Origin of the sequence: Proteus sp. TSJ240517 (genome assembly GCF_047921575.1) — a bacterium.
GTDB lineage: Bacteria > Pseudomonadota > Gammaproteobacteria > Enterobacterales > Enterobacteriaceae > Proteus.
In genome coordinates this window covers 1-57,671 of record NZ_JBLRMH010000003.1, presented here as the reverse complement: position 1 = coordinate 57,671, position 57,671 = coordinate 1, and the positions used below count along the sequence as shown (strand labels likewise).

Here is a 57,671-nt window from a genome sequence, read left to right as displayed (position 1 = left end):
TAAACGCCATAGAGAATTAGCGCCGACTTGCTCTAGTCACTGACCACACAAATGACTACAATAACCGCCTTATTGGCTTATTACACGCAACGTTTTCCAATGATTAGCTATTGTCTCACTGAAAATACCGGATTTACACAATGTCGACGATAAAAAAACTGTACATTAAAACTTGGGGCTGTCAGATGAATGAGTACGATTCATCCAAAATGGCAGACCTACTCGAAAGCACCCACGGTTATCAGTTAACCGATGTCGCCGAAGACGCGGACATTCTACTGCTAAATACCTGTTCTATCCGTGAGAAAGCACAAGAAAAAGTCTTTCATCAGTTAGGACGTTGGAAATATTTTAAAGATAATAAACCCGATATTATCATTGGCGTCGGCGGTTGTGTTGCTTCTCAAGAAGGTGAATACATCCGTCAACGTGCGCAGTGTGTCGATATTATCTTCGGACCACAAACTTTACACCGTTTACCTGAAATGATTAATCAGGTTAAAGGGACTAAAAGCCCTGTTGTCGATATTAGCTTCCCTGAAATCGAAAAATTTGACCGTTTACCAGAGCCTCGCGCTGAAGGTCCTTCTGCTTTCGTCTCCATCATGGAAGGCTGTAACAAATACTGCTCTTTCTGCGTAGTTCCTTACACTCGCGGTGAAGAAGTTAGCCGCCCTTGTGATGATGTGCTATTTGAAATTGCTCAATTAGCGGCACAAGGTGTGCGCGAAGTAAACTTGTTAGGTCAAAACGTTAACGCCTACCGAGGCGCTACTTTTGATGGTCAAATCTGTAGCTTTGCTGAATTAATTCGCTTAGTCGCCGCAATTGACGGCATTGACCGCATTCGCTTTACTACCAGCCACCCTATCGAATTTACTGACGATATTGTTGCGGTTTATGAAGATACTCCAGAATTAGTCAGCTATTTACACTTGCCAGTGCAAAGTGGTTCTGACCGCATTCTAACATTAATGAAGCGTAACCATACTGCACTTGAATATAAGAGCATCATTCGCAAACTACGCAAAGCACGTCCTGATATTCTGATAAGTTCAGACTTTATCATTGGTTTCCCGGGTGAAACCCAAGACGACTTTGAAAAAACCATGCAATTAATTGCGGATGTTAATTTCGATATGAGCTTTAGTTTCATCTATTCAGCACGTCCGGGCACCCCAGCGGCTGATTTACCTGATGATGTCAGTGAAGATGAGAAGAAACAACGTTTATATCTGCTACAACAGCGCATCAATCAACAAGCAATGAACTTTAGCCGTGCAATGTTAAATACGGTACAGCGTATTCTAGTTGAAGGACCTTCACGTAAAAATGTGATGGAGCTTTCTGGTCGTACTGAGAATAACCGTGTGGTTAACTTTGAAGGTACACCAGATATGATTGGTAAGTTCGTTGATGTTGAGATTGTTGACGTTTATGCCAACTCACTACGTGGTAAAGTCATTAGAACGGAAGACCAAATGGATTTACGTATTCACGAATCTCCAGAATCCGTCATTGCACGTACACGTAAAGAAGATGAATTAGGGGTAGGTGTTTACCAACCTTAATTGATCAGATTGAACAAAAGGATAATCAGTGACAGTAATAGCACATGCACAGGTAGCGACCCAAGAAATCTTCTTAGAGCCAGCTGACAATGCCCGTTTAATGAGCCTATGTGGTCCATTTGACGATAATATTAAGCAACTTGAGCGCCGTTTAGGTATCGAGATTAATCATCGTGATAACCGTTTTAAACTCACGGGAAAATCATTGTGTGTCAATGCAGCCGCAGGAATTTTACGTCGCCTGTATGTGGAAACCTCGCCAATTAAAGGCGTGATCCCCGATATCGACCCTGAACAAATTCACCTTGCAATCAAAGAAAGCCGTGTGCTTGAGCAAAGTGATGAGCATGTTCCTGAATTTGGGAAATCAACCAATATTCGAACTAAGCGAGGTGTGATAAAACCTCGTACACCGAATCAGGCACAATATATTGCCAATATCCAGACTCATGATATTACTTTTGGTATTGGGCCTGCTGGTACAGGGAAAACTTATCTGGCTGTTGCTGCTGCTGTTGATGCTCTTGAACGCCAAGAAGTGCGTCGTATTTTATTAACGCGTCCTGCGGTTGAAGCGGGTGAAAAACTGGGCTTTTTACCGGGCGATTTAAGTCAAAAAGTCGATCCCTATTTACGACCACTTTATGATGCGTTATTTGAGATGTTAGGTTTTGAAAAAGTTGAGAAACTAATAGAGCGTAATGTCATTGAAGTCGCCCCCCTCGCCTATATGCGTGGACGCACATTAAATGACGCCTTTATTATTCTTGATGAAAGCCAAAACACGACCATCGAACAGATGAAAATGTTCTTAACACGTATTGGCTTTAACTCTAAAGCGGTTATCACTGGGGATATTACTCAAATTGACCTGCCAAGAGGCAATAAATCAGGCTTACGTCATGCCATTGAAGTTTTATCTGATGTTAATGACTTAAGTTTTAACTTTTTCCATAGTGAAGACGTTGTTCGCCATCCCGTGGTTGCCAAAATTGTTATCGCCTATGAAGCTTGGGAAACGGAAGATCAAAAACGCCGCCAAGCTATCAAAGCAGAAAAAGAGAAGCTTCAGAGAGAAAATCATGAGTGAAGTTATCCTTGATTTACAAGTAGCAAGTGAAAATGCGCAAGGGCTTCCTACTGAAGCCCAATTTATGACATGGTTAGAAGCGGTATTACCGCAATTTCAACCTGTAAGTGAAGTGACTATTCGTATTGTTGATGAGGCAGAAAGTCACGAACTGAATCTCACTTATCGTGGAAAAGACAAACCGACTAACGTGCTTTCTTTTCCCTTTGAGGCTCCGCCTGAAATTGAATTGCCGTTATTAGGTGATTTGATTATTTGCCGCCAAGTGGTAGAAAAAGAGGCGGTTGAGCAGAGTAAGACTGTTGAAGAACACTGGGCACACATGGTTATTCATGGATGTCTCCATCTTTTAGGCTATGATCATATTGAAGATGATGAAGCCGAAGAAATGGAAGGTTTAGAGACAGAAATCTTACAAAATTTAGGTTATGCAGATCCCTATTTGATTGAAAAAGAGTAACAGTTCTCTTATTTTTATGATAAATACTATATCTAATTAACCATTCAATGAGGAAAAATAGTTAAAACGCCATGAGCGACGACCAATCTTCGAGTAACGATAACCCTGGTCCTAAGAAAGGGTTTCTCACACTGCTTAATCAGTGGTTCCACGGTGAACCTAAAAACCGTGATGATCTGATGGAGCTTATCCGCGATTCTGAACAGAAAGAATTAATTGATCCCGACACCCGCGACATGCTTGAAGGGGTAATGGATATTGCTGAACAACGCGTTCGGGACATAATGATCCCTCGCTCGCAAATTGTCACACTAAAACGCAATCAAACCCTTGATGAGTGTTTAGATGTGATTATTGATTCAGCACATTCTCGTTTCCCAGTCATTAGCGAGGACAAAGATCATATTGAAGGCTTATTAATGGCAAAAGATCTACTGCCATTTATGCGTACCGACGCAGAGCCATTTAGTATGGATAAAGTCTTACGCTCTGCTGTTGTTGTGCCTGAAAGCAAACGGGTTGATCGCCTATTAAAAGAGTTCCGCTCTCAACGCTATCATATGGCGATTGTGATCGATGAATTTGGAGGCGTATCTGGACTCGTCACAATTGAGGATATTCTTGAACTTATCGTAGGCGAAATTGAAGATGAGTATGATGATGAGGATGATATTGATATTCGTCCATTAAGTCGTCACGCTTACTCAGTTCGAGCTTTAACCCAGATAGAAGATTTCAATGAAGCGTTCGGTACGCATTTCAGCGATGAAGAAGTTGATACGATTGGCGGTTTAGTCATGCAAGCCTTTGGTCACCTTCCTGCTCGTGGTGAAACTATTACCATTGATAATTACCAATTTAAAGTTGTTATGGCAGATAGCCGTAAGATCATTCAGGTTTATGTGCATATCCCCGATGATGCGCCAATCCCTGAACTAGGTAATGATGCATAGGATATCAATGAATAAGATCTCTTTCTTAAACCGCCAGTGGGTTCGCGCCCTTCTGGCGGTTTTTTTCGGTGCCATTGGCACATTGGCATTTTCGCCATTTGATTTTTGGCCTGCGGCGTTAATTTCACTACTTGGCTTATTACTGATAATCACTCACCGCACAACTCGTCAAGGCGCATTCCTTGGTTTTGCTTGGGGATTTGGGTTATTTGGTAGTGGCGTAAATTGGGTTTACGTCAGTATCGCTGATTTTGGTGGTATGCCGTTTGCGATAAATATCTTTTTAGTGATTTTATTAGCACTCTATTTATCACTCTACACGCTATTATTTGCAGGATTACTGAATAAGTTTTTTCCAAAACCAACGCTCTGGCGGTTTGTATTTGCAGCTCCTGCATTATGGCAAATCACTGAATTCTTAAGAGGTTGGGTGTTATCAGGTTTCCCTTGGTTGCAGTTTGGTTATAGCCAGATTGATGGCCCATTAAAAGGTATTGCACCTATTTTTGGTGTTACCATGATAACGCTACTCCTAACCATTATCAGTGGATTAATTGCGTTTGCACTCTATCGCAAATCGATTTATAGCGTCGTGGTTGCACTGCTTTTATTAGTATTACCTATCAGCTTTAAGTCCTATCAGTGGTATCAACCTTTGCCTGATGAAACGCAAGAAATTGCATTAGTTCAAGGTAATATTGCACAATCTTTAAAATGGGAACCAGGTACATTAGAGAGCACATTAAAAACCTATCTCACCTTAAGTCGCCCTTTTATTGGTAATGCAAATCTCATTATTTGGCCTGAATCTGCGATCCCTGATGTTGAAATTCAACAGCAAGGTTTTTTAGCAGAATTAGATAAGCAATTAAGAGAGCAAGATACCCATTTAATGACGGGAATTATTGATGCTCGACCGACATTAGAAGGTTATCGTTTCTACAATAGTGTCATCACATTAGGTGAACACTATGCTTATCAATACCCAGCAACAGATCGCTATAACAAACATCACCTTGTTCCTTTTGGTGAATATGTACCATTAGAATCGCTATTACGCCCACTTGCGCCTTTCTTTAATTTACCGATGTCATCATTAAGCCAAGGTGAATATGTACAGCCTCAGCTCACTGTCAATGATGCCAAAATAACCGCAGCTATTTGTTACGAAATTATTTTAGGTGAACAAGTCCGCGCTAATTTTAAACCCGATACACGATTCTTATTAACGATTTCTAATGATGCGTGGTTTGGTAATTCAATCGGCCCTTGGCAACATTTTCAAATGGCAAGAATGCGCTCTTTAGAGTTAGGAAGACCATTATTACGCTCAACGAATAACGGTATTACCGCCTTTATTGCAGCCAATGGTGATGTTATTTCTCAACTTCCTCAGTTTGAAGAAGGTGCTTTAGCAGAAAAAATCACACCAACAACTGGGTTAACCCCTTATTACAAGTGGGGTAATACACCATTGTGGATAATGGTTGGATTATTTTTTATCATCGCCTTTATTAAACGGCGAGTTGAGTAAAGCAAAATAAAATAACGGAATTCAATATAATAATGAATTCCGTTATTTTTAATCGATTAAAGCTTAAAATGATTGCTTGTATACCGTTCAAAGGCCAGCCCACCATAAACGTAGTTTTAATCCCCACGAAGATGACCAACCGCTCGTAAAGCCTACCATTTCCCCTTTATAAACAATAACAAATGAAGGTGTTGCACTAATTTCCCACTGCTGAGAAATCTCTCCTCGACTATCATTTATTACAGGAAAGACCAATCCTTTAGACTGAATACCGCGCTCTAACTTTGCGTTATCACCAGAACGGATCGCAACAGATGTCACGTTATAGCCATCTAGTGCTACCGAATTTACTGAGGGAGTTGTTAGTTTACAAATCCCACACCAAGTTGCCCAAAAATAGATTAACAAAGGCTTTTCAGCACTCAATTCAGCTAAAGAGACAACTTTATTATCAACAGTATATAGCTCAGGCAAATTCGTTAAGGCTGGTGGCGTAGGTTGACGCCACCAATCCATTGCAAAAGAAGCTAAAACGAAAATGACAATCAGAACAATCAGTTCTTTACTCCACTTTCGTAAGCGACTACGCATTATTTTTTCACTTTAGCCAGTTGTTCTTTAACAATCACTTCTAGCTGAGCGTAATCAACGGCACCAGGGATAACCATATCGCCAACAACCGTTGCAGGTGTACCTTGAATACCTAACTTACGAGAAAGATCTAAGTTGTTTTGTAACACTTTTAGGCTTTCATCGGTTAATTTCACTTTGCTTGTATTGGTTGTTTTCATTGCATCATCAATACTTGCGCTATCGAGCATTGTTTTCTTCTGCATTAAACGTTGGTGTAATGCTAAGAATGCTTTCGGATCTTCTTTCCAAACTGAAAGCACAGCTTGAGAGGCTTTTGCAGAACTTTCACCTTTAAATGGCAGTGGTTTAATAACCACGGCAACTTCAGGATAATCTTTTGTGATTTGTTCTAATAATGGGTCGAAGCGTTTGCAATAAGGACAGTTATAATCAGTAAAAGAAACCAACACTAACTTAGCGTCTTTGGCACCAATACGAGGGCTTGCTGCATCGTTATATAATGCGTCATGCTCTGCTTTTAATGCAGTACGGAATTGAGCTTGTTGCTCATCTGCTTTTTGCGCTTGTAATGCTGTGATAGCTTCTTCCAAAATTTCTGGATTTTTAATTAACGTATCACGAACCAGCGCGCGAACTTCTTTTTCCTGATCCGCACTTAACGCTGCTGCTTGTACATTTGCACCAAAAAGTAACGAAGAGATAACCAGTGCAGAAAGTGTTTTTTTCATTATTGGGCTCCTTTAGCCTCAGAAAGAACTGTCAATGTTGAATCTTTATTTAAAATAGGAGGTAAAACCACGCCATCTTTATGGCAAGGTCCATAAACTTGGTTAAAAGGTACTGCAACTTGACCACGTTGTTTTAAAAATTGAGTGATCTTATCGGAGGGTTTAGTCCAATCCCCTCTTAATGCAACAATATCTGGCGCAGAAAGTGCAGTTTGGATCTCTTCTCGCAATAATACATTGTATTTGTTTGCTTTGCAGGTTACACACCAATCTGCTGTTACATCAACAAATACGCGTTTATTTTCTGCTAATGCTTGGTGTATCGCTTCTTCTGATAAAGGTTGCCAATTTATCGTATCTTGACCCGCAAGTGTTTGGCTTGCTGGTTGCTCCACAAATAGATAGGTGCTTCCCCCTAAAAGGAAGGCTACCACGGTAGAAATCAATAATACTTTTTTGCCATAATGTTTTGCGATAGCAAACAATAACAACAGCCCAATAATAACAAAAATACCTGCAACTATTGGCATTCCTAAGTGAGGGATCAAGAGCGTTATTAGCCAAATACTCGACAACAGCATCATAAAGCCCAAAACAACTCTTAGGCGATTCATCCATTTACCTGGTTTTGGTAGTACTTTGGCGATAGATGGAAAGATTGCCACTAAGATCCAAGGCAAACTCATTCCAATTCCTAGGGCAGTAAAAATAAGCCATAGTTCATTTAGAGGCGCTATAAGTGCATAAGCGACTGCGGTTCCTAAAAACGGTGCTGAGCAAGGTGTCGCGAGTAAGGTTGCAAATGCACCTTCCCAAAAGTGTCGGCTATATCCTTGTCCACCCGCTGTTGCCATTTTAGTATTCATATTGCTACTTAAACGCAGTTCAAATAATCCGAATAGATTTGCGGTAAAAATAGCGGTAACTAATACCATAAAGCCAATAAACCAAGGACTTTGGAATTGGATCCCCCAACCTAAAGCTTCTTGGCTATAACGTAAGCCTGTCATAAACAGAGCTAGCGCCCAAAATGAGACTAAAATACCTAAAACAGAAACAGAAAATTGCTTGCGAATAACGCCTTTATCACGATTTTCGAGATGTAAAATTGATCCCATTTTCATCGCAAGTACGGGTAATACGCAGGGCATTAAATTCAGAATTAAGCCGCCCAATAGTGCAAAAGCAAGAATACCCCAAAGCCCAATACCTGAATTAGAAGATGGAGCAGTCTCCTCTTTTCCATGCCCTATTATGTCATTAACTTGGCGAGAGAAATCTTGGTCAGTAATAACAAAAGAAAGTACCTTACCTGAGATATTACCAGCAGCATCCCCCCAATCATCTGTCACATCAACCGTGACAAATAAGTTTTTATCTTGATGCTTTAATTTTGGAATACCGTAAAGCATACCTTCAGGAGGATCGAGATAAATATTAGGTTTAACCCAAGCACCTTGCTCTTTTTGTAAAGAGATAGTGAGTTGGCTATTGTTATAACCAGAAGAAACTGATGATATTAATCCCGTTCCAACAGGAATTTTGGCCATTGCCTGATTATATTGCCATTCAAAATCAGCAGGCACAGGTTCGGTAAGATCTAAATCTAAAGTGTAGTCAGTCAGAATGCAGACATTACTACATGTTGATAAAGTTAAAACCCCTGTTAAACGATCAGCGTGAACAGGGGATAACTCAATGGGGAAAATAACTTGTTTATCATAACCTTGCGTGTGAATACCTGCTACATCAAAAGCTGAAGGCGAAGGCCAATGCCAAATCATTGCATTTACATCTTGCGACCAATTAATTTCAGGGGCAACACCACCTTCTCCTGGAGAACGCCAATACGTTTTCCATCCAGACTCAAGCTGTACTTCAAGTAAAACTTTCACATCACCTGTTGGGAACTTTTGTGCTGTCGCCCTAACTTGTGCATGAGAATTATCAGGCGTGGTTAACCAGCCTGTATCTGCTGCTTGAGAAGTAGATAAAGTAAATAGCGTTAATATCAACGCCATAACAAAAGAACGAAACATAACAACTCCCTAAAAATTCCTACAACGCTACACATAGAGTCACGTCCAAAATAGACGAGCAATCTTTTAGCTAAAAGGAAATTTCTAATCCCTCAAAATACAATAATGAAGGTGAAGTCTGATTGGTGGAGGTGGATGATGGTGTTTTTTCTGATTACGCTGACGCGATACATAGATAGCAGCCATGCTTAACAATAGTAATACAACCCATGAATGGAAAAATGGCTCTATTGTTAATGGAGGAACAGATAATAATGATTTGGCGCTTAATTCACAGGTAGACAATGAAAAAGTGTGCTCTGTTACGCTATTCTCATCAGCAATTGGTGTTGATAGTGGGTATTGTGTTTGAGCAACAGCTGTTGCTAAGCGCTCACTAATGATGTGGGCACCTAATGAACGCTGAACAATGCAACATAAGATCAGCAAAACTGTTATCACCACTAGCCAGCGACCTGACCGCCAATTACTCATAGATGTTCCTCATCAATATGACTCGCTATCTTAACGGTAATCCACAGACAAACAACTCCTTAAGACAAACTTTACAAATCCCTACTTAGTTTATTTTTCGCATCATCTCAAATTTTCATCTTTAACCTTTATTTCTATAAGGTTTCTACTACAATAATTTTAAATATTGAAAACAACTTCCAAAAAAATAATCAACTACATTTGATTTCATTCTTTTATTGGGAGATACCTCTCGTATTTCACAAATTGCACTTCCCAACAGTATGTTATTTGTTCTATCTATTAACATTATCAAAACAAATTAAAACAAAAAAGCAACACAAAGCAAAACACCAATATCACTTATCACCACGACAGGAGTTATTATGCGCATGCGTAAACTAGCATTATCATTAATGATCTTAGGGGCGGCAGGAGCAGTACAGGCAGAAGAACTCACTGGAACCTTAAAGAAAATCAATGACAACGATATTATTATTGTTGGGCACAGAGAATCCTCTGTTCCTTTCTCTTACTATGATAATCAACAGAAAGTCGTTGGCTATTCGCAAGACTATTCCAACCTAATTGTGCAGGCTGTAAAAGACAAAATAGGCAAACCAAACTTACAAGTTCGCCTCATTCCTATTACGTCTCAGAATCGTATTCCATTATTACAAAATGGCACATTTGATTTTGAGTGTGGCTCAACAACCAACAATGAAGCTCGTCAGCAACAAGCTGGTTTCTCTAATACTATTTTCATCGTAGGTACACGTTTACTGGCGAAAAAAGACAGTGGAATTAAAGATTTTGCTGACTTGTCAGGTAAAAACGTTGTCGTAACATCAGGAACAACGTCTGAAATGTTACTCAACAAATTAAATGATGAGAAAAAGATGAATATGCGCATTATCAGCGCAAAAGATCATGGAGACTCATTCCGTACACTTGAATCAGGTCGTGCTGTTGCCTTTATGATGGATGACGCATTACTAGCTGGTGAGCGTGCTAAAGCGAAAAAACCAGGTGAGTGGGAAATTGTAGGAACCCCGCAATCTGAAGAAGCTTATGGTTGTATGTTGCGTAAAGATGATGCTCAATTCAAAGCACTAATTGATGAAACTATCGCTCAAGCACAAAAATCGGGTGAAGCAGAAAAATCGTTCAATCGCTGGTTTAATGCACCGATCCCACCTAAAAATCTTAACTTAGAATTCACCATCTCTGATGAAATGAAAGCATTATTTGCATCACCAAATGATAAGGCATTGAATTAAAAATACATAAATAATTGATGCAAAATAAATAATTATAAAGTATCTGTTGGACAGACAGATCAGTGAAGTTTGGGGCAGCCGTTCCCTGCCCCTCTTTTTTCACCGGAGGTGAAATCATGTCGATTGATTGGGATTGGGGGATATTCTTCCAAGAAGCCCCTTTCGGAAACACCACATACTTAGGATGGCTGATTTCTGGCTTTCAAGTCACCATTGCCTTATCTTTATGCGCTTGGATTATCGCCTTTCTTGTCGGTTCTTTATTCGGAATTTTACGCACAGTACCTAATCGCTGGCTTTCAAGCTTAGGCACTGTTTATGTTGAGTTATTTCGTAACGTACCACTTATTGTTCAATTCTTTACGTGGTATTTAGTTATTCCTGAACTCTTGCCTCAATCTATTGGCGACTGGTTTAAAATGGACTTAGCGCCCAATGTGCAATTTTTTGTTTCATCAGCACTCTGCTTAGGTTTATTTACCGCCGCGCGTATGTGTGAACAAGTTAGAGCCGCAATAAACTCATTACCCCGCGGACAAAAAGCCGCAGGTTTAGCATTGGGCTTAACTTTACCTCAAACTTATCGTTATGTTTTATTACCCAATGCATACCGAGTCATTATTCCACCAATGACATCCGAAATGCTCAATCTCGTGAAAAACTCAGCGATTGCCTCTACTATCGGACTTATTGATATGGCGGCACAAGCAAATAAACTCCTCGACTATTCCGCGAAAGCGTATGAGTCATTCACAGCAATCACTCTGGCCTATGTATTTATCAATGTCATCATTATGCTAATAATGCATTGGCTTGAAAAACGCGTTCGCTTACCCAGCACAACAGGAGGTCAATAATGTACGAATTTGACTGGAGTTCTGTTGTTCCAAGCCTACCATTTTTAGTCGATGGAATGGCTATCACACTAAAAATCACTATCACTGCTATTGTGGTCGGTATTTTATGGGGAACGGTGCTTGCCGTTATGCGCCTATCTACCTTTAAGCCTATTAGCTGGTTTGCAGCCGCTTACGTTAATACCTTCCGTTCTATCCCATTAGTCATGGTATTGCTGTGGTTTTATTTAATTGTGCCTAACATATTACAAAATGTTCTAGGACTTTCACCTAAAAGTGATATCCGTTTAATTTCAGCAATGATAGCGTTCTCTTTGTTTGAAGCGGCCTATTACTCTGAAATTATAAGAGCAGGTATTCAAAGTATTAGCAAAGGACAATTTTCAGCCTCACTCGCGTTAGGTATGACCAAATCACAAACCATGCGTTTAGTGATCCTACCTCAAGCCTTTCGAGCCATGATCCCGCTTTTACTGACTCAAGGAATTGTATTATTCCAAGATACATCCTTGGTTTACGTTTTAAGTCTTACTGACTTTTTCAGAACAGCGGCAAATATTGGAGAACGAGATGGTACACAAGTTGAAATGATCCTCTTTGCTGGTTTTGTTTATTTTGTCATTAGCTTCGCTGCTTCGATGTTAGTAAACTTTCTTAAAAAAAGGACTACCTAGATGATTTCCCTAAAAGACGTATCCAAATGGTATGGTCAGTTTCAAGTACTGACTGAATGTTCCACTGAAGTTAAAAAGGGGGAAGTTGTTGTTGTCTGTGGACCTTCTGGATCAGGTAAATCAACACTGATCAAAACAGTGAATGGCTTAGAGCCGATACAACAAGGCGAGATCTTTGTTAATGAAATCAAAGTAAATGACAAGCATACTGATCTTGCTAAATTACGAGCAAAAGTGGGTATGGTTTTCCAACATTTTGAACTATTCCCTCACCTCTCTATTATTGAAAATCTTACACTGGCACAAGTTAAAGTGCTTAATAGAGAGAAAGGTGCCGCAAAAGAGAAAGGATTAAAGCTATTAGAGCGAGTAGGATTAGCAAGCCATGCTAACAAATATCCAGCTCAGCTTTCTGGTGGCCAACAACAACGTGTCGCCATCGCTCGCGCATTATGCATGGACCCTATTGCAATGTTATTTGATGAACCAACATCAGCGCTTGATCCTGAAATGATTAATGAAGTACTTGATGTAATGGTAGAGCTTGCAAATGAAGGTATGACAATGATGGTAGTGAGCCATGAAATGGGTTTTGCTAAAAAAGTTGCTGACCGTATTATTTTTATGGATGAAGGTCGAATTGTGGAAGATAGACCTAAAAATGACTTTTTTGATAATCCAAAATCAGCGCGAGCAAAAGATTTCCTCGCTAAAATTCTACACTAACCCCCACATCTCCTCTGCTGGCGTGCTTTTTCAGCACGTCAGCCCCAAATAATAATTTCGATTAACCTCGCAACTAAATATCAAATAATCTTCTTTTTTCGCAATATTCCTATTATTTTTTCAGAAAATACGCATTTATTGTCTTTTTGCTCTAACTCTTTCCAAGATATCTCGCAATTGTCTTGAAAAAGTTATGCAAACAGTGGCTTTCATTGAGATCAATAGTTGTGGCTATTAGACAAAATCAGCTATGCTATGCAAGTCTTAATTTCATAATAGCGGTTACCCTCCGGTAGCCATTAATTCACCATAGGATTATCGGTGCCATGCAAGAACAATATCGTCCCGAAGATATAGAGCAAACTATCCAGGAACACTGGGAAAAGAACAATACATTTAAAGTGACAGAAGATAATAACAAAGAAAAATATTACTGCCTGTCAATGCTACCTTATCCTTCTGGCCGACTACACATGGGACACGTCCGTAACTACACCATTGGTGACGTGATTTCCCGTTATCAACGTATGCTAGGTAAAAACGTCTTACAGCCTATTGGTTGGGATGCGTTTGGCTTACCAGCAGAAGGTGCCGCAGTAAAAAATAAAACCGCCCCTGCACCATGGACTTACGAAAACATCAATTACATGAAAAACCAGTTAAAAAAACTGGGTTTTGGTTACGATTGGGATCGTGAAGTCACTACCTGTACACCAGAATATTATCGCTGGGAACAGTGGTTTTTTACTAAGTTATATGAAAAAGGCTTAGTTTATAAAAAGACCTCTGCTGTTAACTGGTGCCCACACGACTTAACAGTTTTAGCCAACGAACAAGTTATCGATGGCTGCTGCTGGCGTTGTGATACCCCTGTTGAGCGTAAAGAAATCCCACAGTGGTTTATCAAAATTACCGAGTATGCCGAAGAGCTGTTAAACGATTTAGATACGTTAGATGAGTGGCCTGAACAAGTTAAGACCATGCAACGTAACTGGATTGGTCGCTCTGAAGGTGTCGAAATTAAATTTGATGTTGCTGACAGCAACGACACAATGACCGTTTATACAACGCGTCCAGATACATTTATGGGTGTCACTTATGTTGCAGTTGCAGCAGGTCACCCATTAGCGCAAAAAGCTGCTCAAAATAATCCTGAAATTCAACAATTCATTGATGAATGCCGTAACATGAAAATGGCAGAAGCCGATATGGCAACAATGGAGAAAAAAGGGATTGCAACAGGCCTTTACGCTATTCACCCATTAACTAAAGAAAAAGTCGCTATTTGGGTTGCTAACTTTGTCTTAATGGAATACGGCACGGGTGCTGTAATGGCGGTTCCAGGTCATGATGAACGTGACTGGGAATTTGCAACTAAATACAATTTACCAATTAAAGCTGTTATTGCAGATGCTGAAGGTAACCAACCAGATGTCTCTGCCAGTGTATTCACTGAAAGAAATAGCCTGATTAACTCTGGTGAATTCACAGGTCTTGATAACCAAGCTGGCTTTAACGCTATTGCTGATAAACTGGCACAAATGGGTGTTGGTGAGCGCAAAGTTAACTACCGTTTACGTGACTGGGGTGTTTCTCGTCAACGTTACTGGGGTGCGCCAATTCCAATGGCGACTTTAGAAGACGGCACTGTTGTTCCTGTTCCTGAAGATCAACTGCCAGTTATCCTGCCAGAAGATGTCAAAATGGACGGGATCACTAGCCCAATCAAAGCAGATCCTGAGTGGGCAAAAACCACAATTAATGGTCAACCTGCGCTGCGTGAAACGGATACTTTTGACACCTTTATGGAATCTTCTTGGTATTACGCTCGTTATACCTGCCCTGATTACGATAAAGGCATGTTAGATCCTAAAGCAGCTAACTATTGGTTACCTGTTGACTGGTATATTGGTGGTATTGAACACGCCATCATGCACTTAATGTATTTCCGCTTCTTCCATAAACTGATGCGTGATGCCGGTTTAGTAAACTCGGATGAACCAGCAAAACGCTTACTGTGCCAAGGCATGGTATTAGCGGATGCGTTCTATCACACTGGTGAAGATGGTGCTCGCCATTGGGTATCTCCTACTGAAGCGATTGTTGAACGTGATGAGAAAAATCGCATCATTAAAGCGACTGACAGCGAAGGTCATGAATTGACTTATGCTGGCATGAGCAAAATGTCTAAATCTAAAAATAACGGTATCGACCCACAAACTATGGTTGAACGTTATGGTGCAGATACCGTTCGTTTATTTATGATGTTTGCTGCTCCACCAGAATTAACACTGGAATGGCAAGAATCTAGCGTTGAAGGTGCAAACCGTTTCTTACGTCGTTTATGGCGTTTAGTTCACGAGCACACTCAAAAAGGAGCGACACAGTCTCTTGATCTTTCTACACTGACAGAAGAACAAAAAGATTTACGTCGTGACTTACATAAAACGATTGCGAAAGTATCTGATGACGTAGGTCGTCGTTTAGCCTTTAACACCGCGATTGCTGCCATTATGGAGTTAATGAATAAATTAACTCGTGCAACACAAGAAACAGAACAAGATCGTGCATTAATGCAAGAAGCATTAGAAGCGATTGTTCGTATGCTTTCTCCAATCATTCCTCATGCATGTTTTGTTATGTGGCAAGCATTAGGTGGCAAAGAAGACGTTGATGTTGCGCCATGGCCTGTTGCTGATGAAGAAGCCATGATTGATGACACTAAACTGATTATCGTTCAAGTGAATGGTAAAGTTCGTGGTCGTGTTACTGTTCCGGCTAATTCAGAAAAAGAATATGTTCAGGAAATGGCGACAAAAGAGTACAGTGTTGCAAAATACTTGGAAGATGTGGCTATTCGTAAAGTCATCTATGTTCCAGGCAAATTACTGAACATCGTTGTTGGCTGATAAGGAGGCCTAGTGCGATATCTATTTTCGCTATTTTTCGGTTTGGCGGTGTTAATCACCGCTGGCTGTGGTTTTCACCTTCAAGGTAAAACTCAGGTTCCAGCAGAATTAAAAACGCTTTATCTTAGCTCTGGTGACCCTTATGGCCCATTATCTCGAGTAATGCGTCAACAACTTAGACTTAGTGGTGTTCAGCTTGTTGAGGATCCAACAGCCAATATCCCTATTCTTAAAATTGTCGGCTCATCAGAAAGTAAAGAAACCGTATCTGTGTATCAAGACGGTAAATCAGCAGAACGTCAGTTAACATTTGTGCTTGATGCGCAAGTGATTATGCCTGATGGTACGATTTACCCAATTTCATCACAGGTTTCACGCCCATTCTTCGATAACCCATTAGAAGCATTAGCGAAAGATGCTGAAAATGACATTATCAAGCAAGAGATGCGTGAACAAGCGACAGCAATATTAGTGCGTAAATTATTGGTTGTTCACAACGCTGAACGCCAAAAAGCCGTACAAGCTGAGCAGGCAAAACAGATAATCTCACCAGCCAAATGATCCGCTTATATCCAGAACAACTGAATGCGCAGCTCCAAGAGGGGCTGCGCCAAAGTTACCTACTCTGGGGTAATGAACCTCTATTACTCCAAGAGTCTCAAGATGCTATTCAATCCGTCGCTAAATCCCAAGGATTTATCGAGCATTATCAATTTACCCTTGATAATAATACAGACTGGAATGAAATTTACTCGCTTTGTCAATCGCTAAGCCTTTTTTCTCAAAGACAATCTCTTTTACTGCATTTACCTGAAAATGGCCCCAATGCAGCGATGTCAGAGAAACTCACTCGCCTATCTCAAGAATTGCATCAAGATTTATTGTTGATTTTACGTGGCAATAAACTCACAAAAGCGCAAGAAAACAGTGAATGGTTTAAAACATTAAGCCAACATGGAACCTATGTTTCTTGTCTGACACCTGAGCTTGATAAATTACCTACTTGGGTTGCGCGTCGAGCAAAACAAAAAGGGTTAGCGCTGGATGAACAAGGTAATCAATTACTTTGCTACTGTTATGAAGGAAATTTACTAGCACTAGCACAAGCCATCGAGCGCCTTTCGCTGTTGTACCCTGACGGTAAATTAACGCTCCCAAGAGTCGAAGCGGCGGTCAATGACGCGTCACATTTTACCCCTTATCACTGGGTTGATGCATTACTTGCAGGGAAAACACAACGTGCATGGCATATATTGCAACAACTCAAAAGAGAAGACTCTGAACCTGTTATTTTACTCAGAACTTTACAACGTGAGTTAATGCAGCTGATTACGCTACATCGTGAATCTAAAACAGCTTCATTAAAAACGATTTTTGATAAACATCGAATTTGGCAAAACCGACGCCCAATATTCACAGCAGCACTACAACGTTTATCTGAACATCAATTGCTGACAGCAATACGATTACTTGCAACAATTGAAATTACTATTAAGCAAGATTACGGACAGACAGTTTGGCCCTCGCTCAGTGCTCTGGGCTTATTACTTTGTGGAAAAGCACTACCAGAAGGATTTGTCAGTCATGCCTAGAACCAATCACTCAACACCTTTAATTAACCAAGCCATCGCTTTATATGGTGGTACATTTGATCCTATTCATTATGGGCATTTGCGTCCTGTTGAAGCACTCTCAGGATTAATTGGTTTAAAAGAAGTGATTTGGTTACCTAACAATATTCCTCCTCATCGCCCTCAACCAGAAGCATCCTCTCAACAACGTCTTGAAATGGTGCGTCTTGCGCTTGAGCCGTATTCCTCCTTTAAAGTGGATACCCGCGAGCTTGAAAAACCAACCCCCTCTTATAGCATCGAGACATTAAGAGACTTCAGACAAGAAATTGGCGAGAAACAACCTTTAGCCTTTATTATTGGTCAAGATTCATTGCTTTCAATAAATACGTGGCACAAATGGGAAAGTTTATTAGACGTGTGTCATTTATTAGTTTGTGCTCGTCCTGGTTATCAAACTCATTTTGAATCAGCGCAAATGCAAGCATGGTTGGAAAAGCACCAAACCAAACAGCAAGAAGATATTCATTGCTTACCCGCAGGTAAAATATTCCTCGCTGACACACCACTTTATAATATTTCAGCGACAGACATTCGAGCTCGCCACAAAGCAGGTTTAGATTGCCACGATTTGCTACCCAACTCCGTTGAAAACTATATTCGCCAACAACAACTTTATAAATAACGTATTCTTTTTAAAGTTGTTCTCTTAAATAATTAAAAGCAGATGGATAAGGCGAAAAATAGCGTTGGTTAATCAAATAGTCATCGGGGTAAATGGTTAACCAATATTGGAGTAAATCATAAGGTTTAGAGAAAGGCACGACACCTTGACGATATAGCAAAATTGTCTGTGATATTTCTTGTTTCTGTTGCGAACTCAGATCTCGCTTAAAGTACCCAGCCATATGCATTAATGCATTAGTTTGTCCTTCTCGACTTGGTGCAACACTTAATGCCTTCATTAACTTTTGTTGATATTTAGATGCAATTTCATCAAGAGAGATTTCGTCAGAAAGATTAGCGATATAACGCCCTAATTCACGATAAGCCACTTGTGAATAAGCCATAATTAAATATTTATATCGACTATGAAATTTAATCAAAGCCCCTTTACTTAATGATTGATTAACCTGTTGTTGATAATCGCATAGTGCAAAGAATTGAGTAAGAAAGTGATCGAGAACAATAGGCTGCAAAAGTTGCTCAAGACTTAATTGAGGTAAAATAAAACTTGATGGCGAAACAAGTCTGTCCCCTTCTTTTCCGATATAACCATAAATCGGCAACGGATGATCTCTGTTTTGGAAATCTATCCGCATAATGCCTATTTTTTCATCTTTAACGACACGACAAAGTAACGCTAACTTTTCTTGTAATTGGCGATCGCTGTTACTCACAATTTCTGAAGATAGACCGAGATAATTTTCTTTTCTTTCCATTCTTTTTCTCTCTAACTAAAAAGTATGAGTATTAGTCTGTATAATCTAAACGTAACAAAGTCAAAACACGCTAATTAGGTGTTTAATCAGCATTGACAGACGAGGTTTAGCTGTTATTCTCACCCTCTGTTCCCTTAAGGGAACTGTAAGGTAAAACTGTCGTCTAAACGAAAAAGTTCTTATCTGCCTTCTTTTTGTTATTTATTATGACGCAGTTAATGGGCATATATGAATTTTTCTAAATCAAACGTCGAAAAACAAGAAAATGAGATTTATGTTCTTGTTATTGCTAACTGGAATTAATCATCCAGTAAAATAGATTTATTGGTATAAATTCCTTTAAAATAGCATTCATATTCTAAATAATTTGAGATGCAGTTAGACAACAAGTGGAGTAAGTCGCTAGGCATATGCCACAGTATATAACTAGTGCGAATAAATGTAGTCAACAACGCTGCAACTTGAAGTATCACGAGTATGTTATTTTTCGATTGAATTAACTCATTAGATTAAAGGTGATCCTTTTGCAAGGCTCTGAATTACAGCAATTTATTATTGATAAACTTGAAGATTCTAAAGCTCAAGACATTATTGCATTAGATGTCCGCGGAAAATCAAGTGTAACTGATTACATGATTATTTGTACGGGTACATCAAGCAGACACCTCATGTCTGTTGCAGATAATCTCGTTGATGATTGCCGCGAAGCGGGATTACAACCTTTAGGTGTTGAAGGACAAGGCGTTTCTGACTGGATTGTCGTTGATCTTGGTGAAGCCATGGTACACGTCATGCAAGAAGATAGTCGCCGTATGTACGAACTTGAAAAACTCTGGAGCTGAGTTTGAAATTACAGCTCATTGCCGTTGGTACAAAAATGCCGGACTGGATACAGACCGGCTTTATGGATTATCTTAATCGATTCCCAAAAGACATGCCTTTAGAACTTATCGAGATCCCCGCAGGTAAGCGTGGGAAGAATGCGGATATTAAACGTATTCTCGAAAAAGAAGGTGAACAAATGTTAGCAGCAGTAGGTAAAGGAAATCGTATCGTCACTCTCGATATTCCTGGCGCTCGCTGGGATACGCCAAAACTTGCAGAACAACTTGAACGATGGAAGCTTGATGGTAGAAATGTCAGCTTACTCATTGGTGGCCCCGAAGGATTAGCACCCGCTTGTAAAGCTGCGGCTGAACAAAGCTGGTCTTTATCTCCTTTAACAATGCCACACCCCCTTGTTCGTGTCGTGGTTGCAGAAAGCCTTTATCGAGCATGGAGCATTACCACAAACCATCCTTATCATCGTGAATAATCAATAAATTGGCGGGTCAGTAAGTGAAGTCAAATGGGATGAAAAGAAAAAAACGTACCCCGTTTCGAGATTATACTGCGGAATCAAAGCTATTTATCCGTCGTGTGATTGTCGCATTTTCAGTAATTATTATATTGAGTGGAGTTTTGGTTTTTAACCTCAATCACTTACAGATCGCTCGCCATGATGATTATCAAACACGTTCAAATGATAACCGAATTAAATTAGTACCGATTGCTCCCAGCAGAGGCATTATTTACGACCGCAAAGGTATCCCTCTTGCGCTCAATCGTACTATCTATCAATTAGAAGTTGTGCCTGAGAAGGTAACAAACTTACAAGAAACACTTGAAAGTTTAAGGGATGTCGTTGACTTAACGGACGAAGATATTGCTGCATTTGAAAAAGAGCGCAAGCGCTCACGTCGATTTAGTTCTATTGCCTTAAAAACAACATTAAGCCAAGTACAAGTCGCACGTTTCGCTATCAATCAATACCGTTATCCTGGCTTAGAAATTAAAGGCTATCAACGTCGCTATTATCCTTATGGTTCAGCATTAACGCATGTAATTGGTTATGTCGCAAAAATTAACGATAAGGATGTTGAACGCCTTGATAAAGAAGGTTTATCACCTAACTATGCTGCGACTCATGATATCGGCAAGTTAGGCATCGAACGTTATTATGAGTCTGTTTTGCACGGTACAACAGGCTATGAAGAGGTTGAAGTTAATAGTCGTGGTCGAGTTATTCGCCAGTTACACGAGCAACCTCCACAGGCAGGTAAAGATATCTATCTTACCATCGACCTTGAACTGCAAACCTATATTGAAACATTACTCACCACAAGCCGAGCTGCGGTTGTAGTAACCGATCCTCGCAATGGTGAGATTTTAGCGCTTGTATCGAACCCTAGTTATGATCCTAACTTATTTGTTGGTGGGATTTCGAACAGCGAATATCAAGGGTTACTAAATAATCCAGATAGACCGTTGATCAACCGTACAACCCAAGGTCTTTATCCACCTGCATCAACCGTAAAGCCGTTTATGTCTGTTGCTGCATTAAGTGAAGGTGTAATCACAGCCAATACAACAATTCATGATCCCGGCTGGTGGCAACTTCCTGGCTCTGAAAAACGTTATCGAGATTGGAAACGTTGGGGACATGGAAAACTTAATGTTACAAAATCTATCGTAGAATCTGCGGATACCTTCTTCTACCAAGTTGCTTATGATATGGGAATTGATCGTATATCAACTTGGATGGGGCGCTTTGGTTATGGCGAATATACAGGTATTGATCTATCCGAAGAACGCAATGGCATCATGCCAACGCGTGAGTGGAAACAGCAACGTTATAAAAAGCCTTGGTATCAAGGTGACACGATCCCCGTAGGGATTGGGCAAGGTTATTGGACAGCAACGCCAATTCAAATGGCGAAAGCTTTAATGACATTGATTAATGATGGTCAAGTTAAAACCCCTCACCTACTTTACGGTACAAAACTTGGCAATGAAATGTTGCCTTATGTTGATACCGAAACACGCCAAATTGGCGATATCAACTCAGGTTATTGGGAATTAGCAAAACACGGTATGTATGGTGTGGCTAACTTCCCTAATGGTACAGGTCGCCGAAGTTTTGCTGATGCGCCTTATAAAGTAGCAGCAAAATCGGGAACTGCACAGGTGTTTAGTTACGAAACCTACAATGCGAGCCAATTGGCTGAACATCTTCGTGACCACAAACTGATGATTGCCTTTGCGCCTTATGATAAGCCGACCGTAGCCATCTCTATTATCCTAGAAAATGGTGGCGCAGGCCCTTCTGTCGGTGATATTACAAGACAAATTCTTGACCACATTCTCCTTGGTGATAACAACACGGTATTGCCAGCTTCTCCACCAGCACCGCGTGGTTCAGAGGAATAATACTCATGACTGAAAATAATAAGAAAAAATCCTTCTGGACACGGATCCATATCGATCCTCTATTCTTACTTTGCATTATTGCTTTATTAGGATACAGCGCATTTATTATGTGGAGTGCCAGCGGGCAAGATCCAGAAATGATGCAACGTAAGTTAGGACAAATAGCAATGGGATTTATGGTCATGATCATCATGGCACAAATCCCTCCCCGAGTTTATGAAAGTTGGGCGCCTCATCTCTTTTTCTTTTGCGTTATCTTATTGATCCTCGTTGATGTTTTCGGACAAATCAGCAAGGGAGCACAACGCTGGCTCGATTTAGGTATTGTACGTTTTCAGCCCTCAGAAATTGCTAAAATTGCCGTTCCTTTGATGGTGGCGCGATTTATGAATCGAGATGTGTGCCCACCTACGTTACGTAATACCGCCATTGCTCTGGTCATTATTTTTGTTCCAACATTATTAGTTGCAGCTCAGCCCGATTTGGGGACATCCATCCTTGTTGCTGCTTCAGGGCTATTTGTTCTTTTCCTTGCTGGAATGAGCTGGCGTCTTATTACTATCGCAATTGTACTTGTTGCCGCCTTTATCCCCATACTTTGGTTTTTCCTCATGCATGATTACCAGCAAGCACGGGTAATGATGCTTCTGGACCCCGAATCAGACCCGCTTGGCGCAGGATATCATATCATCCAATCTAAAATTGCCATTGGTTCTGGTGGATTACATGGAAAAGGATGGTTACAAGGCACTCAATCTCAATTAGAATTCTTACCAGAGCGCCATACAGACTTTATTTTTGCTGTATTGGCTGAAGAACTCGGATTAATTGGTGTTTTGATACTACTGACTCTCTATGTACTCTTAATCGCGCGAGGCCTTTACCTTGCGACGAAAGCACAAAATACATTTGGTAGAGTAATGATTGGCGGGTTAATGCTAATTTTCTTTGTCTATGTTTTTGTCAACATAGGAATGGTGAGTGGCATCCTTCCTGTTGTGGGGGTTCCGTTACCGCTGATGAGTTATGGAGGCTCCGCCCTTATTGTGTTAATGGCAGGGTTTGGTATCGTGATGTCAATTCATACACACCGAAAACTACTATCGAAAAGTTTATAATGAGGTTTTTATGCGTCTGCAATGGGTTTTGATTGGTATCAGTGCATTGCTACTGTCAGGGTGTGTTATTGATAAGCAGAATACCAATAAACAGCCAGCACCATTACCCAATGTGCCAGCTCAACGTGTTCTCGGTGCAGAGCCTCGTTACGAGCCTTATCACCCTACGGCAAATCAAGATTACCGAAAAAATGGGGTGGTTTACCGTATTGTGACTGATCCTGCAAACTTCAGTGAACGAGGAGAAGCGGTTGTCTATGATAGTTTAGCGATGAGTCGTTTAACTACCATTGGTGAGCGCGTAAATCCCTATGAATTTGCCGCTGCGCATCCTACATTACCGATCCCAAGCTATGCGAAAATCACAAACTTGCTCAATGGGCGCACAATGGTTGTACGTATTAACGACCGAGGCCCCTATGTTAATGGAAAACAAATCCAAGTTACGCCAGCGGTTTCTGATAGCTTACGTTTAATGCCGACAACTCCATTGCTTATTGAAGGAATTGTTGTTGACCAAACTGGCCATATGAGTGGTATTGGTACACATGGTGCGCAGATAGAGAAAAAAACAACGGCATTACCTGAGCGTCCTAATTTTAATGCTCAACCAGCAACGCCAGCGCCATTAGCGACATCAACGCCTACCAACAACAATATGCCAGTTGAGCCACCTGCTCCAACGCCAGTTCCAGCCCAAACTACAACGCCAGCGCCAGTTCCAATGCCCGCTCCAGTAGAGACAGAAACAAAAGCGCCAAAACCAGTATTATCCTCAAATTCCATAGCACAAGGCTTTTATGTTCAAGTCGGTGCTCTCAGTAATGAAAATAACGCACAACGTTGGCTAGATGATTTAGCATCATCAGTTAGTACCCAAGGTGTGATCAATAAAACAGATGGATTATATAAAGTGCAACTCGGCCCTTATTCATCTAAGGATCAAGCCGAAGTGATAAAAAGCAAGCTGAAACAAGTTAAAGATATCACTGGGTTTATTATTACCCAATAAAGGATAATTTTACGTAAAATCCTTTTTATATCAGCAAATTCAAGCGTAGAATCGTCTGGGTTTGCTGATATTTTATTTATCAGTCCCTATTTTTCCCTGAATTTTCGGATTAAACAAACAGAATGAAACAGATACTCCCAGCAAAATTACTAAGAACAAGCCTATTAAGTGCCACTTTTGCTTTACTCACAGTAAGTCATCAAAGTATTGCGGAAGATTCCCTAAAAACAATGATACCCGCTGTTCCTAGTATCGAAGCCGAATCTTATATTCTTATTGATTATAATTCTGGGAAAGTACTGGCTGAAATGAATGCCGATGTTCGCCGTGATCCTGCAAGTTTAACCAAGATGATGACCAGCTATGTTATCGGTCAATCTATTCGTGCAGGTAAAATCTCTAATAGCGATATCGTACCCATTGGTGAAGAAGCATGGGCAACGGGTAATCCTGTTTTTCGTGGCTCTTCTTTAATGTTCTTAAAACCGGGTGATCAAGTTACAGTTGCACAGTTAACTCGCGGCATTAACTTACAATCAGGTAATGATGCTTGTGTCGCAATGGCCTCTTATGTTGCGGGCAGCCAAGATACGTTTGTGACCATGATGAACGATTACGTTAAACGCCTAGGTTTACAAAATACACAATTCCAAACCGTTCATGGTCTTGATGCCCCAGGACAATACAGCTCGGCTCGCGATATGGCGCTAATTGGTGCGGCATTAATTCGTGATGTACCTGATGAGTATGCTATCTATAAAGAAAAAGAGTACACCTACAACAATATCCGCCAAACTAACCGAAATGGTTTGTTGTGGGATACCAGTTTAAACGTTGATGGTATTAAAACAGGCCATACTGCATCTGCTGGCTATAACCTTGTCGCTTCTGCAACTGAAGGCGATATGCGTTTAATTTCTGCGGTTATGGGTGGTCACTCATCTAAAGGTCGTGATGCCGAAAGTAAAAAATTACTCACTTGGGGTTTCCGTTTCTTTGAAACCGTAAAACCATTGCAAGTGGGTAAAGAATTCGCTGCTGAGCCTATCTGGTATGGCGAAACAGATAAAGTACAATTAGGGGTAGATAAAGATGTTTATTTAACTATTCCTCGTGGTCGTTTAAAAGATTTAAAAGCAAGCTATGTTCTTGATAATGTAGAATTACATGCACCAGTGACCAAAAACCAAGTTGTGGGAACAATTAATTTCCAACTTGATGGTCAAGTTATTGAACAACGTCCGCTTGTTGTGATGAATGAAGTAAAAGAAGGTGGCTTCTTTAGTCGTATTATCGACTACATCAAATTATTATTCTCACACTGGTTTGGCTAAGGCTTGAAAAAGGTAAATGTGACCACATATAACTATTATCTAGATATTGGCACAAACACATTTACCATTTCCATATTTACCCTAATTACCAGTATCGCATTCCTTATTATTTAAGGAATGCGCTTTTTATTTGCTAAGATTAGGTGTAGACATAAATTATTAAAACAACAGCACCTGTTGTCTTAAGGAATTACATTATGATGAAAACAAAATTAAACGAACTGTTAGAGTTCCCATGTTCTTTCACTTATAAAGTGATGGGTCACGCAAAACCAGAATTAGTGGATCAAGTCGTTGAAGTTATTCAACGCCACGCTCCTGGTGATTACACACCTTCAGTGAAACCAAGTAGCAAAGGTAATTACCACTCTGTTTCTATTACCATCAACGCAACTCATATCGATCAAGTAGAAACGTTATATAAAGAATTAGGTGAACTTGAACTGGTACGTATGGTTCTGTAATCTCTTCTTTTAATAGATAACTTTTTAAAAGCGCCTTTTATCATTAAGGCGCTTTTTCTTATTCTGCATCCCTTCATTTTTAATCCTACCGAGGAAAAAAAACATCTCAATCTGGTAGTTCATTTACTGGAGCGTTATACTGCTCTTCACAATTACGCTACAAATGAAGATTTTCACGGTGCAAGACAAGACAATCATTATTCGCCAATTAGGTGTGAAACCCTATTTACCGGTTTCTGATTCTATGCATCAGTTTACGGAAAAACGGGAAAGTCACACACCTGATGAAATATGGCTCGTTCAACATGAACAGGTTTTTACCCAAGGCCAAGCAGGTAAAGCTGAACACTTATTAAATACGGGGTCTATTCCTGTTATTCAATCTGATCGTGGTGGTCAAGTGACTTATCATGGCCCTGGTCAACAAGTAATGTATGTTTTAATTGATTTAAAACGCAATCATGTAGGTGTTCGTCAATTAGTCACTGCTCTTGAAAACACCGTTATTGATACGCTAGCGGAGTTTAATGTAGAAGCTTATGCTCGTGTTGATGCGCCCGGCGTTTATGTAAAGGGTGATAAAATTTGCTCTTTAGGATTACGCATTCGTAAAGGTTGCTCCTTTCATGGACTTGCGCTCAATATCGATATGGATTTATCCCCTTTTGCACGAATAAATCCTTGTGGTTATTCTGATCTAAAAATGACGCAGTTAATTGATTTTGCACCAAATACGACAACGACACAGGTAGCACCGTTATTAGTTAAGCATTTTTGTACACAACTAGGATTCCAACCACAGCAATAAAAATGCTATAATTTTTTTAACATTTGTCATATTTTTTTAAAACCCTGATTACCTCAGTCACATCGTGTTAATCACTCTAGATAACTGGAACTGGCACAATTATGAGTAAACCTATTCAGATGGAACGCGGAGTTAAATATCGCGACGCCGATAAAATGGCACTTATTCCTGTTAAAACAGTCGCTACAGAACGTGAACAACTGCTACGCAAACCTGATTGGATGAAAATAAAGTTACCCGCTGACTCAAGTAAAATTCAGGGTATCAAAGCAGCAATGCGTAAAAATGGTCTTCATTCCGTCTGTGAAGAAGCCTCTTGTCCTAACCTTGCAGAATGCTTTAACCACGGAACAGCAACCTTTATGATCTTAGGCGCGATCTGTACACGCCGTTGCCCATTCTGCGATGTTGCTCATGGCCGCCCAAATGCCCCCGATCCGCAAGAGCCAGAAAAACTCGCTCAGACGATTAAAGATATGGGGTTACGCTACGTCGTAATTACTTCCGTAGACCGCGATGATTTACGTGATGGCGGTGCTCAACATTTTGCTGATTGTATTGCTGCGATTCGTGCAAAAAATCCAACGATCCGTATTGAAACATTAGTCCCTGACTTCCGTGGTCGTATGGATAAAGCACTTGAGATCCTCACAGACACACCACCTGATGTCTTCAACCATAACTTAGAGAACGTTCCTCGCGTTTATCGTCAAGTACGCCCAGGTGCTAACTATCAATGGTCATTGACATTGTTAGAGCGTTTTAAGCAAGCTCACCCTGATATTCCTACTAAGTCGGGTTTAATGGTCGGCCTTGGGGAAACCAACGAAGAAATTATTGACGTTATGCGTGATCTGCGTAAACATGGGGTAACGATGCTGACATTAGGGCAATATTTACAGCCAAGTCGTCACCATCTTCCTGTTCAACGCTACGTCAGTCCTGATGAGTTTGAATATATGAAAGAGCAAGCACTTGCGATGGGCTTTACCCATGCAGCTTGTGGGCCGTTTGTTCGCTCGTCTTATCATGCTGATCTTCAAGCTCAGGGGATTGAGGTTAAATAACAATTAATCTCTCATGCTTAACATTGCAATTGCTGTATTTATAGGTGGTGGTTTAGGTAGCGTATTGCGCTGGCTGATTAGTTACCGCCTAAATTCTATTTTTCCTCATTTTGCTACAGGCACCTTTATTGCTAACTGTATTGGTGCTTTTATTATTGCCTTTGGTATCGCTTGGTTTAGCAAAGCGCCACATATTGATCCTATTTGGAAAATTATGCTAACTACGGGCTTTTGTGGCGGTCTGACAACATTTTCAACCTTTTCTGTCGAAGTTGTCGCACTCTTAACTGAAGGAAAGATAGGATGGGCATTAAGTACGATGGGTGCTAACTTGGCGGGTTCATTTTTAATGACCGCATTTGCGTTTTGGTTACTACGAGAGATGTAATACTCGGAATGTAAAAAATCGTTAAAAAACAGGTTTTGCTCTAGGTATATAAAAACCGGTTAAAAAACAGGTTTTGCTCTAGAAATATAAAAACCCGTTAAAAAACGGGTTTTTACTGTCTCAAAGAAGTCGTTAATTAGATAGCGACAACGTTTGCAGCAGATGGCCCTTTCGCGCCGTCAGTAACTTCAAACTCTACTTTTTGACCTTCAGCAAGGGTTTTAAAGCCTTCTGATGTAATAGCGGAAAAGTGTACAAATACATCTTTGCTGCCATCTTCTGGAGTGATAAAACCAAAACCTTTAGTTTCGTTAAACCACTTAACGTTACCTTTTAATTTAGACATCAAGTTTACCTTTAAAATAGAAAATAAACGCAAGCGTTTTGCGTTGGCTATAGTAAAACAAAAATGATGATTCCCTGTCCACAGTCTAGATCACGAAACTCACATTTTTTTTCTGCCAAATGATTAATATTCAGACAAATCCCATGCCTTAACGCATAGTTCACTTAAGAAACAATACTTAATACTTACAATCTGAACTATTCATCAATTTCTACTTTTTCATAGTGAAGTAGCCAACGCTTAATATCTAATCCACCAGTATAGCCGACCAACTTACCGTTATGACCAATCACTCGGTGGCAAGGAATAATTAAAGAAATTGGATTGCGCGAGTTTGCCATTCCTACCGCTCTGCAATAATTGATCGAACCTAATGTAAGCGCTAATTTTTTATAGCTCCAAATTTCACCATAAGGGATTGTCTGTAATGTCTTCCAAACACGGCTTTGAAATTCAGTTCCTTCAGGCGCTAATGGCACTGAAAACGTCGTGCGTTTACCCGCAAAATACTCTTTTAATTGTTGCATACATTGCTTAATCACGGGGCTTGTGTTTACAGCAACCTCTTTATCATTCACAAAATAGAGACTTGTGATCCCTTTTTCATTTGCAGTGATAGAGATATAGGGTTTTGGAAAGCCTTTCGGTGCATCGAGATAGTCTTGGTACATAATGTTTTCTCTGCTGATTTGTCTTTAATAACAAGATTAAATCATGCTTGATTGGTAAAGCAATCATCTAATTACTCGTATATCTAATAAAAATTGATCAATCGAGCGATCTAAAAATAAAATTAATTCACTAACTATTTAATTTTAATGATAATCATTATCAAAAATGAAAATCACCATATATTGTGTGGTTGAAAATAAATAAATCTATATATAGTATTTAAGGACTTCTCATTATGGATGTGAAAACAGACGCATCCATATTTTTATAAGGGTTATTTTTATGTCTGTTATCCTCTATACCAAACCGAATTGCGTTCAATGCAGTGCCACAGAACGCGCCTTAAAACAGAAAAATATTCCGTTTGTTGCAGTTGATCTCACCAAAGATACACAAGCCCTCGCTCACATTGTTTCTATGGGATATCGCCAAGTACCTGTAGTTGTTCACGGTGAACAACATTGGTCGGGTTTCTGCCCTGATAAAATCAGACAGATCACGCTCTAAAGGAGCATCTCATGCAAACTGCACCTTTGATCTATTTTTCAAGTCGTTCTGAAAACTGCCATCGCTTTGTACAAAAGCTCAATTTAAAGGCGACCAGAATTATTGAAGATGAAACCTTGCTTGCAACACAACCTTTTGTGTTGCTTTGCCCAACTTATGGCGGTGGCGGTACTAAAGGTGCAGTGCCTAAAGCGGTTATTCAGTTTTTAAATATTCCTGAAAACCGTCAATTAATACGTGGAGTCATTGCTTCTGGAAATACTAACTTTGGTGCAGCTTACGGATTAGCAGGCGATATTATTGCACAAAAATGCCAAATCCCTTTTTTGTATCGATTTGAATTATTAGGTACGCCAGAAGATGTAAACCGCGTAAAAACAGGTTTAAGCACATTTTGGTCAAGCCTTACTGACCAATGCGTCACGAGATAATTAACATGACACAATCAACAGAACAACTGGATTACCATGCATTGAATGCCATGCTAAATCTCTATGATGAGCAAGGTAATATTCAGTTTGATAAAGACAAATTAGCGACACACCATTTTTTTCGTCAGCATGTAAATCAAAACACAGTATTTTTTCATGATCTAAGAGAAAAATTAGAATTCTTAGTTCAACAACACTATTACGAATCTCAAGTGTTAGAACAGTATGAATTTGCCTTTATCAAACAGCTATTCAAACATGCTTATAGTAAAAAGTTTCGCTTTCAATCGTTCCTTGGCGCTTTTAAGTATTACACCAGTTACACCTTAAAAACATTTGATGGCGAGCGCTACCTTGAGCGCTATGAAGATCGCGTTTGCATGGTGGCTCTCACGCTTGCACAGGGTGATACTGATCTTGCACTTCATCTTGTTGATGAAATCATTAGTGGCCGTTTTCAACCCGCAACACCGACTTTTTTAAATTGTGGAAAGCAACAGCGTGGTGAATTGGTTTCCTGCTTTCTACTGCGTATAGAAGATAATATGGAGTCTATCGGTCGTTCGGTAAATTCCGCATTACAACTTTCTAAACGTGGTGGTGGCGTTGCATTTTTGCTGACTAATTTACGTGAAGCTGGTGCCCCCATTAAACGTATAGAGAATCAATCTTCTGGCGTTGTTCCTGTTATGAAGATGCTTGAAGATGCTTTTTCCTATGCCAATCAGTTAGGCGCAAGACAAGGAGCTGGTGCTGTTTATCTTCATGCACATCATCCAGATATTTACCATTTTCTTGATACAAAAAGAGAAAATGCGGATGAAAAAGTGCGAATAAAAACCCTCTCTTTAGGCGTTGTTATCCCTGATATCACATTTGAATTAGCGAAACGCAATGAAGATATGTATCTCTTCTCACCTTATGATGTACAGCGTGTTTATGGCGTACCTATGTCAGAGATCAGTATTAGTGAAAAATACAGTGAAATGGTGAATAACGCGCAAATTCGTAAGAAAAAAATTAAAGCGAGAGAGTTTTTCCAAACACTTGCCGAAATTCAATTTGAATCTGGCTATCCTTATATCATGTTTGAAGATGCAGTAAATCGCGCCAATCCTATCGCTGGTAGAATTAACATGAGCAATCTTTGCTCTGAAATCTTACAAGTCAACAGCGCAAGTGAGTATCACCCTGACTTAAGTTATCGCCATATCGGTCATGATATCAGTTGTAACTTAGGTTCTATGAATATTGCTATGGCAATGGACTCACCTAACTTTGCACATACCGTCAGCACTGCAATTAGGGCATTAAGTAATGTCTCTGAAATGACGAAAATTGAGTCCGTTCCTTCTATTGAAAAAGGTAATCTCGCTTCTCATGCCATTGGTTTAGGGCAAATGAATTTACATGGCTACTTAGCCCGTGAAGGAATTTATTATGGCTCTGAGGAAGCGTTAGATTTTACTAATATCTATTTTTATACCGTCACTTACTATGCGTTATTAGCTTCAAATCAATTAGCGATTAAGAAAAAGCAGCACTTTAAAGGCTTTGAAAATTCAAAATACGCAACGGGTGAATATTTTAATAAATATGTATCACAACAGTGGTTGCCTAAAACTCAAAAAGTCCACCAGCTATTTAGCCAATCTAATATTCATATTCCAACACAGGAAGATTGGCAGACTCTCAAGCAATCTATTATGACGCATGGGATCTATAATCAAAACTTACAAGCAATACCACCGACAGGGTCTATTTCCTATATTAACCATTCTACATCAAGTATTCATCCTATTGCCGCGCCAATAGAGATCAGAAAAGAAGGTAAGATTGGGCGAGTTTATTACCCTGCACCCTTTATGACCAATGAAAACCGTCAATATTATCAAGATGCATATGAAATTGGAGCTGAGAAAATTATCGATACCTATGCCGAAGCTTCACAACATATCGATCAAGGGTTATCACTGACGTTGTTCTTTTCTGATGAAGCCACAACAAGAGATATTAACAAAGCGCAAATTTACGCATGGCGTAAAGGTATTAAAACCTTGTATTACATACGTATTCGACAATCTGCATTAGCAGGTACTGAAATCAAAGGCTGTGTTTCGTGCGCACTTTAATAATAACAATAAGGAGAACATAGCATGTCATCACCTTTATTAAGCCACGTTAATGCGATTAACTGGAATCGCATTGAAGATGAAAAAGATTTAGAAGTTTGGAACCGTTTAACCATGAATTTTTGGTTACCTGAAAAAATTCCACTCTCTAATGATATTCCCTCATGGAACACGCTGACTCAAGCTGAAAAACAACTGACGATCCGTGTTTTCACAGGGTTAACTTTGCTTGATACGATCCAAAACACCGTAGGCGCACCTACTTTAATGCCAGATGCACTCACGCCTCATGAAGAAGCAGTATTATCTAATATCTGTTTTATGGAAGCGGTTCATGCTCGTTCTTACAGTTCGATATTTTCTACACTCTGCTTAACAACCGATGTCGATGAGGCATACCGTTGGAGTGAGGAAAATCCTTACTTACAAAAGAAAGCAGAAATTATTTTGCGTTATTATCAAGATAAAGATCCTTTAAAGAAAAAAATCGCCAGCGTCTTTTTAGAATCCTTTTTATTTTATTCAGGATTCTATTTACCAATGTATTGGTCAAGTCGAGGGAAATTAACCAATACAGCTGATTTAATTCGTCTTATTATTAGGGATGAAGCCGTTCATGGTTATTATATTGGCTATAAATTTCAAAATCAGTTATTAAATAAATCAGAATTAGAAAAACAAGATATTAAAGATTTTGCTTTCTCATTATTATTAGATTTATATGACAATGAAGTGAAATATACCGAAGATCTTTACGACACTGTAGGTTGGACAGAAGACGTCAAAAAATTTCTTCATTATAATGCAAATAAAGCATTAATGAATTTAGGGTATGAAGCTTTATTCCCTGATGAAATAACTGATGTCAGTCCTGCAATTCTTTCTTCATTATCACCAGATGCAAATGAAAATCACGATTTCTTCTCTGGTTCAGGCTCATCTTATGTTATTGGAAAAACCATTAACACTGAAGACGATGATTGGGATTTTTAAGGTTTATTAGCCTAGTTGAAGTTAAGATAAATAACACAATACATTCAATTTAATTATGTATCATATATAAAACATAATACACTGAAAAATATAGACTATTTTTTGGTGTATTTTTATTTGTTCACTAAACAATCTAATTGATTGATTTTTGCCGTTCAATATTGTCAAAAAATCAATTTTTTTCGAATAATTTTAGCTTACATTAAGTAGATAGAGCTAATAATAAGATAACAAACATTAATTTAACTAATGCATTATGATTTTTTTTCATTTAATTTTCATCTCTTTTTCCCTTTTATTTTGATATTGAGTTTTCATTTTTATTGAGATCCTAATCAAAATAACAATATCTCTAAAAATAAAGTTATTTCAGTTAGTTAGAAGATAATATCTCTTTTAATAAATTTTATTTATTTCACTTTATTTAATTATTAATCATATTAAAAATAAAGAAAAAACAGCCAAATTATTTAATTAATTATAATTAACATAGGGTTGTCAGACTCAATCATTGTGGTAGGGTATTTCTCTTACTAAAATTCTTATTTAGGAAAAATAACAACACTTATTTATTAATATTTAATTTATTCCTTTCAATATTTAAATAGGAAACACTATATTGCATGGCAATTAAACTCGAAGTAAAAAATCTCTACAAGGTATTTGGCGAGCACCCTAAACGCGCTTTTGAATTATTAGAATCAGGTATGAATAAAGATCAGATTTTTGATAAAACAGGGCTTACGGTGGGCGTTCAAAATGCAAATCTGGCAATTGAAGAAGGCGAAATATTTGTCATCATGGGGTTATCTGGTTCAGGTAAATCCACTCTAGTCCGCCTTCTCAATCGTCTGATCTCTCCGACAAAGGGAGAGGTGCTTATTGATGGTGAAAATATTGCCACCATGTCAGATAAAGAATTACGACAAGTTCGTCGTAAAAAAATCAGTATGGTGTTTCAGTCATTTGCATTGATGCCTCATATGAATGTGCTTGATAACACTGCATTTGGAATGGATCTCGCGGGGTTAAGCAAAGATGAGCGTTATAAAAAAGCGATGGATGCCTTAGAGCAAGTCAACTTGGGTAGTTACGCAAACTCTTGGCCTGATGAGCTTTCTGGTGGGATGCGTCAACGTATCGGCCTTGCGCGTGCGCTTGCTAATGATCCTGATATTTTGTTAATGGATGAAGCCTTTTCAGCACTCGACCCGTTAATTCGTACTGAAATGCAAGATGAGTTATTAAGCTTACAAGGCGATAAACAGCGAACCATTGTCTTTATCTCTCATGATCTGGATGAAGCGATGCGTATTGGTGACCGAATTGCCATTATGCAAGGTGGCGTTGTTGTCCAAACGGGAACACCAGATGAGATACTCAACAATCCAGCAAACGATTATGTGCGTACGTTTTTCCGTGGTGTTGATATTAGCCACGTATTTAGTGCAAAAGATATAGCCAAACGTCGCCCAGAAACCTTACTGCATGTTGCGCCCGGTTTTGGTCCTCGATCTGCATTAAAAGTACTCGAAGATGAAGATAGAAACTTTGGCTATCTCATTGAACGAGGAAGAAAATTTGTTGGTATTGTTTCAGTCACATCTCTTGAAGAGGCACTCAAGAATAAACAACCTATTGAGTCAGCTATTTTACCTGAGCCTTGTGCCATTAATGGTGATACACCGTTAAACGAGCTGATTTCAACGGTTGCACAATCTCCCTGTGCAATTCCTGTTATTGATGAAAAAAACCGTTATATCGGCTTAATTTCTAAAGGAATGTTACTACAAGCACTGGATAAGGAGACGCCAAATGAGTAATACAACAGATCAAAATACAGTTTTGGATACAAAGATCCAAGAGGCTGCGACAAACGAAACTGCACAAGAGACAACCAATCACGTAAATGATGATCCTTGGGCAACAACAGATACTAGCGCAACAGAAAGCGATCCTTGGAGCAGTGCTGACAGTATATCAACAGATACCGATCCGTGGGGTGCAGGCAGTGGTACTGACAATATTGACACCTCATCCGCTGGCAGTGATTGGCTAGATGCCGCACCAACGGATGTCGCACCCGATTCTTTCAATCTTATGGATCCGTTTCACAATACGCTGATCCCATTAGATTCATGGGTTACCGATGCGATTGACTGGATTGTGTTGCACTTTCGCCCTGTTTTCCAAGGTATTCGTGTACCAGTTGATTTGGTATTAAGTGGTTTTGAAAATTTCTTAACCTCAATGCCAGCACCTATCGCCATTATTCTGTTTTCTCTGATTGCATGGCAACTTTCAGGCAAAGTCATGGGTGTCGCATCCTTTATCTCATTAATCTTAATTGGTGCGATTGGTGCTTGGTCTGAAGCTATGGTTACCCTTGCATTGGTACTCACTTCATTACTGTTTTGTCTTATTATCGGGCTCCCATTAGGAATATGGTTAGCTAACAGTGATAGAGCATCCAAAATTATTCGGCCTTTACTGGATGCAATGCAGACAACACCTGCGTTTGTCTACTTAGTGCCTATTGTCATGTTATTTGGTATTGGTAACGTACCCGGCGTTGTGGTCACCATTATTTTTGCCTTACCTCCAATTGTGAGATTGACTATTTTAGGGATCAAACAAGTTCCTGAAGATTTAATTGAAGCAGCACAATCATTTGGTGCAAATCCTCGTCAAATGCTGTTTAAAGTGCAATTGCCACTCGCCATGCCAACGATTATGGCTGGTGTAAACCAAACACTGATGTTAGCGCTTTCAATGGTTGTTATTGCATCAATGATAGCCGTTGGTGGATTAGGTCAAATGGTATTACGCGGTATAGGTCGCCTTGATATGGGACTTGCTGCCGTAGGAGGTGCAGGTATTGTTATCCTCGCCATTATTCTTGACCGATTAACACAATCTTTAGGTCAAAACAGCCGTCATAAAGGCAATCGATGCTGGTATATGACAGGGCCTATCGGTTTAATTTGTCGACTCTTTGGCAAAAAAGCATCGTAATAAATATTTTCACTATTTATTTAAAATCAGTATCAAAAATCAATAAAGAACAACACGTTCAATCAATACAAGAAATAGAGGCGACAGTTCGCTGTCGCTATTTATCTCTTACCATCACAACAGAAGGAAAAACTATGCGTAATCCAGTTATCTGGGCAACAGTATTGTCCGCCACACTGATAAGCACCCAGTTATCCGCTGCTGATTTGCCTGGAAAAGGGATTTCGGTTCAACCCGTGCAAAGTACGATTTCTGAAGAAACCTTTCAAACGTTAATCGTCAATAAAGCACTAGAACAATTAGGTTACACTGTTCAGCCAATTAAAGAAGTTGACTATAACGTTGCTTATTCCTCTATCGCCAATGGTGATGCAACTTTTATGGCAGTCAGTTGGGTTCCTCTTCATAATTCACAATATGCAGCGGCAGGAGGTGATAATACCTTTTATCGTAAAGGGGATTATGTCGTTAATGCAGCTCAAGGTTACTTGATTGATAAAAAAACAGCAGAGAAATATAACATTACGAATATTGAGCAATTAAAAGATCCTAAAATTGCCAAATTATTTGATGCCAATGGTGATGGCAAAGCTGATTTAACAGGTTGTAATCCGGGATGGGGTTGTGAAGAAGCGATCAACAACCACTTAAAAGCTTATGGATTAGAAAAATCTGTTACACATAACCAAGGCAATTACGCGGCAATGATGGCAGATACCATTACTCGCTATAAAGAAGGCAAACCCATTTTTTATTACACATGGACGCCTTACTGGATAAGTGATGTATTAAAACCGGGTAAAGATGTTGTTTGGTTACAAGTCCCTTTCTCTTCGTTACCAGGTGATGATAAAACCGATACCACATTAGCAAATGGTAAAAACTACGGCTTTCCACCAAGTACTATGCATATTGCAGCAAATAAAAAATGGGCTGAAGAAAATCCCGCTGCGGCAAAACTCTTTGAAGTCATGAAAGTGTCTGTTGCCGATATTAATGCGCAAAACTTGCGTATGCATAATGGTCAAAAATCACAAGCAGATATTGAACGTCATGCTAATGCATGGATCAAAGCACATCAAAAAACCTTTGATGGTTGGATTGAACAAGCTCAGGCTGCTGCAAAGTAATCAATAAATAATCTTAAATTAAGATTATCACAAAACAGGTCACATTATTGTGGCCTGTTTTCATTTATAAAAAACTAAAATTACATGTAATTAGGCAAAACGAGTTTATATAAAAATTAAAAGATCTTAATACAACTTTATTATTAAGATTATTCTTTTTATTAATGGTAAAGATATACCTGTCTTTCATTCTCTCGTTTATTCAATTATGATTATTCCTTTCTCCAGTTGGCATTTTCATTTTTATATTTATTATTTTAAATAAGGAATAAACTGTGTCTTACACTAACAAACCAGTACCTGAAGAAATTAAACGTTGGAACTGGGGTGCTTTCATGTTTAATATTATTTGGGGTTTCGGTAATAAATCCTATCTTCCATTATTAGTACTTGTTCCTTTACTTAATCTTGTTTGGATCTTTGTCTGTGGTATTAAAGGGAATGAATGGGCTTGGAAAAGTGGTGATTACGATTCTGTTGAAACCTTTATGAAAGTGCAAGAAACATGGAACAGAGCGGGCTTTATTTACTTTATTATTAGTATCATTATGGCTGTTCTTTTCTTTATTTTCTTCTTCACTACCATGATGGCAATGATTGCAACTTCTGCATCACACGGTTATTAATTCAATATCTTGAGTATTGAATTCTAAATGACAATAAACCCCATAATATCTATGGGGTTTATTTAAGCGACCAAAGGCCGCAGTTTTTATTTTCAGTAATATTAGAAACGTTTTACCACAGTAAATCGATAATCACGTCCTACACCTGAAACTGATTCACCTAAATAAGGGTAATAATCACGGTTAAATAAATTTGCGACCGTAAAACGAACCTCAGTATTATCTATAAAAGAAGGTTCCCAATTCACAAATAAACCGTGGATTGCATAACCTTTACTTTTTGGTAATGACCAATAGCCAGCATCAGGATCAGCATCTATTGGCGAGCGGCGTTGAGCGCCAATAAAATCGCCCGTCCATCCCATATTGACATTAATACTTGGTACTTTTACACCAAGGGTGGCATGTAAAGCGTCAGGCTGGATCTCTGCAATCCATGTTTTTTGACCAAACCACGGATCACGCGGTGATTGGTCACGTTTTCCTTTCATTGTTGAATAAGCTAAACGACCGAATACATTAGGGCTATTATAAAAGGCTTCAATTTCCAACCCTTGAATATGGTAACCCGGTAAATTACGGTAATTACCTATTGAAGGCGGACAATTTCCATTATGCCCATCCACTTTTTGGCTTTCACAATAGACACCACGGCGGCGGAAGATTTCGTCTTTACCACGAGTATCAAACAGTGTTGTTCTTAATTGCAGTTGGTCTTCTTGCTGAATAACACTTTCAAAGTCTGCAATTGCACCAATTCGTGCAGCTCTTACTGTTTCTTTATCTAGGTGGCGACTTGTTCCCGTTAAGCTAGAAACACTTCCTTGAACTTCATACTGCTCATCAATCAATGGCGCTCGCCATGTGTAGGTTAGATCACCAAAGAATCTGAAATTCTGATTCATTTTCCATAATAAACCTAAGTGAGGCGTTGCCCCGCTATAAGTCACATCCGAATAATCATGGCCATAATAGGGATCAGGATCTTGATAAGTGATAGCTCGGCTTCCTTTGCCTTGATTTTTAACGATATCATAGCGAACACCTGGTGTTATCGTCAGGTTTCTATAACTCATCGAATCTTGAAGATAGAAACTGGTTGTCGTTTGCGTACCTTCTGGCATATAAGGAGGCGCATAATATCCATAGTTGTAATTTGGATTCTTAGCTTTATCACGAGTAAACATTAAGACATCACGATCATTACGATGCCAACGTGTTCCCACTAATACTTTATGCTCTAAAGCACCTTGCATAATAGTGCTTTCATTTTTAATTTCAATTTGATGATTTCGATAATCTACCCAACTTTGATTCCCCATACTGCTGCTAAAATAGGAGCTTGCTGTCTCTGGGCGACTATCGTTTTGCTTAGTTTTTGAATAACCGTAGGTAAGCGTTAAATTAATTAGATCAGAATCAACTGGCTGAATATTCCATTTCACACTGAAGGTGTCATCTTTTTGATCACGATAAACTAATTTACGTTTCATCGCCGCATCAAAGCCATATTTATCCACTTCAGCTTGGCTAGGTTTAGCTAATTCATCCCGTTTAGCCGCCCAAGGTGTCCAACCATCACTTTCTGATCGTGATGCTGATAACGTTAATGTTTGTGCTTCAGTTAAATAGATATTCGTTTTAATTAAAAAAGAATCTTGGTCTGACTGTGAATAGCCAAATTTAGTCCCATCCGGGCGTCGCAGATCATCACTTTCACGGCGGTTGAAATAGAATAATCCGTCAGCTTGACCATCAAGTAATTTGCCATATACCGCACCACTATAACGATTTTGTCTGTCGTTAGTATGATGTCCGTATTTTAAAAACATCCCAATATTCTGATCGGGTAATAATAAGTCATCGGGATCTTTGGTTTCAATTCTCACCGAACCACCAAATCCGCCATTTCCTTGAGTAATATTATGAGGCCCTTTATCAACATCAATACGACGTATTAATTCAGGATCAATAAAAATTGAACCTTGACGATATTTCTCAAAGGTTTTAGGTGTACCATCAAGGGTGATTTTAATATCTTCAGGATTACCCATCCCCCAGATATTTAATGTTTGACCTCCTGGTCTGGGTGAACCCGATGATGAAATTCCGGGTAATTTATCCACCAGCTCTGCAATATTATTAGGCTGAATTCTATCGATATCTTTTAATGTCAGAACGGTACTTCCTGCATCAACACTCGAATTGAGCTCACCTGATACATAGATAGGCTCAAGAATAATCTTTTCACTCGATTTTGGTTGTACAGGACTCTCCGACTTTGTGGATGTCGTTATTTCTGGTTTTACACTTTCAGTTGCATAGCTATTTAACGAAGTGAGTGAAGTCAATAATAATGCAATCGCTGATGACGAAAATGAAAATATCCCAATTCCCTGACGATAAGCATCATTTTTTGCTAAGAAATGGATCATAATAGTAGTATCTTTTTGTATGGTTATTAGTTTGATAGATGGTTAGAGCTGTAACTAACAGCGCTAATTATGATAATGATAATAATTATCATTATCTAGTTTTTTTGCATTTATCACTCAATACAGATAACTACTCTATTGATACACTCCTGTTAGATTTAAATCTTATCTAAAATGATATTTTTAATAAATTAAACTAATTTCATTAGTTACTATAAGGTATTTGATATTCCTTATTTCATTCCTCTTATTTCATTCCTCTCATTTAATTCTCTAATTATAATTACGAATATATTACTAAAGAAAATTTAATCATTCTTAAAATAAAAAGAATAAAACAGACACGGAACAGTCTGATAATTACAATTATGCGTATCTTATTTTCCCTTTTTTAAGGCGCTAAATAATTATTAATTCAAGTAAATTTCAGATATTAGTTTTATGTTTAAATCTTAAATAAACTAAACCATTGAAATAAAGATATTCAATGGGATAAAAATCAGCTAATAATAAAATAATAATTTTGAGGCAATATACGCACTTTTGAACACAAGGATGCGTCATGACAATTTATGACCTAAAACCCAAATTTCAATCTCTATTGCGCCCTTATGTAGAACAGTTATTCACAAAAGGGATCACCGCAAATCAGGTCACGCTCTCTGCTTTACTGTTATCCATTGCCGTTGGTGGGTTACTTTTACTTTATCCTTCCCCTCGTTTATTTTTATTACTCCCTTTTGTCCTCTTTTTTCGTATGGCGCTTAATGCCATAGATGGCATGCTTGCACGAGAACATAATCAAAAAAGTGCGCTTGGGGCGATATTAAACGAAGCCAGTGATGTTATTTCAGACATTGCACTCTATCTACCTTTTGCTTTTATTTTTCCACAAGCCTACTGGTGGATCATGCTGACACTTTTTTTAATGATAATGACTGAGTTCTTAGGCGTTCTAGCCCAAACTATTAATGCTTCTCGTCGTTATGATGGCCCGATGGGAAAAAGTGATAGAGCTTTTATTTTTGGTGCTATTGCGTTTTTTATCGGATTATTCCCCTCACTGACATTATCAGAAAGCACACATTATCTTTTTATTATTATTAATTTATTACTTTTGTTGACTTGTTATCACCGAATTCATCGCGCACTAAAAGAAGCAACGATGACAGATAAAGATAAGGATACATCGTTATGAATCAACAGCCGCAATATCAAACTCAAAGGAATATGATTGAGTCTGAATTTACCACCAGCGATAAGACACCGTTGTATTATCGTCATTGGCCTGCTCAAATTACCACTGAGCCAAAAGCAATTATTTTATTTCACCGAGGACATGAGCACTCAGGCCGTGTTGCTCATCTCGTTGATGAGCTAGATCTTCCTGATTTTTCAATGTTTGCTTGGGATGCTCGTGGGCATGGTAAAAATGAAGGTGCTCGCGGTTATAGCCCATCAATGGGAACATCAATAAAAGATATAGACGAATTCGTTCATTACGTTTCTTCTAACTATAATATTCCAATGGAGAATATTCTGGTTGTTGGTCAAAGTGTAGGTGCCGTTTTAGTTACTGGTTGGGTACACGATTACGCTCCCAAAATTCGTGGCATGGTGCTAGCTTCTCCTGCATTTAAAGTGAAATTATATGTTCCTTTTGCACGTACAGGTCTTGCCTTAATGCAAAAAGTTCGCGGGCTTTTTTATGTTAATTCGTATGTGAAAGCGAAATACCTAACCCATGACCAAAGTCGTATCGACTCTTTTAACCAAGACTCACTAATCACTCGCCCTATTGCTGTCAATATTTTATTAGAGCTTTATAAAACAGCAGATCGTGTTGTTGAAGACGCAAACGCGATTACTTTACCAACACAGTTATTTATTTCAGGCAATGATCATGTTGTTCACGCCAAGCCTCAACATCTTTTCTATGAACGTTTAAACACATCAATTAAAGAAAAACATGTTCTACCAGGCTTTTACCACGATACCTTAGGTGAGAAAGATAGAGTTATCCCTATCAATAAAATGCGCAGTTTTATTGAAAAATTGTTTGCACAACCACTTTATCAACATGATTACCAATATGAAGATACTTGGAGCCATAGTGCAGATGTTTATCGCACATTACAAACCCCTCTTCCTACATATTGTCCAAAAAGACTTTATTACAAAATACTTAGCCGTTCTATGAGCACTTTAGGTAAAGCATCTGAAGGTGTTGCTCTGGGTTACGATAAAGGTTTTGATTCTGGATCAACTCTGGATTATGTCTATCGTAATCAACCGCAGGGAAAAGGCTTATTTGGTCGTGTCGTTGATAGACAATATTTAAATAGTATTGGTTGGCAAGGCATTCGCCAACGAAAAATTAATATTGAAAATACAATTCGTTATGCCATTCGCCAATTAATACAAAATAATATGCCTGTGCATATTATGGATATCGCCGCAGGACAAGGTCGCTATCTTTTTGATGCTGTTAATGATTATGGTAAGGTCGATTCGATTTTAATGCGCGATTATAGCGCTATTAACGTTGAACAAGGCAGAATGGTGATTAAAGAACGTCACTTAGAAGATAAAGTGCGTTTTGAAGAAGGTAACGCTTTTGATGCAGAAAGCTTGAGTACTGTTTCGCCTTCACCAACATTAGGTATTGTCAGCGGGCTCTATGAATTATTCCCTGAAAATCATCTGTTAAAAGAGTCTTTAAAAGGGCTATCGCAAGCCATACCAAGTGGCGGTTTATTAATTTATACCTGTCAACCTTGGCACCCCCAACTTGAAATGATTGCGCGTGTATTACCGAGTCACCAAAATGGACAACCTTGGATCATGCGTTGCCGTAGTCAGGGTGAAATGGATGCTTTAGTTAATGAAGCTGGTTTTGAGAAGTTAGATCAACAAATTGATCATTGGGGTATTTTCAGTGTATCAATAGCAAAACGTCGCTAACGGAATGCACCATCAATAACTGAGCTATCGCTATATGGCAACATATAGCGATAGTTTTAAGTTGTTGTAAAAATAGAAACATAAACAAAGAAAGGAATTTTAGTATGGGTGGAACCCAACACACTCAAATAACATCATCGAGAAAAAGTATCTGGCTTGCTGGTATTGTATGGCTGTTGTTTCTTGCCCCATTTTTCTATTTAACTTATATGCAAGTTAACACTTACACTTCCACTTTATCTGATGTTCCTTCTTTTGTTTATTCGTGGGAAAAAGCGATTCCCTTTTTACCTTGGACAATCATTCCTTATTGGAGTGTGAATATTGCCTATGGTATTTCACTGATTATTTGTACAACATTGAGAGAACAATTTATACATGGGCTACGTTTAATTGTGGCCTCTCTTATTGCTTGTGCTGGTTTTTTATTATTTCCTTTAAAATTTAGTTTTATTCGCCCAACAACAGAAGGATTTTCTGGTTGGTTATTTACCCAATTAGAAGGTTTTGATTTACCTTATAATCAAGCTCCTTCTTTGCACATTATCTTATTGTGGATACTTTGGTTACGTTTTCGCGCACATACGCCAAAATCATGGCAATGGTTTTTAAATTTATGGTCATTGCTTATTGCTGTTTCTGTACTGACAACATGGCAACATCACTTTATTGATATTATTACAGGCTTTGGTGTTGGCGTATTTATCTGTTATTTATTGCCAATAAATTCACGTTGGAAATGGCATTTTACTGGCAGCAAACGCAGTTTACGTATTGGTAAAAACTATGCATTATCAGCAATAGTGTTCTACCTGTTATCTTTTGGTTTACAAGGTTTCTTTTGGGTTTTTCTCTGGCCTGCAATCACATTAACTTTTGTGACTTTAGGTTATTTAGGGGCAGGAGCTTCTATTTTTCAAAAAAATGCACAGGGTGAAATTCCCCTTTCTGCACAGATAATCCTATTACCTTATCGCTTTTTTGCTTGGTGTACTTATCGCTATTATTTAACTTGCTGCCAAACACCCAGTTTAGTAACTGAAGGTATTTTATTAGGTGGACGCCCACTTTATAAATTAAAAGCGAATGCAGTTTTTGATTTAACCTGTGAATGGCCAAGAAACAAATTTAGCCAAAATCAGCTTTATTTAGCCCAACCTCAAATCGATTTATTACCATTATCTCCAGATGATATCAGCAAAGCCATGTTGTCTATGGAACAACTTAGCCAAGTAGGTACTGTTTATATTCATTGCAAATTAGGCTATTCACGCAGTGCCACCATTGCGGTTGCATGGCTCGTTTACAATGGCACAGTAGATACTTTGGAAGACGCAATAAAACAGGTGTATCAAACACGCCCTCAAGTGATCTTAAATTCAGAAACACAAGAAGCATTACAAATTTGGTATTCACGTTTCCAACAAAATAGATAACGAGGCAACTATGCTGACAACAAAAACTAGCGGTAAAGTCATTGTGTCTTTAACTCAAAGTTGGCGCTACTTACTGCTGTTATCACTGTTACCTTATATAAGCACATTGCCTGTATTTAGCCTTTATTTTCACAATAAATTGGCTTTCTTTATTGCTTCTCTTTTATTTTTATTTACTCAATATCATCTTTTTCGTTTATGGCTTGATAGCCATTTTTTTCAAGCTCTTTATCGTTATCAAGACGATGTTAGTTTTGATGAAAGTCTCTCTATATTATTTCCTAAGCGTCCCCAAAAACAGACTATAGAAGCCCGTTGGCTAGGGACTAAACGCCTATTTTCTTTTGCCGTGATTGGCGTTTCAATTCAATGGATATGGTGTTTGGCTATGCTCTTTTTTACGCTTTTTAGTTATTAACAAGCAAAACCCAATGTTTATTTATTATATAAAACAATATGTTATAAAAATATATTCTAAGGTTTTGTATCAAATTAATTGAACATCTCTATCACAGTAATTCTTTTCTCAAAAAAATGACTCATGTTACTATCATTTACCTTACAAATGATTTGTTACGAGTATTATGGAAAACACCGCACCACAAACATCGCTAAGCAAAGGCCTTATTTTACTTATGGCGGTTGCCACAGGTATGGTTGTTGCCAGTAACTACTATGCACAACCTCTACTTGATTCAATCGCAAACTATTTCCACATATCTGCTACTTTGGCTGGATTTATTGTCACCACCGCACAATTAAGTTATGCCATAGGGTTAATGTTATTAGTGCCTCTTGGCGATATTTTTGAACGTCGCTCACTCATTATTACCATGACATTAATTTCAGCAAGTGGCCTATTAATTACCGCCATGGCATCTAATATTTGGGTGATGTTAATAGGAACTGCACTCTCAGGCATGTTCTCCGTTGTAGCTCAAATTCTTGTTCCTTTTGCTGCAACGCTTGCCGCGCCACATCAACGTGGAAAGGCTGTCGGAACGATTATGAGTGGCCTTTTACTCGGGATCTTACTGGCGAGAACCGCATCTGGGTTAATGGCGTCATTTACTAATTGGCAGGGTATTTTCTGGATAGCCAGTATTTTTCTGGCGATTTTAGCCATCACCTTATGGCGCTGTTTACCCACTTATAAAAGTGAAACCAACTTAAATTATTTCCAATTGCTAGGTTCTATTTTCAAATTATTTGCAACAACTCCCGTATTAAGAACTCGCTCATTAGTTGGTGCGCTTATTTTTGCTCACTTTGGTTTATTGTGGACCTCAATGGCCTTTTTATTGGCTTCTGATCCTTTTAATTACTCGGATGCTGTGATTGGTTTATTTGGTCTTGTAGGTGCCGCAGGTGCATTAATGGCGGGTAAAGCGGGTGTATTAGTAGATAAAGGAAAAGGCAAGAAAACCACCACAGTAGGATTAATCATCCTCTTTCTTTCTTGGGGTTTTATCATTGTTGCACCTTATTATCACTGGGTTGGGCTCATCAGCTTTATAATTGGCGTTGTCCTGCTAGACTTAGCTGTTCAGGGTGTTCATGTCACCAATCAGAGCACCATATACCGTATTTTACCTGATGCTAGAAACCGCCTGACTGCCGCTTATATGACAAGTTATTTTATTGGTGGTGCGCTAGGATCTTTACTATCAGGTTATGCTTATCATCAATATGGATGGACAGGTGTTTCTATCGCCGGATTAGTCATTGGTGTTATCGGTCTGATTGTTTGGTTTTTAGGTTATAAAAATGATCCAATAATCCACGCCGAATAATTTTTAGACCCAAGGATGGGTTATATTATTTCTTCATCCCCCCGCTAATCAGAATAAAATGTGAATGTTTTAACAGCGTGATTACTATTAATGTATATCATCATCCCATTCTTTATTAAGAAAATTATATCAATCTACCCAATAAAGCACTGTATAAATAATTTCATTTCGATACTATCTACATAACAACCATTGATAGTGATAATAAATTTATTACGTGTTTTATCGTAAAAAATGATCCATTTTTTCGCAAATAGACTACTATTCATTGTCAGATAAGTGATAAATTGATTTTATTAACTTATTGCAAAGAGATAAGTACCTATCTTTTTTTTGTGTTATCATTCAGAAAATTTATGAATCAGGTAACATAATCAAAAAAACATAGTGACTATAAATAATAAAAATTGCTAAATTGTGTGTTTAATATACCATTTAACATGTTGATAACAAAATTATCCTAATTTTCGAAACTAACAAGGTGTCTAAAAATGGAAAGCTCATTTACGCCAACAGAAGAATTACTAAACACTCGCGCTACACAACAGAAATCGCTTAACAAAGATATTCCTTATCAAGAAATTTTGTTAACTCGCCTTTCTATGCATGTTCAAAGCAAACTTCTTGAAAGTCGTAATAATATGTTGAAGTCTCAGGGTATTAACGAGACATTATTTATGGCACTAATGATTTTAGATACGACAGAAAATCGTAGTATTCAACCATCAGAATTAAGTGCAGCTTTGGGCTCTTCAAGAACAAATGCAACCCGTATTGCTGATGAACTTGAAAAGCAAGGTTGGATTGAACGTCGTGAAAGTCATAATGACCGCCGTTGTTTACATCTCCATTTAACTGATGCAGGTGAAGAGTTTTTAAATAGCTTATTACCACCGCAGCATCAGTGTTTAAAACAAATCTGGTCTGTATTAGATCAATCCGAACAAAGACAGCTTGAAACGCTAATGCGTAAGTTATTATTACAATTAGATACTTTGGCTGAAAAAGGTTGTGAATAAGTAGCATAATAAATAGTTTTATTGATCTAATCCTATTTACGCCATAAATCGGCAAACATACTTACCCATTAGCATTTATAATTTACCTTCACGCTAATAATTATTCTAAGATTGACTTTATAATTATGTTTCCAGTTTTAATACTGGAAACATATCTAATGATGTTTTTCTGGTTTTATGGAGATCTTCTAAATGAGTGTTAATGAGGAAAATACCCCCCCTCAGGCTCCCATTCGCAATAAAAAACGAACTCGCCGAAATGTTCTACTGTTGCTAACCATCCTATTTATTGTTGCTGGCGCAGCTTACACAGCTTATTGGTTTTTGGTGCTAAGACATCATGAAACGACAGATAATGCTTATGTGACTGGCAATCAAATCATGGTGATGCCACAGATTTCTGGTTCTGTTACCACCGTTTATGTGGATAACACTGATTTTGTAAAAGCGGGTGAACCCTTAGTTTTATTAGATTCAAGTGATGAAAAACTGGCATTAGAAAAAGCAAAAACAGCATTAGCTAATAGTGTTCGCCAAATGCATCAGCAAATCATCAACGGCCGTCAATTAAAAGCAAACATCGTTTTACGCGAAACAGAGCTCACTAAATTACAGAATGATCTTCGTCGCCGTGAAGTTTTAGGCGAACGCAATGTTATTGGTAAAGAAGAACTTCAACACGCCAGAGAAGCTGTTTCTACTGCAAGAGCGGCTTTAGAAGTTGCAAGAGAGCAATATAATGCTAACCAGGCAATTATATTAAATACACCAATTGCAAAACAACCCTCTGTTTTACAAGCATCAACTGATGTTCGTAATGCATGGCTTGCCTTAGAACGTACTAAAATTTTAAGCCCAACAGATGGCTATGTTTCACGTCGTAGCGTTCAAGTTGGCGCACAAGTCTCACCAGGTAAACCGTTAATGGCCGTTGTTCCTGTAACGGGTATGTGGATTGATGCCAATTTTAAAGAAACCCAGCTCGCCAATATGCGTATTGGCCAACCAGCAAAAATCACAACAGATTTTTACGGCAAAAAAGTTATTTATCACGGTACGGTATTAGGTTTAGATATGGGAACAGGGAGTGCTTTCTCATTATTACCTGCGCAAAATGCCAGTGGTAACTGGATAAAAGTCGTTCAACGTTTACCCGTTCGTATTTCATTAGATGAAAAAGAATTAGCAGAAAAACCATTACGTATTGGTCTTTCTTCTGAAGTGACTGTCGATACGATTAACCTTGATGGGAAAGTATTATCACACAGCGAACGCCAAACACCTGCTTACCATACTGATGCTTTAACCATTGATATGTCAGAGATTAATAAACTGATCAATGAAATCATTGAACAAAATGCAGGACAATAAAGGCGAGGTGTAAAGGTGATCAAAGAGCCATTACAAGGAGGAAAACTTGCTTTAATGACCATCGCCCTTGCGTTGGCAACCTTTATGCAAGTTCTCGATTCTACAATCGCTAACGTAGCCATTCCAACTATTGCTGGAAACTTAGGTGCCTCTAACTCACAGGGGACTTGGGTTATTACCTCTTTTGGTGTGGCGAATGCTATTTCTATCCCAATTACAGGTTGGTTAGCAAAACGTATTGGTGAAGTTCGACTCTTTATGTGGTCAACGGCACTTTTTGCATTAACCTCTTGGCTTTGTGGTATTTCACAAAGTCTTGAAATGCTTATTTTCTTTCGTGTGCTTCAAGGTTTAGTAGCTGGACCACTTATTCCTTTGTCACAAAGTTTGTTATTGAATAACTATCCACCAGCAAAACGAAATATGGCGCTTGCACTATGGTCAGTGACTATTGTTGTTGCACCGATTTTAGGCCCTATCTTAGGTGGTTACATCAGCGATAACTATCATTGGGGATGGATATTCTTTATTAACGTTCCATTTGGTGTGTTGATTATTATGTGTATATCAAACACCTTATCTGGGCGCGAAACAAAAACTGAAATTAAACCAATAGATACCATTGGCCTTGTTTTACTCGTCGTGGGTATAGGTGCTTTGCAAATCATGCTTGATCAGGGTAAAGAGCTCGATTGGTTTAATTCAACAGAAATTATAGTCCTCACTATTGTAGCGGTGGTCGCACTTAGCTTCTTAATTGTTTGGGAGTTAACAGACGATCATCCAGTGATAGATCTTTCACTCTTTAAGAGTCGAAACTTTACCATTGGTTGCGTCACACTCAGCCTCGCCTATATGATCTATTTTGGTACTATTGTTTTACTGCCACTACTTTTACAAGAAGTCTTTGGCTATACAGCAACATGGGCTGGATTAGCATCAGCATCCGTAGGTTTATTGCCTTTAATTATCACACCAATTATAGGTAAGTTTGGTGGTAAAGTGGATTTACGTTATATCATCAGCTTTAGCTTTATTATGTTTTCTGTGTGTTTTTATTGGCGAGCTTATACCTTCGAACCAGGAATGGACTTTGCCACTGTGGCATGGCCACAATTCTGGCAAGGTTTAGCAGTTGCGTGTTTCTTTATGCCATTAACGACAATGACATTATCTGGGTTACCACCAGAAAAAATGGCATCAGCGTCAAGTCTTTCGAACTTCTTAAGAACATTGGCAGGGGCAATTGGCGCATCGTTAACCACAACAATTTGGACACAAAGAGAATCACTTCACCATGAAACCTTTGTAGAAAAAATTAATCCACTCGATCCAGATTCGCAAATGGCGTACCAACAAATGAATGATCTGGGTCTTTCAAATGAACAAGCGTCAGCGTATTTAGCTAAGACTATTACAGAACAGGGATTGATCATTTCAGCCAATGAAATTTTTTGGTTAGCAGCAGGTATTTTTCTTATCATGATGATTGTGGTTTGGTTTGCTAAACCGCCATTCTCACCAGGAAAATAATGCTATTAGTGTAGATCTTATAAATAAAAATCCCGCTTAAAAATCATAATGATTAAGCGGGATTTTTTATTCTTTAAAGCAATAAAGCGATTAGCCTTGGTGCTGACGCCACCATTCCGCTAATAACACACCAGAAGCCACTGAGACGTTTAAGCTTTCAACGTGCCCAGTACCACCGATGTAAATGCTCATATCACCTTGATTTAATGTGCTTTCACTTAAGCCATCTTTCTCTTGACCTAAGATCAGTACCATTTTCGCTGGTAATTGTGCTTTTGATAATGGCACACTGCCTTTATGACTTGATGTTGCCACCAGCGTATAACCCGCTTTTTTAAATTTATCTAAAGTTTGAGCAAAGTTATCAGCATCAATACCTTGGATATATTCAGCACCACCTTCTGCGGTACGAACAGCAGCACCAGATTCTAATACAGCGGAATCAGGAGAGATAACCCCTTTCACACCAAAGTGCGCACAACTACGCATAATTGCACCGACGTTATGTGGATTTCCCACATCTTCAAGTGCTAAAACGCAATCATGTTCAGGTGCATCTTTCAAATAGGTTTCTGCATCATGACCAACACGTTTTTTAATTAAGAAGCATACGCCACCATGGTGATCGGTACGAGCGGCTTTGACCATCTCTTCTTCTTCAACAACATGATAGGCTTTACGATTTGCAGCCATCCATTTTAGTGCATCACGAAAACGTGGTGTCACATCTTGTAAAAACCAAGCACGAACAATAGCATCAGGACGATTTTTAAACATAGCCTGACACGCATTTTCACCATAAATGCGCGTTTCTTCTAAACGTTGGCGGCGCAACTGTTCAGGATCGATTTGGCTCTTACCAGTAATGCCATCGTGCTCTTTAATTGCCTCTTCGCCAGCAGGGCGAGAAACTGTTTTCCATGGAGAAAAACTTCCGCCTTCGCTATCGCGAGAAGGTTTTGATTCATTACGTGATGCGCCACGCCCTGAAGGCTTGCCTGCACCGCGGTCATCACGACGAGAAAATTTGTTATCACCACGTCTGTTATCGCGATTTTTATCGTCGCGGTTATCACCACGTCTATTATCACGATTTTTGTCGTCACGGTTATCACCGCGTTTGTTATCACGGCTATCACCACGACCATTTTCAGGACGGCGGGATGGTTTTTTAGGTTTATTATCGGCATTGTCCTCACTACGGACATACATTACTTTTACCTTGCCGTTTTTACCTTCATAAGAATCGTTCATTTGTCTCTCCAACTGCAATAGGGGCGCAGATTACATGATAGTTTAGCAACTGTCACCGAGAGAATCACGCACAGGAATCGATAAACTAATCAGGATCAATTGATAATTAACTCCATCTCATGCATAACCAATATATCAGTATGATTTTTATGATAAAAACAGACTGAATAGTTTGTTTGTTTTGAACATGATAATATTCGATTCTTTTTTTATGAGTATTGGTCAATCTGTTATGCGTGACAATGCAGTCTCTCGACTTCGTCAATATCGACTTTCGATTTCGACTCGCCCTTTTAAAGCACGAGGTTTTCGTACCAAACGTTGCTCTTTTTGCTTATTACCTGAAAAACAATGTCTTTGTGACACGATTGTCAATCAACCTGCAAAAAGCCAATTTTGTTTATTGATGTATGACACCGAAGTGATGAAGCCAAGTAATACGGGGAAATTAATTGCCGACGTATTGCCAAACACGCAGGCTTTTTTATGGTCCCGAACCGCTCCAGAACAGGCCTTGCTTGATCTAATCAATACACCAGATCGGCAAGCTTATGTTGTCTTCCCTGAAAGCTATGCGTCAAATGAACGTGTTGTATACAACCAACTCCCTGCAAATAGCAAACCACCTTTGTTTATTCTCCTTGATGGCACTTGGAGTGAAGCACGCAAAATGTTTCGCAAAAGCCCTTATCTCAATTCATTACCCCTCTTTTCTTTAAATGAGGCAAGTAAATGTGAGTACATACTTCGCCAAGCAGCAAGGGAAGATCAACATTGTACAGCAGAAGTTGCAGCTTCTATTTTAGAGAATGTCGGCGATATTCAAGCCTCACAACAACTTTTTTCTCATTTTAGTTACTTTCGTCAACAATATTTACTTGGAAAACCAGACCGGAGTCAGGCAAAAGAAGATCAAATCAGCTACATTGAATAGCAGTTGATAATGAAACTCTGGAGTGGATATGAGCCAACGAGGTCTTGAAGCACTATTACGTCCTAAATCTATTGCGGTGATCGGTGCCTCTGAAAAATTAGGTCGAGCAGGAACCACCATGATGAAAAATTTGCTCAGTGGTGGATTTAATGGCCCAGTGTTTCCAATTAATCCTTCTCGTGGCTCTGTCTCTGGTGTTTTCACTTATCCTTCTATTGATAAATTGCCTCAAATTCCTGATCTCGCGATTATTTGTACACATCATCGCCGCAACCTTGAGCTACTAAAACAATTAGGTGGATCTGGTTGCAAAGCCGTGATTGTGCTTTCTGCACAACCTGAACAATTTCAGCCAATAAGATTACTTTGTCAGCAATATCATATCCGTTTACTTGGCCCAAATAGTTTGGGGCTTTTAGCACCGTGGCAAGGTTTAAATGCCAGCTTTTCACCTCTTCCCGTTAAAAAAGGAAAGTTAGCTTTTATTTCGCAATCAGCGGCTGTCGCCAACACGATTTTAGATTGGGCTTATTATCGTAATATCGGCTTTTCCTATTTTATTGCGCTAGGTGATAATCAAGATATCCAAGTCGATGATTTATTAGATTTTCTAGCAAGGGACAGTAAAACCAGTGCTATTTTATTGCATCTCGAACATATAAAAGATGCACGACGATTTATGTCAGCATCTCGTAGTGCTTCGCGTAATAAACCCATTCTGGTGATAAAAAGTGGTCGTACTCAAAAAGCTCAACTGTTATTGGGCGATACACCGAGTTATGACGTGGCTTATGATGCCGCTTTTCAACGTGCGGGTTTATTACGAGTACAAGATACCCATGAGATGTTTTCTGCCGTTGAAACACTTAGCTATATGACGCCTTTAAAAGGCGAAAGATTAATGATTATGAGTAATGGCTCTGCACCTGCTGCAATGGCAGTTGATGAGCTATTTTTGCATTCAGGAAAGCTCGCACAACTTACAGATGAAACAAAACAAAAACTACAAAGTGTTATTCAAGAAGAAAATGCCATTCGCAACCCGCTAAACTTAGGTGATGATACAACGGTTGAACGTTATATTTTGGCATTGAATTGTTTGTTAGATAGCCATGATCATGATGCTTTACTCCTTATTCACACACCGAGTGCCATTGCTCCTAGCATCGAAACTGCGCAACGAGTCATAGAAGCCATCAATAAACACCCTCGACGTAAATGGCTTACCGTTTTCACTAACTGGGGCGGAGAGTATTCCTCTCAGCAATCACGCAAATTATTTAGTGAAGCAGGAATTCCAACCTATCGAACACCTGAAGGTGCCGTCACTGCATTTATGCATATGGTGGAATATCGCCGTAACCAGAAGCAGTTAAAAGAGACACCGGCATTACCTTTAGATGTCAAAATGAATACGCAACAAGCACATCGTTGCATTGAAGAGGCATTAAAAAATAAGCAATATCGATTAGACACACACCAAGTTCAGCCAATTATGGAAGCTTACGGCTTTAATACTCTTCCTACTTGGATTGCCCATAATGCACAAGAAGCTGTCAATATTGCTGAAAAGATTGGTTATCCTGTTGCGCTGAAGTTGCGTTCTCCTGATATCCCTCATAAGTCCGAAGTACAAGGTGTTATGCTTTATCTTCGAGACAGTACAGAAGTATCATCAGCAGCTCATGCTATTATAGAGCGTGTTACAGAACTCTACCCTCAAGCACAAATTCAGGGATTATTGGTGCAAAGTATGGCGAATAGAGCTGGCTCTCAAGAACTACGAGTCGCAATAGAGCAAGATCCTATTTTTGGTCCATTAATTGTATTAGGTGAAGGGGGAGTTGAGTGGCAAATAGAAACTAAAGCTGCAGTTGCTTTACCACCTCTTAATATGGCGCTTGCCCGTTATCTAGTTATTAATGCGATAAAAAGCGGAAAAATACAGCCTAGAAGCGCTTTACAGCCTCTAAATATATTAAGTCTAAGCCATTTTTTGGTGCAGGTTTCTCACTTACTTTTAGATTGTCCACAAATTGTCAGATTAGATATTCATCCTCTACTGGCTTCAGGTAATGATTTTACACTACTCGATGTCGCGATGGAGTTAGCGCCTCTACAAGGCGATCCTCATCAAAGGCTCTCTATTCGCCCTTATCCCAATGAATTAGAAGAAACCTTCTTTCTAAGAGATAACAATCCTTGCTTTATCCGCCCTATTTTGCCGGAAGATGAACCGTTACTTAAAACCTTTATAAACCAAGTAACAAAAGAAGATCTTTATTATCGCTATTTTAGTGAAATCAGTGAGTTTACGCATGACGATCTCGCGAATATGACCCAAATTGACTACGATCGAGAAATGGCTTTTGTTGCAATCCGAAATCCAGAAGATCGGCCTGAAATCATTGGTGTTGCCCGTGCAATGGCAGATCCGGATAATCAGCATGCAGAATTTGCTATTCTTGTGCGTTCTGATTTAAAAGGAAATACTTTAGGTCATCAACTTATGACTAAACTTATCAACTATACTAGAGAACATGGCATTAAACGTTTGACCGCGATAACCATGCCTGAGAATCGCAACATGATAAGTTTAGCGAAAAAACTGGGATTTTCTGTTGAAGTACAATTTGATGAAGGAATAGTCAATCTTGATTTGCAGCTTGGAACATCAAAAGATAGCCCAACGCTATAATCATAAGAGAAAGTTTCTTTATGTGATTGTTCACGCATCCTTTGATAAATTAGCTATATATGATGATTTTATGCGTACATCCCATATAACTAATGTTATGATCAGAAGATCGGTTAAAGAAAATCTACATGGACGATGGCTCCATCTGCCATCATAAACAAGAGAATTAAGCACTGTGATGTTGTCTAAACTAAAACTTGCTAAGCATCAACAACACCTTGCACAACTGCCTAAATTAGCTCAGTCAGTTGCTGATGTTGAAACGCTTTATCAGACGTCCGCGTTTCGCAGCACCTTATTGAAATATATTGCTCAAGCAAAGAAAGAGATCTTTATTACGGCTCTTTACCTAGAGCACGATGAGGCTGGTGAAGAGATCCTTGATGCGCTTTACAGCGCAAAACAACAACGTCCTGAATTATCCATTACAGTTATTGTTGACTGGCACCGTGCTCAACGTGGGCGTATTGGTGTCTCTGCTGATGCAACGAATGCAGATTGGTACTACCACGTTGCACAGCAACACCCTGATGTCGAGATCCCTATTTACGGTATTCCCGTAAACACTCGTGAAGCATTAGGTGTATTACACCTTAAAGGCTTTATCTTTGATGATACGGTTATCTATAGTGGCGCAAGTATTAATAATGTTTATTTGCACAAACTAGATAAATATCGTTATGACAGATATCACATCATCCAAAATAGCGAATTAGCCTCCACAATGAAGCAGTTTATTGTGACTGATCTTTTGCAATCAGAAGCGATTCAACGATTGGATATCAAAGATAGAGTTCGTTGTGCCGAAATTAAAAACTGTATTCGTCAATTTCGTTTCAATTTACGCACTCGTGATGGCTATGATATTAAAGCCAATGCGTCTAACAACGAGCTGGCAGTAACACCTTTAATGGGTTTAGGTAAGAAAAATATCTTAAATAAGACAATTTCTCACCTTATGGCTTCTACTGAAGAAAAGCTTGTTATTTGTACACCTTATTTTAATTTACCTGCGATCCTTGTACGTCAAATCAGTCATTTATTAAGAAATGGCAAGCAAGTCGAAATTATTATTGGTGATAAAACTGCAAATGACTTCTATATTCCACCAGAAGAGCCATTTAAAATTATTGGTGCTCTACCTTATCTCTATGAGATCAATCTGCGTAAATTTACCCAACGTTTCCAACGCTTTATTGATAATGACCAATTAACAGTAAGACTTTGGAAAGATAACGATAATACCTATCACCTAAAAGGCATGTGGGTTGATGATAGCTGGCAATTAATTACTGGTAATAATCTTAATCCGCGTGCATGGGGATTAGATTTAGAAAATGCCATATTAATTCATGATCCTAAGCATGAATTACATGAGCAACGACACAATGAGTTAGCCTGTATTCGCCAACATACTATTGTCGTAAAACATTACCAAGATCTAGAAAATATTAAACTTTATCCTCTAAAAGTGAAGAAATTAATCAAACGATTACGACGTATTCGTGTTGATAGATTAATTAGCCGTATACTTTAAACGCTAACGCTTCCCGTCTTAAAGCCTTACTTAAATATCAGTAAGGCTTTTTTGTTTTCTAAAATTATCTTCTATACTTAATAAGCACTTATATTAAAATATTTTTATCAGTGAAAAGGCTTTTATTTTTTATGAAACTAAGGCTTAAATGTGGTTCTCTGATCATTTTATTATCAATAATGACTTTAACGGGTTGTCAGTCATTTCATTTTGCCAATGATAATTGGCAAGGCAAAGATAAAGCTCAACATTTTTTATTTTCTATGGTTGCTTCAGCGGGCGCAAATGCGTATGCAGATCATCAAAATTATGGTCATAGAGAAGGATTATTAATTGGGCTCTCGTTTTCGATTAGTTTAGGTGCAGCAAAAGAGCTTTATGATAGTCGTCCAGAAGGTACTGGCTGGAGCTGGCATGATTTTGCTTACGATGTTGCGGGAGCTGCGGCGGGTTCATTGCTTTATCAGCAATTAAAATAGTGTTTTATTCCTCAAAAATAAAATAGAGACAGAGAAACCCCAAAC

The 57,671-nt window shown here is 38.8% G+C and carries 52 protein-coding genes; 43 read left to right on the top strand and 9 right to left on the bottom strand.

Annotation, left to right across the window (positions count from 1 at the left end; translation table 11 throughout):
- Positions 1-140: 140 nt before the first annotated feature.
- From miaB to lnt, 5 genes are all read left to right on the top strand, one after another.
- Positions 141-1,571 carry a tRNA (N6-isopentenyl adenosine(37)-C2)-methylthiotransferase MiaB gene (gene miaB, locus ACNARN_RS06565; protein ID WP_198620398.1) on the top strand — a complete coding sequence of 477 codons (1,431 nt, stop codon included), beginning with the start codon at positions 141-143 and terminating at the stop codon, positions 1,569-1,571.
- A 28-nt stretch (positions 1,572-1,599) separates the two neighbouring features.
- Positions 1,600-2,661, top strand: coding sequence for a PhoH family protein (locus ACNARN_RS06560; RefSeq protein ID WP_198620397.1), 1,062 nt, complete (start codon positions 1,600-1,602; stop codon positions 2,659-2,661).
- Complete coding sequence (gene ybeY, locus ACNARN_RS06555; RefSeq protein ID WP_151434555.1) at positions 2,654-3,121, top strand: rRNA maturation RNase YbeY; 468 nt, start codon at positions 2,654-2,656, stop codon at positions 3,119-3,121. Before ACNARN_RS06560 ends, ybeY begins: the two co-directional genes overlap by 8 nt.
- Before the next feature lie 71 nt (positions 3,122-3,192).
- Entirely contained in the window at positions 3,193-4,074 is an 882-nt protein-coding gene (gene corC, locus ACNARN_RS06550; RefSeq protein ID WP_023581153.1) for a CNNM family magnesium/cobalt transport protein CorC, read from the top strand.
- Positions 4,075-4,081: 7 nt separating this feature from the next.
- Positions 4,082-5,608 (top strand): apolipoprotein N-acyltransferase, encoded by a 1,527-nt coding sequence (lnt, locus tag ACNARN_RS06545; protein WP_198620396.1) that lies wholly within the window; start codon positions 4,082-4,084, stop codon positions 5,606-5,608.
- 87 nt (positions 5,609-5,695) lie between these two features.
- Here the strand turns inward: lnt and ACNARN_RS06540 are convergent, their stop codons facing one another.
- The 4 genes from ACNARN_RS06540 to ACNARN_RS06525 all read right to left on the bottom strand — a co-directional run bounded on the left by ACNARN_RS06540 (position 5,696) and on the right by ACNARN_RS06525 (position 9,443).
- Complete coding sequence (locus tag ACNARN_RS06540) at positions 5,696-6,199, bottom strand: protein disulfide oxidoreductase (protein ID WP_416304261.1); 504 nt, start codon at positions 6,197-6,199, stop codon at positions 5,696-5,698.
- Positions 6,199-6,930 (bottom strand): DsbA family protein, encoded by a 732-nt coding sequence (locus ACNARN_RS06535; protein ID WP_416304260.1) that lies wholly within the window; start codon positions 6,928-6,930, stop codon positions 6,199-6,201. Before ACNARN_RS06535 ends, ACNARN_RS06540 begins: the two co-directional genes overlap by 1 nt.
- Positions 6,930-8,969 carry a protein-disulfide reductase DsbD family protein gene (locus tag ACNARN_RS06530; RefSeq protein ID WP_198632552.1) on the bottom strand — a complete coding sequence of 680 codons (2,040 nt, stop codon included), beginning with the start codon at positions 8,967-8,969 and terminating at the stop codon, positions 6,930-6,932. The genes ACNARN_RS06535 and ACNARN_RS06530 overlap by 1 nt, the downstream gene beginning before the upstream one ends.
- 84 nt (positions 8,970-9,053) lie before the next feature.
- Positions 9,054-9,443: a metal resistance protein gene (locus tag ACNARN_RS06525; RefSeq protein ID WP_196534176.1), complete on the bottom strand. Its 390-nt coding sequence runs from the start codon at positions 9,441-9,443 to the stop codon at positions 9,054-9,056.
- Positions 9,444-9,808: 365 nt separating this feature from the next.
- Here ACNARN_RS06525 and ACNARN_RS06520 point away from each other — a divergent pair, with 365 nt between their 5' ends.
- The 8 genes from ACNARN_RS06520 to nadD all read left to right on the top strand — a co-directional run bounded on the left by ACNARN_RS06520 (position 9,809) and on the right by nadD (position 18,124).
- On the top strand, positions 9,809-10,702 hold the full coding sequence (locus ACNARN_RS06520) for an amino acid ABC transporter substrate-binding protein (protein ID WP_109374089.1): 894 nt from the start codon (positions 9,809-9,811) through the stop codon (positions 10,700-10,702).
- A gap of 116 nt (positions 10,703-10,818) precedes the next feature.
- Positions 10,819-11,559, top strand: a complete 741-nt coding sequence (locus tag ACNARN_RS06515; RefSeq protein ID WP_416304259.1) for an amino acid ABC transporter permease — start codon at positions 10,819-10,821, stop codon at positions 11,557-11,559.
- Positions 11,559-12,233 carry a glutamate/aspartate ABC transporter permease GltK gene (gene gltK / locus ACNARN_RS06510; RefSeq protein ID WP_023581146.1) on the top strand — a complete coding sequence of 225 codons (675 nt, stop codon included), beginning with the start codon at positions 11,559-11,561 and terminating at the stop codon, positions 12,231-12,233. Before ACNARN_RS06515 ends, gltK begins: the two co-directional genes overlap by 1 nt.
- Positions 12,234-12,959: an amino acid ABC transporter ATP-binding protein gene (locus ACNARN_RS06505; protein WP_416304258.1), complete on the top strand. Its 726-nt coding sequence runs from the start codon at positions 12,234-12,236 to the stop codon at positions 12,957-12,959. It begins immediately after the preceding gene.
- Between the two features lie 326 nt (positions 12,960-13,285).
- Complete coding sequence (leuS, locus tag ACNARN_RS06500; protein ID WP_198620391.1) at positions 13,286-15,868, top strand: leucine--tRNA ligase; 2,583 nt, start codon at positions 13,286-13,288, stop codon at positions 15,866-15,868.
- Between the two features lie 12 nt (positions 15,869-15,880).
- Positions 15,881-16,429 (top strand): LPS assembly lipoprotein LptE, encoded by a 549-nt coding sequence (gene lptE / locus ACNARN_RS06495; RefSeq protein WP_198620390.1) that lies wholly within the window; start codon positions 15,881-15,883, stop codon positions 16,427-16,429.
- Positions 16,426-17,460 carry a DNA polymerase III subunit delta gene (gene holA, locus ACNARN_RS06490; protein WP_198620389.1) on the top strand — a complete coding sequence of 345 codons (1,035 nt, stop codon included), beginning with the start codon at positions 16,426-16,428 and terminating at the stop codon, positions 17,458-17,460. The genes lptE and holA overlap by 4 nt, the downstream gene beginning before the upstream one ends.
- Positions 17,453-18,124, top strand: a complete 672-nt coding sequence (gene nadD, locus ACNARN_RS06485; RefSeq protein ID WP_198626106.1) for a nicotinate-nucleotide adenylyltransferase — start codon at positions 17,453-17,455, stop codon at positions 18,122-18,124. The genes holA and nadD overlap by 8 nt, the downstream gene beginning before the upstream one ends.
- A gap of 10 nt (positions 18,125-18,134) precedes the next feature.
- Here the strand turns inward: nadD and ACNARN_RS06480 are convergent, their stop codons facing one another.
- Entirely contained in the window at positions 18,135-18,881 is a 747-nt protein-coding gene (locus ACNARN_RS06480) for a YbgA family protein (RefSeq protein ID WP_416304257.1), read from the bottom strand.
- A gap of 515 nt (positions 18,882-19,396) precedes the next feature.
- On the opposite strand from ACNARN_RS06480, the gene rsfS reads away from it, so the two are divergent.
- The 10 genes from rsfS (at position 19,397) to crcB (ending at position 28,321) form a co-directional block, all read left to right on the top strand.
- On the top strand, positions 19,397-19,723 hold the full coding sequence (gene rsfS / locus ACNARN_RS06475; protein WP_006537732.1) for a ribosome silencing factor: 327 nt from the start codon (positions 19,397-19,399) through the stop codon (positions 19,721-19,723).
- A gap of 2 nt (positions 19,724-19,725) precedes the next feature.
- The gene (gene rlmH / locus ACNARN_RS06470) at positions 19,726-20,196 is read left to right on the top strand and encodes a 23S rRNA (pseudouridine(1915)-N(3))-methyltransferase RlmH (protein ID WP_196748371.1); all 471 of its coding nucleotides are present in this window, start codon (positions 19,726-19,728) and stop codon (positions 20,194-20,196) included.
- A 38-nt stretch (positions 20,197-20,234) separates the two neighbouring features.
- Positions 20,235-22,130, top strand: coding sequence for a peptidoglycan DD-transpeptidase MrdA (gene mrdA, locus ACNARN_RS06465; protein WP_198620385.1), 1,896 nt, complete (start codon positions 20,235-20,237; stop codon positions 22,128-22,130).
- Positions 22,131-22,135: 5 nt separating this feature from the next.
- A complete protein-coding gene (gene mrdB, locus ACNARN_RS06460; protein WP_198620384.1) occupies positions 22,136-23,248 on the top strand; it encodes a peptidoglycan glycosyltransferase MrdB in 1,113 nt (370 codons plus the stop codon).
- A 10-nt stretch (positions 23,249-23,258) separates the two neighbouring features.
- On the top strand, positions 23,259-24,260 hold the full coding sequence (rlpA, locus tag ACNARN_RS06455) for an endolytic peptidoglycan transglycosylase RlpA (RefSeq protein ID WP_416304256.1): 1,002 nt from the start codon (positions 23,259-23,261) through the stop codon (positions 24,258-24,260).
- A gap of 122 nt (positions 24,261-24,382) precedes the next feature.
- On the top strand, positions 24,383-25,594 hold the full coding sequence (gene dacA / locus ACNARN_RS06450) for a D-alanyl-D-alanine carboxypeptidase DacA (protein ID WP_198620382.1): 1,212 nt from the start codon (positions 24,383-24,385) through the stop codon (positions 25,592-25,594).
- Between the two features lie 200 nt (positions 25,595-25,794).
- The gene (gene ybeD, locus ACNARN_RS06445; protein WP_036912266.1) at positions 25,795-26,058 is read left to right on the top strand and encodes a DUF493 family protein YbeD; all 264 of its coding nucleotides are present in this window, start codon (positions 25,795-25,797) and stop codon (positions 26,056-26,058) included.
- A gap of 163 nt (positions 26,059-26,221) precedes the next feature.
- A complete protein-coding gene (gene lipB / locus ACNARN_RS06440; RefSeq protein ID WP_109374076.1) occupies positions 26,222-26,866 on the top strand; it encodes a lipoyl(octanoyl) transferase LipB in 645 nt (214 codons plus the stop codon).
- A gap of 101 nt (positions 26,867-26,967) precedes the next feature.
- Positions 26,968-27,933: a lipoyl synthase gene (lipA, locus tag ACNARN_RS06435; RefSeq protein ID WP_075671558.1), complete on the top strand. Its 966-nt coding sequence runs from the start codon at positions 26,968-26,970 to the stop codon at positions 27,931-27,933.
- A 13-nt stretch (positions 27,934-27,946) separates the two neighbouring features.
- Positions 27,947-28,321 carry a fluoride efflux transporter CrcB gene (gene crcB / locus ACNARN_RS06430; RefSeq protein ID WP_023581134.1) on the top strand — a complete coding sequence of 125 codons (375 nt, stop codon included), beginning with the start codon at positions 27,947-27,949 and terminating at the stop codon, positions 28,319-28,321.
- A gap of 136 nt (positions 28,322-28,457) precedes the next feature.
- Here the strand turns inward: crcB and cspE are convergent, their stop codons facing one another.
- Together cspE and ACNARN_RS06420 are read right to left on the bottom strand one after the other, a co-directional pair.
- Positions 28,458-28,667: a transcription antiterminator/RNA stability regulator CspE gene (gene cspE, locus ACNARN_RS06425; RefSeq protein WP_023581133.1), complete on the bottom strand. Its 210-nt coding sequence runs from the start codon at positions 28,665-28,667 to the stop codon at positions 28,458-28,460.
- 197 nt (positions 28,668-28,864) lie between these two features.
- Positions 28,865-29,338, bottom strand: coding sequence for a methylated-DNA--[protein]-cysteine S-methyltransferase (locus tag ACNARN_RS06420; RefSeq protein ID WP_198626103.1), 474 nt, complete (start codon positions 29,336-29,338; stop codon positions 28,865-28,867).
- A gap of 283 nt (positions 29,339-29,621) precedes the next feature.
- Between ACNARN_RS06420 and nrdH the strand changes: the two genes are divergently transcribed.
- The 8 genes from nrdH (at position 29,622) to ACNARN_RS06380 (ending at position 38,173) form a co-directional block, all read left to right on the top strand.
- Positions 29,622-29,846 carry a glutaredoxin-like protein NrdH gene (gene nrdH / locus ACNARN_RS06415; RefSeq protein WP_023581131.1) on the top strand — a complete coding sequence of 75 codons (225 nt, stop codon included), beginning with the start codon at positions 29,622-29,624 and terminating at the stop codon, positions 29,844-29,846.
- Between the two features lie 11 nt (positions 29,847-29,857).
- Entirely contained in the window at positions 29,858-30,277 is a 420-nt protein-coding gene (nrdI, locus tag ACNARN_RS06410; protein ID WP_198620379.1) for a class Ib ribonucleoside-diphosphate reductase assembly flavoprotein NrdI, read from the top strand.
- Between the two features lie 5 nt (positions 30,278-30,282).
- Positions 30,283-32,409, top strand: coding sequence for a class 1b ribonucleoside-diphosphate reductase subunit alpha (gene nrdE, locus ACNARN_RS06405; RefSeq protein WP_416304255.1), 2,127 nt, complete (start codon positions 30,283-30,285; stop codon positions 32,407-32,409).
- A gap of 24 nt (positions 32,410-32,433) precedes the next feature.
- Complete coding sequence (gene nrdF / locus ACNARN_RS06400) at positions 32,434-33,402, top strand: class 1b ribonucleoside-diphosphate reductase subunit beta (RefSeq protein WP_196534186.1); 969 nt, start codon at positions 32,434-32,436, stop codon at positions 33,400-33,402.
- A gap of 623 nt (positions 33,403-34,025) precedes the next feature.
- Positions 34,026-35,225: a glycine betaine/L-proline ABC transporter ATP-binding protein ProV gene (proV, locus tag ACNARN_RS06395; protein ID WP_100159403.1), complete on the top strand. Its 1,200-nt coding sequence runs from the start codon at positions 34,026-34,028 to the stop codon at positions 35,223-35,225.
- Positions 35,218-36,417 carry a glycine betaine/L-proline ABC transporter permease ProW gene (gene proW, locus ACNARN_RS06390; RefSeq protein WP_416304254.1) on the top strand — a complete coding sequence of 400 codons (1,200 nt, stop codon included), beginning with the start codon at positions 35,218-35,220 and terminating at the stop codon, positions 36,415-36,417. Before proV ends, proW begins: the two co-directional genes overlap by 8 nt.
- 134 nt (positions 36,418-36,551) lie before the next feature.
- Positions 36,552-37,547 carry a glycine betaine/L-proline ABC transporter substrate-binding protein ProX gene (proX, locus tag ACNARN_RS06385; RefSeq protein ID WP_075671542.1) on the top strand — a complete coding sequence of 332 codons (996 nt, stop codon included), beginning with the start codon at positions 36,552-36,554 and terminating at the stop codon, positions 37,545-37,547.
- 275 nt (positions 37,548-37,822) lie between these two features.
- Complete coding sequence (locus tag ACNARN_RS06380; protein WP_198620374.1) at positions 37,823-38,173, top strand: ribonuclease G; 351 nt, start codon at positions 37,823-37,825, stop codon at positions 38,171-38,173.
- 101 nt (positions 38,174-38,274) lie between these two features.
- Here ACNARN_RS06380 and ACNARN_RS06375 read toward each other — a convergent pair whose 3' ends face one another.
- Positions 38,275-40,608, bottom strand: a complete 2,334-nt coding sequence (locus ACNARN_RS06375; protein WP_368927233.1) for a TonB-dependent hemoglobin/transferrin/lactoferrin family receptor — start codon at positions 40,606-40,608, stop codon at positions 38,275-38,277.
- Positions 40,609-41,170: 562 nt separating this feature from the next.
- Here ACNARN_RS06375 and ACNARN_RS06370 point away from each other — a divergent pair.
- From ACNARN_RS06370 to emrB, 8 genes are all read left to right on the top strand, one after another.
- On the top strand, positions 41,171-41,806 hold the full coding sequence (locus tag ACNARN_RS06370) for a CDP-alcohol phosphatidyltransferase family protein (protein ID WP_198620373.1): 636 nt from the start codon (positions 41,171-41,173) through the stop codon (positions 41,804-41,806).
- The gene (locus ACNARN_RS06365) at positions 41,803-43,572 is read left to right on the top strand and encodes a bifunctional alpha/beta hydrolase/class I SAM-dependent methyltransferase (protein WP_198626101.1); all 1,770 of its coding nucleotides are present in this window, start codon (positions 41,803-41,805) and stop codon (positions 43,570-43,572) included. The genes ACNARN_RS06370 and ACNARN_RS06365 overlap by 4 nt, the downstream gene beginning before the upstream one ends.
- A 104-nt stretch (positions 43,573-43,676) precedes the next feature.
- Positions 43,677-45,008, top strand: coding sequence for a phosphatase PAP2/dual specificity phosphatase family protein (locus tag ACNARN_RS06360; RefSeq protein WP_416304253.1), 1,332 nt, complete (start codon positions 43,677-43,679; stop codon positions 45,006-45,008).
- A 10-nt stretch (positions 45,009-45,018) separates the two neighbouring features.
- Positions 45,019-45,426, top strand: coding sequence for a hypothetical protein (locus ACNARN_RS06355; RefSeq protein ID WP_349443406.1), 408 nt, complete (start codon positions 45,019-45,021; stop codon positions 45,424-45,426).
- 166 nt (positions 45,427-45,592) lie between these two features.
- Positions 45,593-46,801, top strand: a complete 1,209-nt coding sequence (locus ACNARN_RS06350; RefSeq protein ID WP_198620369.1) for an MFS transporter — start codon at positions 45,593-45,595, stop codon at positions 46,799-46,801.
- 491 nt (positions 46,802-47,292) lie between these two features.
- Positions 47,293-47,820: a transcriptional repressor MprA gene (gene mprA / locus ACNARN_RS06345; protein ID WP_023581117.1), complete on the top strand. Its 528-nt coding sequence runs from the start codon at positions 47,293-47,295 to the stop codon at positions 47,818-47,820.
- Between the two features lie 192 nt (positions 47,821-48,012).
- Complete coding sequence (emrA, locus tag ACNARN_RS06340; RefSeq protein WP_109374059.1) at positions 48,013-49,191, top strand: multidrug efflux MFS transporter periplasmic adaptor subunit EmrA; 1,179 nt, start codon at positions 48,013-48,015, stop codon at positions 49,189-49,191.
- A gap of 15 nt (positions 49,192-49,206) precedes the next feature.
- Positions 49,207-50,724: a multidrug efflux MFS transporter permease subunit EmrB gene (gene emrB, locus ACNARN_RS06335; RefSeq protein ID WP_109374058.1), complete on the top strand. Its 1,518-nt coding sequence runs from the start codon at positions 49,207-49,209 to the stop codon at positions 50,722-50,724.
- 90 nt (positions 50,725-50,814) lie between these two features.
- Here the strand turns inward: emrB and ACNARN_RS06330 are convergent, their stop codons facing one another.
- Positions 50,815-51,978, bottom strand: a complete 1,164-nt coding sequence (locus ACNARN_RS06330; protein ID WP_100159391.1) for a tRNA/rRNA methyltransferase — start codon at positions 51,976-51,978, stop codon at positions 50,815-50,817.
- Between the two features lie 232 nt (positions 51,979-52,210).
- Here ACNARN_RS06330 and ACNARN_RS06325 point away from each other — a divergent pair, with 232 nt between their 5' ends.
- The 4 genes from ACNARN_RS06325 to ACNARN_RS06310 all read left to right on the top strand — a co-directional run bounded on the left by ACNARN_RS06325 (position 52,211) and on the right by ACNARN_RS06310 (position 57,626).
- Complete coding sequence (locus ACNARN_RS06325; protein WP_196534197.1) at positions 52,211-52,912, top strand: tRNA-uridine aminocarboxypropyltransferase; 702 nt, start codon at positions 52,211-52,213, stop codon at positions 52,910-52,912.
- A 28-nt stretch (positions 52,913-52,940) separates the two neighbouring features.
- The gene (locus ACNARN_RS06320; protein ID WP_416304252.1) at positions 52,941-55,610 is read left to right on the top strand and encodes a bifunctional acetate--CoA ligase family protein/GNAT family N-acetyltransferase; all 2,670 of its coding nucleotides are present in this window, start codon (positions 52,941-52,943) and stop codon (positions 55,608-55,610) included.
- 178 nt (positions 55,611-55,788) lie between these two features.
- Complete coding sequence (gene pssA, locus ACNARN_RS06315) at positions 55,789-57,147, top strand: CDP-diacylglycerol--serine O-phosphatidyltransferase (RefSeq protein ID WP_198626177.1); 1,359 nt, start codon at positions 55,789-55,791, stop codon at positions 57,145-57,147.
- A gap of 131 nt (positions 57,148-57,278) precedes the next feature.
- Complete coding sequence (locus ACNARN_RS06310) at positions 57,279-57,626, top strand: YfiM family lipoprotein (RefSeq protein WP_198620366.1); 348 nt, start codon at positions 57,279-57,281, stop codon at positions 57,624-57,626.
- The last annotated feature ends 45 nt before the right edge of the window (positions 57,627-57,671 follow it).

Coding starts and splice junctions, on each gene's coding strand:
- ACNARN_RS06375 (WP_368927233.1), bottom strand. CDS start 40,608: ATGATCCATTTCTTAGCAAAAAATGATGCTTATCGTCAGGGAATTGGG.
- ACNARN_RS06515 (WP_416304259.1), top strand. CDS start 10,819: ATGTCGATTGATTGGGATTGGGGGATATTCTTCCAAGAAGCCCCTTTC.
- miaB (WP_198620398.1), top strand. CDS start 141: ATGTCGACGATAAAAAAACTGTACATTAAAACTTGGGGCTGTCAGATG.
- ACNARN_RS06365 (WP_198626101.1), top strand. CDS start 41,803: ATGAATCAACAGCCGCAATATCAAACTCAAAGGAATATGATTGAGTCT.
- ACNARN_RS06360 (WP_416304253.1), top strand. CDS start 43,677: ATGGGTGGAACCCAACACACTCAAATAACATCATCGAGAAAAAGTATC.
- proV (WP_100159403.1), top strand. CDS start 34,026: ATGGCAATTAAACTCGAAGTAAAAAATCTCTACAAGGTATTTGGCGAG.
- ACNARN_RS06350 (WP_198620369.1), top strand. CDS start 45,593: ATGGAAAACACCGCACCACAAACATCGCTAAGCAAAGGCCTTATTTTA.
- cspE (WP_023581133.1), bottom strand. CDS start 28,667: ATGTCTAAATTAAAAGGTAACGTTAAGTGGTTTAACGAAACTAAAGGT.
- ACNARN_RS06480 (WP_416304257.1), bottom strand. CDS start 18,881: ATGGAAAGAAAAGAAAATTATCTCGGTCTATCTTCAGAAATTGTGAGT.
- nadD (WP_198626106.1), top strand. CDS start 17,453: ATGCCTAGAACCAATCACTCAACACCTTTAATTAACCAAGCCATCGCT.
- dacA (WP_198620382.1), top strand. CDS start 24,383: ATGAAACAGATACTCCCAGCAAAATTACTAAGAACAAGCCTATTAAGT.
- ACNARN_RS06505 (WP_416304258.1), top strand. CDS start 12,234: ATGATTTCCCTAAAAGACGTATCCAAATGGTATGGTCAGTTTCAAGTA.
- ACNARN_RS06320 (WP_416304252.1), top strand. CDS start 52,941: ATGAGCCAACGAGGTCTTGAAGCACTATTACGTCCTAAATCTATTGCG.
- lnt (WP_198620396.1), top strand. CDS start 4,082: ATGAATAAGATCTCTTTCTTAAACCGCCAGTGGGTTCGCGCCCTTCTG.
- nrdI (WP_198620379.1), top strand. CDS start 29,858: ATGCAAACTGCACCTTTGATCTATTTTTCAAGTCGTTCTGAAAACTGC.
- ACNARN_RS06325 (WP_196534197.1), top strand. CDS start 52,211: ATGCGTGACAATGCAGTCTCTCGACTTCGTCAATATCGACTTTCGATT.
- holA (WP_198620389.1), top strand. CDS start 16,426: ATGATCCGCTTATATCCAGAACAACTGAATGCGCAGCTCCAAGAGGGG.
- ACNARN_RS06330 (WP_100159391.1), bottom strand. CDS start 51,978: ATGAACGATTCTTATGAAGGTAAAAACGGCAAGGTAAAAGTAATGTAT.
- ACNARN_RS06540 (WP_416304261.1), bottom strand. CDS start 6,199: ATGCGTAGTCGCTTACGAAAGTGGAGTAAAGAACTGATTGTTCTGATT.
- ybeD (WP_036912266.1), top strand. CDS start 25,795: ATGAAAACAAAATTAAACGAACTGTTAGAGTTCCCATGTTCTTTCACT.
- proW (WP_416304254.1), top strand. CDS start 35,218: ATGAGTAATACAACAGATCAAAATACAGTTTTGGATACAAAGATCCAA.
- mprA (WP_023581117.1), top strand. CDS start 47,293: ATGGAAAGCTCATTTACGCCAACAGAAGAATTACTAAACACTCGCGCT.
- ACNARN_RS06310 (WP_198620366.1), top strand. CDS start 57,279: ATGAAACTAAGGCTTAAATGTGGTTCTCTGATCATTTTATTATCAATA.
- emrA (WP_109374059.1), top strand. CDS start 48,013: ATGAGTGTTAATGAGGAAAATACCCCCCCTCAGGCTCCCATTCGCAAT.
- crcB (WP_023581134.1), top strand. CDS start 27,947: ATGCTTAACATTGCAATTGCTGTATTTATAGGTGGTGGTTTAGGTAGC.
- lipB (WP_109374076.1), top strand. CDS start 26,222: ATGAAGATTTTCACGGTGCAAGACAAGACAATCATTATTCGCCAATTA.
- nrdE (WP_416304255.1), top strand. CDS start 30,283: ATGACACAATCAACAGAACAACTGGATTACCATGCATTGAATGCCATG.
- nrdH (WP_023581131.1), top strand. CDS start 29,622: ATGTCTGTTATCCTCTATACCAAACCGAATTGCGTTCAATGCAGTGCC.
- ACNARN_RS06525 (WP_196534176.1), bottom strand. CDS start 9,443: ATGAGTAATTGGCGGTCAGGTCGCTGGCTAGTGGTGATAACAGTTTTG.
- ACNARN_RS06370 (WP_198620373.1), top strand. CDS start 41,171: ATGACAATTTATGACCTAAAACCCAAATTTCAATCTCTATTGCGCCCT.
- ACNARN_RS06420 (WP_198626103.1), bottom strand. CDS start 29,338: ATGTACCAAGACTATCTCGATGCACCGAAAGGCTTTCCAAAACCCTAT.
- lipA (WP_075671558.1), top strand. CDS start 26,968: ATGAGTAAACCTATTCAGATGGAACGCGGAGTTAAATATCGCGACGCC.
- ACNARN_RS06520 (WP_109374089.1), top strand. CDS start 9,809: ATGCGCATGCGTAAACTAGCATTATCATTAATGATCTTAGGGGCGGCA.
- pssA (WP_198626177.1), top strand. CDS start 55,789: ATGTTGTCTAAACTAAAACTTGCTAAGCATCAACAACACCTTGCACAA.
- nrdF (WP_196534186.1), top strand. CDS start 32,434: ATGTCATCACCTTTATTAAGCCACGTTAATGCGATTAACTGGAATCGC.
- mrdB (WP_198620384.1), top strand. CDS start 22,136: ATGACTGAAAATAATAAGAAAAAATCCTTCTGGACACGGATCCATATC.
- ACNARN_RS06355 (WP_349443406.1), top strand. CDS start 45,019: ATGCTGACAACAAAAACTAGCGGTAAAGTCATTGTGTCTTTAACTCAA.
- leuS (WP_198620391.1), top strand. CDS start 13,286: ATGCAAGAACAATATCGTCCCGAAGATATAGAGCAAACTATCCAGGAA.
- corC (WP_023581153.1), top strand. CDS start 3,193: ATGAGCGACGACCAATCTTCGAGTAACGATAACCCTGGTCCTAAGAAA.
- ACNARN_RS06530 (WP_198632552.1), bottom strand. CDS start 8,969: ATGTTTCGTTCTTTTGTTATGGCGTTGATATTAACGCTATTTACTTTA.
- ybeY (WP_151434555.1), top strand. CDS start 2,654: ATGAGTGAAGTTATCCTTGATTTACAAGTAGCAAGTGAAAATGCGCAA.
- gltK (WP_023581146.1), top strand. CDS start 11,559: ATGTACGAATTTGACTGGAGTTCTGTTGTTCCAAGCCTACCATTTTTA.
- rlpA (WP_416304256.1), top strand. CDS start 23,259: ATGCGTCTGCAATGGGTTTTGATTGGTATCAGTGCATTGCTACTGTCA.
- proX (WP_075671542.1), top strand. CDS start 36,552: ATGCGTAATCCAGTTATCTGGGCAACAGTATTGTCCGCCACACTGATA.
- ACNARN_RS06535 (WP_416304260.1), bottom strand. CDS start 6,930: ATGAAAAAAACACTTTCTGCACTGGTTATCTCTTCGTTACTTTTTGGT.
- mrdA (WP_198620385.1), top strand. CDS start 20,235: ATGAAAAGAAAAAAACGTACCCCGTTTCGAGATTATACTGCGGAATCA.